General features: G+C 61.8%; 42 protein-coding genes and 1 pseudogene (1 of these 43 running past the window's edge). 22 read left to right on the top strand and 21 right to left on the bottom strand.

Annotated elements, in window-relative coordinates:
* The 6 genes from ACLEJR_RS09030 to ACLEJR_RS09005 all read left to right on the top strand — a co-directional run.
* Positions 1-1,898 carry the 3' portion of a GGDEF/EAL domain-containing response regulator gene (locus ACLEJR_RS09030; RefSeq protein WP_440813397.1) on the top strand. 394 nt of this gene lie to the left of the window's left edge, so 1,898 of the gene's 2,292 nt are visible here — the last part of the coding sequence; the start codon falls outside the window, past its left edge; its stop codon occupies positions 1,896-1,898.
* Positions 1,895-3,769, top strand: a complete 1,875-nt coding sequence (locus ACLEJR_RS09025) for an EAL domain-containing protein (protein WP_440813395.1) — start codon at positions 1,895-1,897, stop codon at positions 3,767-3,769. Before ACLEJR_RS09030 ends, ACLEJR_RS09025 begins: the two co-directional genes overlap by 4 nt.
* Before the next feature lie 42 nt (positions 3,770-3,811).
* Positions 3,812-4,771 carry a cytochrome-c peroxidase gene (locus ACLEJR_RS09020; RefSeq protein ID WP_440813392.1) on the top strand — a complete coding sequence of 320 codons (960 nt, stop codon included), beginning with the start codon at positions 3,812-3,814 and terminating at the stop codon, positions 4,769-4,771.
* A complete protein-coding gene (locus ACLEJR_RS09015) occupies positions 4,768-6,570 on the top strand; it encodes a DAHL domain-containing protein (protein WP_440797384.1) in 1,803 nt (600 codons plus the stop codon). The genes ACLEJR_RS09020 and ACLEJR_RS09015 overlap by 4 nt, the downstream gene beginning before the upstream one ends.
* Positions 6,567-7,973 carry an ATP-binding protein gene (locus ACLEJR_RS09010; RefSeq protein ID WP_440813391.1) on the top strand — a complete coding sequence of 469 codons (1,407 nt, stop codon included), beginning with the start codon at positions 6,567-6,569 and terminating at the stop codon, positions 7,971-7,973. The genes ACLEJR_RS09015 and ACLEJR_RS09010 overlap by 4 nt, the downstream gene beginning before the upstream one ends.
* A gap of 342 nt (positions 7,974-8,315) precedes the next feature.
* Positions 8,316-9,935 carry an FMN-binding glutamate synthase family protein gene (locus ACLEJR_RS09005; RefSeq protein ID WP_440797386.1) on the top strand — a complete coding sequence of 540 codons (1,620 nt, stop codon included), beginning with the start codon at positions 8,316-8,318 and terminating at the stop codon, positions 9,933-9,935.
* A gap of 898 nt (positions 9,936-10,833) precedes the next feature.
* Here ACLEJR_RS09005 and ACLEJR_RS09000 read toward each other — a convergent pair.
* Positions 10,834-11,499 (bottom strand): annotated as a pseudogene (locus ACLEJR_RS09000) (glycosyltransferase family 39 protein); the annotation flags it as partial.
* Positions 11,500-11,651: 152 nt separating this feature from the next.
* Positions 11,652-13,070, bottom strand: a complete 1,419-nt coding sequence (locus ACLEJR_RS08995) for an amino acid permease (RefSeq protein WP_440813390.1) — start codon at positions 13,068-13,070, stop codon at positions 11,652-11,654.
* 526 nt (positions 13,071-13,596) lie between these two features.
* Between ACLEJR_RS08995 and ACLEJR_RS08990 the strand changes: the two genes are divergently transcribed.
* The gene (locus ACLEJR_RS08990; RefSeq protein ID WP_440813389.1) at positions 13,597-16,704 is read left to right on the top strand and encodes a transglycosylase domain-containing protein; all 3,108 of its coding nucleotides are present in this window, start codon (positions 13,597-13,599) and stop codon (positions 16,702-16,704) included.
* A gap of 175 nt (positions 16,705-16,879) precedes the next feature.
* Here ACLEJR_RS08990 and ACLEJR_RS08985 read toward each other — a convergent pair whose 3' ends face one another.
* From ACLEJR_RS08985 to ACLEJR_RS08955, 7 genes are all read right to left on the bottom strand, one after another.
* Complete coding sequence (locus ACLEJR_RS08985; RefSeq protein WP_440813386.1) at positions 16,880-17,389, bottom strand: CS1 type fimbrial major subunit; 510 nt, start codon at positions 17,387-17,389, stop codon at positions 16,880-16,882.
* Between the two features lie 237 nt (positions 17,390-17,626).
* Positions 17,627-18,109, bottom strand: coding sequence for a CS1 type fimbrial major subunit (locus tag ACLEJR_RS08980; RefSeq protein ID WP_440813383.1), 483 nt, complete (start codon positions 18,107-18,109; stop codon positions 17,627-17,629).
* Between the two features lie 45 nt (positions 18,110-18,154).
* Positions 18,155-18,898 (bottom strand): molecular chaperone, encoded by a 744-nt coding sequence (locus ACLEJR_RS08975; protein ID WP_440813380.1) that lies wholly within the window; start codon positions 18,896-18,898, stop codon positions 18,155-18,157.
* A 60-nt stretch (positions 18,899-18,958) separates the two neighbouring features.
* Positions 18,959-20,206 (bottom strand): hypothetical protein, encoded by a 1,248-nt coding sequence (locus tag ACLEJR_RS08970; protein WP_440813378.1) that lies wholly within the window; start codon positions 20,204-20,206, stop codon positions 18,959-18,961.
* A 43-nt stretch (positions 20,207-20,249) separates the two neighbouring features.
* Positions 20,250-21,497 (bottom strand): hypothetical protein, encoded by a 1,248-nt coding sequence (locus ACLEJR_RS08965; RefSeq protein WP_440813377.1) that lies wholly within the window; start codon positions 21,495-21,497, stop codon positions 20,250-20,252.
* Positions 21,498-21,589: 92 nt separating this feature from the next.
* Complete coding sequence (locus ACLEJR_RS08960; RefSeq protein ID WP_440813374.1) at positions 21,590-24,124, bottom strand: CS1-pili formation C-terminal domain-containing protein; 2,535 nt, start codon at positions 24,122-24,124, stop codon at positions 21,590-21,592.
* A gap of 123 nt (positions 24,125-24,247) precedes the next feature.
* Positions 24,248-24,733, bottom strand: coding sequence for a CS1 type fimbrial major subunit (locus ACLEJR_RS08955; RefSeq protein ID WP_440797404.1), 486 nt, complete (start codon positions 24,731-24,733; stop codon positions 24,248-24,250).
* A gap of 422 nt (positions 24,734-25,155) precedes the next feature.
* Here ACLEJR_RS08955 and ACLEJR_RS08950 point away from each other — a divergent pair, with 422 nt between their 5' ends.
* The 4 genes from ACLEJR_RS08950 (at position 25,156) to purT (ending at position 28,496) form a co-directional block, all read left to right on the top strand.
* Positions 25,156-25,737, top strand: a complete 582-nt coding sequence (locus ACLEJR_RS08950; RefSeq protein ID WP_440813373.1) for a PadR family transcriptional regulator — start codon at positions 25,156-25,158, stop codon at positions 25,735-25,737.
* Positions 25,730-26,515: a siderophore-interacting protein gene (locus ACLEJR_RS08945; protein WP_440813372.1), complete on the top strand. Its 786-nt coding sequence runs from the start codon at positions 25,730-25,732 to the stop codon at positions 26,513-26,515. Before ACLEJR_RS08950 ends, ACLEJR_RS08945 begins: the two co-directional genes overlap by 8 nt.
* 229 nt (positions 26,516-26,744) lie before the next feature.
* Complete coding sequence (locus ACLEJR_RS08940) at positions 26,745-27,212, top strand: preQ0 transporter (protein WP_440813370.1); 468 nt, start codon at positions 26,745-26,747, stop codon at positions 27,210-27,212.
* 102 nt (positions 27,213-27,314) lie between these two features.
* The gene (gene purT, locus ACLEJR_RS08935) at positions 27,315-28,496 is read left to right on the top strand and encodes a formate-dependent phosphoribosylglycinamide formyltransferase (RefSeq protein WP_440813367.1); all 1,182 of its coding nucleotides are present in this window, start codon (positions 27,315-27,317) and stop codon (positions 28,494-28,496) included.
* A 236-nt stretch (positions 28,497-28,732) separates the two neighbouring features.
* Here the strand turns inward: purT and ACLEJR_RS08930 are convergent, their stop codons facing one another.
* Complete coding sequence (locus tag ACLEJR_RS08930) at positions 28,733-31,147, bottom strand: glucose/quinate/shikimate family membrane-bound PQQ-dependent dehydrogenase (RefSeq protein WP_440813366.1); 2,415 nt, start codon at positions 31,145-31,147, stop codon at positions 28,733-28,735.
* A 508-nt stretch (positions 31,148-31,655) separates the two neighbouring features.
* Here ACLEJR_RS08930 and ACLEJR_RS08925 point away from each other — a divergent pair.
* Together ACLEJR_RS08925 and ACLEJR_RS08920 are read left to right on the top strand one after the other, a co-directional pair.
* Entirely contained in the window at positions 31,656-31,886 is a 231-nt protein-coding gene (locus tag ACLEJR_RS08925) for a VF530 family DNA-binding protein (protein ID WP_003205228.1), read from the top strand.
* A 6-nt stretch (positions 31,887-31,892) separates the two neighbouring features.
* On the top strand, positions 31,893-32,555 hold the full coding sequence (locus tag ACLEJR_RS08920) for a Pr6Pr family membrane protein (protein ID WP_440813604.1): 663 nt from the start codon (positions 31,893-31,895) through the stop codon (positions 32,553-32,555).
* 174 nt (positions 32,556-32,729) lie between these two features.
* Here ACLEJR_RS08920 and ACLEJR_RS08915 read toward each other — a convergent pair whose 3' ends face one another.
* The 3 genes from ACLEJR_RS08915 to ACLEJR_RS08905 are packed head-to-tail and all read right to left on the bottom strand — an operon-like array spanning position 32,730 to position 34,075.
* Positions 32,730-32,939, bottom strand: a complete 210-nt coding sequence (locus tag ACLEJR_RS08915; protein ID WP_440813364.1) for a DUF1289 domain-containing protein — start codon at positions 32,937-32,939, stop codon at positions 32,730-32,732.
* Complete coding sequence (locus tag ACLEJR_RS08910; protein ID WP_440797418.1) at positions 32,936-33,460, bottom strand: gamma carbonic anhydrase family protein; 525 nt, start codon at positions 33,458-33,460, stop codon at positions 32,936-32,938. Before ACLEJR_RS08910 ends, ACLEJR_RS08915 begins: the two co-directional genes overlap by 4 nt.
* Positions 33,461-33,475: 15 nt before the next feature.
* The gene (locus tag ACLEJR_RS08905; protein WP_440797420.1) at positions 33,476-34,075 is read right to left on the bottom strand and encodes a CoA pyrophosphatase; all 600 of its coding nucleotides are present in this window, start codon (positions 34,073-34,075) and stop codon (positions 33,476-33,478) included.
* 145 nt (positions 34,076-34,220) lie between these two features.
* Between ACLEJR_RS08905 and ACLEJR_RS08900 the strand changes: the two genes are divergently transcribed.
* The 8 genes from ACLEJR_RS08900 (at position 34,221) to ACLEJR_RS08865 (ending at position 44,827) form a co-directional block, all read left to right on the top strand.
* Positions 34,221-34,772 (top strand): NUDIX hydrolase, encoded by a 552-nt coding sequence (locus ACLEJR_RS08900; RefSeq protein ID WP_440813363.1) that lies wholly within the window; start codon positions 34,221-34,223, stop codon positions 34,770-34,772.
* Between the two features lie 39 nt (positions 34,773-34,811).
* Entirely contained in the window at positions 34,812-35,318 is a 507-nt protein-coding gene (locus tag ACLEJR_RS08895) for a L,D-transpeptidase family protein (RefSeq protein WP_440797424.1), read from the top strand.
* 421 nt (positions 35,319-35,739) lie between these two features.
* Entirely contained in the window at positions 35,740-36,471 is a 732-nt protein-coding gene (locus ACLEJR_RS08890) for a GntR family transcriptional regulator (RefSeq protein ID WP_440797426.1), read from the top strand.
* Between the two features lie 33 nt (positions 36,472-36,504).
* Positions 36,505-37,611 carry an N-acetylglucosamine-6-phosphate deacetylase gene (gene nagA, locus ACLEJR_RS08885; RefSeq protein ID WP_440813360.1) on the top strand — a complete coding sequence of 369 codons (1,107 nt, stop codon included), beginning with the start codon at positions 36,505-36,507 and terminating at the stop codon, positions 37,609-37,611.
* Positions 37,592-38,614, top strand: coding sequence for an SIS domain-containing protein (locus tag ACLEJR_RS08880; RefSeq protein WP_440813358.1), 1,023 nt, complete (start codon positions 37,592-37,594; stop codon positions 38,612-38,614). Before nagA ends, ACLEJR_RS08880 begins: the two co-directional genes overlap by 20 nt.
* A gap of 64 nt (positions 38,615-38,678) precedes the next feature.
* A complete protein-coding gene (gene ptsP, locus ACLEJR_RS08875) occupies positions 38,679-41,189 on the top strand; it encodes a phosphoenolpyruvate--protein phosphotransferase (protein ID WP_440813355.1) in 2,511 nt (836 codons plus the stop codon).
* 31 nt (positions 41,190-41,220) lie between these two features.
* Positions 41,221-42,945: an N-acetylglucosamine-specific PTS transporter subunit IIBC gene (gene nagE / locus ACLEJR_RS08870; RefSeq protein ID WP_440813354.1), complete on the top strand. Its 1,725-nt coding sequence runs from the start codon at positions 41,221-41,223 to the stop codon at positions 42,943-42,945.
* Between the two features lie 799 nt (positions 42,946-43,744).
* Positions 43,745-44,827, top strand: a complete 1,083-nt coding sequence (locus tag ACLEJR_RS08865; protein ID WP_440813353.1) for a scabin-related ADP-ribosyltransferase — start codon at positions 43,745-43,747, stop codon at positions 44,825-44,827.
* Between the two features lie 238 nt (positions 44,828-45,065).
* Here ACLEJR_RS08865 and ACLEJR_RS08860 read toward each other — a convergent pair whose 3' ends face one another.
* Both ACLEJR_RS08860 and purL read right to left on the bottom strand, forming a co-directional pair.
* Entirely contained in the window at positions 45,066-45,377 is a 312-nt protein-coding gene (locus ACLEJR_RS08860; protein ID WP_440797437.1) for an NGG1p interacting factor NIF3, read from the bottom strand.
* Between the two features lie 4 nt (positions 45,378-45,381).
* A complete protein-coding gene (gene purL, locus ACLEJR_RS08855) occupies positions 45,382-49,278 on the bottom strand; it encodes a phosphoribosylformylglycinamidine synthase (RefSeq protein WP_440797439.1) in 3,897 nt (1,298 codons plus the stop codon).
* 288 nt (positions 49,279-49,566) lie between these two features.
* Between purL and mltF the strand changes: the two genes are divergently transcribed.
* Positions 49,567-51,027 (top strand): membrane-bound lytic murein transglycosylase MltF, encoded by a 1,461-nt coding sequence (gene mltF / locus ACLEJR_RS08850; protein ID WP_440813350.1) that lies wholly within the window; start codon positions 49,567-49,569, stop codon positions 51,025-51,027.
* 199 nt (positions 51,028-51,226) lie between these two features.
* Here mltF and pdxJ read toward each other — a convergent pair whose 3' ends face one another.
* The 6 genes from pdxJ to lepA all read right to left on the bottom strand — a co-directional run bounded on the left by pdxJ (position 51,227) and on the right by lepA (position 57,372).
* Complete coding sequence (gene pdxJ / locus ACLEJR_RS08845; RefSeq protein WP_440797443.1) at positions 51,227-51,970, bottom strand: pyridoxine 5'-phosphate synthase; 744 nt, start codon at positions 51,968-51,970, stop codon at positions 51,227-51,229.
* A 50-nt stretch (positions 51,971-52,020) separates the two neighbouring features.
* Positions 52,021-52,710 (bottom strand): DNA repair protein RecO, encoded by a 690-nt coding sequence (gene recO / locus ACLEJR_RS08840; protein ID WP_440797445.1) that lies wholly within the window; start codon positions 52,708-52,710, stop codon positions 52,021-52,023.
* Between the two features lie 203 nt (positions 52,711-52,913).
* On the bottom strand, positions 52,914-53,816 hold the full coding sequence (gene era, locus ACLEJR_RS08835) for a GTPase Era (protein WP_440813348.1): 903 nt from the start codon (positions 53,814-53,816) through the stop codon (positions 52,914-52,916).
* Positions 53,809-54,498: a ribonuclease III gene (gene rnc, locus ACLEJR_RS08830; RefSeq protein ID WP_440797449.1), complete on the bottom strand. Its 690-nt coding sequence runs from the start codon at positions 54,496-54,498 to the stop codon at positions 53,809-53,811. The genes era and rnc overlap by 8 nt, the downstream gene beginning before the upstream one ends.
* 213 nt (positions 54,499-54,711) lie before the next feature.
* A complete protein-coding gene (gene lepB / locus ACLEJR_RS08825) occupies positions 54,712-55,566 on the bottom strand; it encodes a signal peptidase I (protein WP_440797451.1) in 855 nt (284 codons plus the stop codon).
* Positions 55,567-55,575: 9 nt separating this feature from the next.
* Positions 55,576-57,372 (bottom strand): translation elongation factor 4, encoded by a 1,797-nt coding sequence (lepA, locus tag ACLEJR_RS08820; protein WP_440813346.1) that lies wholly within the window; start codon positions 57,370-57,372, stop codon positions 55,576-55,578.
* Positions 57,373-57,671 lie beyond the last annotated feature (299 nt).

Genomic DNA, 57,671 nt, shown 5'->3' with positions numbered 1-57,671 from the left:
TCGAACTGGGCGACCGACTGCTCATCCTGAAAAAACCCTTCGATGCCATCGAGATCCGTCAGATGGCCAGCACCCTGACGGTCAAATGGCAGATGACCGAAGACGCGGCGCTGAAAATGGACATGCTCGAGCGCGCCGTCGAGGAACGGACCCGGGAGCTGGCCGACGCCAACATCATCGTGCAGAACAGCCCGACCATCCTCTATCGCCTGCGGGGCGAACCGCCGTTCCCGTTGATGTACATCTCCCACAACATTACCAAGTTCGGCCATGTCGCGGCGCAACTGATCAACGCGCCGGACTGGGCGCAGATCCTGATCCACCCTGACGACCAGGGAAAGGTCGGCGAGGCCATGGTCCGCGTACTGGACCGCGACACCGCGGGCGCGTCCATCGAATTTCGCATGCGCACCGGCGACGGCGCGTTCCGCTGGGTGGAAAACCGCTACATTCCGGTGCGCAATGAGCAAGGCCTGTTGCTGGAGGTGGAAGGCATCATCCTGGACATCACCGAGCGCAAGCTGGCCGAGGAAAAGATCGCCCTGCTGGCCCGCACCGACGGCCTGACCGGCCTGGCCAACCGCGCCACGATGATCGAGCGCCTGCATCAGGCCTTCGCGGCTGCCCGCCGGGGCGCGGCGCCGTTTGCGATGTTTTACCTGGACCTGGACCACTTCAAACGAATCAATGACACCCTCGGCCACCCCATCGGTGACCTGCTGCTGCAGGAAGTCGCCGCGCGCATCAAGGGCTGCACCCGGGAAAACGACGTGGTGGCGCGCCTGGGCGGCGACGAGTTCGCCATCCTGCAACTGGACGTGCACGAGGCGACCCACTGCGCGGCGCTGGCGGCCAAGATCCGCGACACCCTCGTGGCGCCCTACTCCCTGGATGGCAACGACGTGCGGGTATCGGTGAGCATCGGCATTGCCCTGTACACCCCGCAAAGCGTGAGCGCCGACAGCCTGATGGCGCAGTCCGACATGGCCCTGTACCGCTCCAAGGACAAGGGTCGCAACCAGTACCACTTCCACAACGAGGAAATTAACCAGGAGGTGACGGACCGGGTCGCCCTGGCCAACGATCTGCGTCGAGCCATCGAGAACCAGGAGCTGCATTTGCATTACCTGCCGGAAGTCGACCTGGGCACCGGCAAGATCCTCGGCATGGGCGTGCAGGTGCGCTGGAAGCATCCCGAGCGCGGCTGGCTGGAGCCGGAATCGTTCATGCCGGCGGCGGAAAAAAGCGGGATCATCATCCCTCTCGGCCATTGGGTGCTGGACCAGGCCTGCCAGCAGATGCGCCAGTGGCGCGACCAGAATATGGCGCCACCGGTGATTGCGCTCGACCTGTCGCTGACCCAGCTCAAGACCGGCCCGGAACTGATCTACGACGTACTGCGCACCACAGCCCGCTGGGAACTGGCGCCCTGGGACCTGCGCTTCGACGTTACCGAAGCCACCCTGGCCCAGACCAAGTGGACCCACAACGACGTACTGCCACGCCTGTGTGAACTGGGTGTGCAGATCGCCATCGATGAGTTCGGCACCGAGTATTCCTCGTTCGATTATCTCAAGACCTACCGGGTCAACCACCTCAAGCTCGCCCAGCGGTTCCTCGACAGCGCCAACGCCGATCCGGAGAACGCCACGACCCTGCGGGCGATCATCAACTTCGCCCGGGATGTGGGCATCGGGATCATCGCCGAAGGCGTCGAGACCCAGGAGCAACGCTCCACGTTGATGTCCAGCGGCGGCTCGATGCAGGCCCAGGGGCATTACTTCAGCACTGTAGTAGACAGCGGCCAGGCAGCCGAACTGCTCAAGGCCGGCGCCATCGTCCCGGTCACCGACCATTGGACCCGACCGGCGAGCGAGCTATCGGAGAGCAGCCCATGAACCCGTTGTCGGTCCCTGCGAACAGACGAATCCTGGTGGTGGACGACACACCGGCGATCCACCAGGATTTTCGCAAGATTCTCAGCCCCAGCGCCGGTAACGATGCGTCGCTGGACGACACCGAGAGCTTGCTGTTCGGCACCCCGCAGGTCAGCCGGCTGCAGTTCCAGATCGACTCGGCCTACCAGGGCGAGGAGGCGCTGGAACTGGTCAAGCGCGCCCAGGCCGAAGGCCAACCCTACGCCTTGGTGTTCGCCGACATGCGCATGCCGCCGGGCTGGGATGGCCTGCAGACCATCGAGAAACTGTGGGAGGCCGACCCACGGCTGCAAATTGCGCTGTGCACGGCGTTCTCCGACTACACCTGGGAAACCATGTCGGAGCGGATCGAGTTCGACGATCAGTTGCTGATCCTCAAGAAACCGTTCGACACCCTGGAAATCCGCCAGATGGCCAGCGCCATGACCTGGAAATGGCAGCTGGCCCAGGACGCCGCGCGCAAGATGCGCAGCCTGGAGCGCACGATCGAGGAGCGCGTCCAGGAGTTGCTCAAGGTTTCTCACCTGCTGCAATACGATGTGCTCACCGAGCTGCCCAACAGCATGTTGCTGGGCGACCGCCTGACCCAGGCCATGGCCCAGTGCCGACGCCACGATCGGCAACTGGCGGTGATGTTCATCGGCCTGGATCGCTTCAAACGCATCAACAATGCGCTGGGGCATCCGGTGGGCGACGAAATGCTCAAGCGCGTGGCCCGAACCCTGTCAACCGTGGTGCGCGAATCCGACTCGGTGTTTCGCTACGGCTCCGATGAATTCGTCGTGGTGCTGGGGGACATCACTGACCCGCAGCAGACCAAGGGCGTAGCGGAAAAACTGCTGGCGGCCATCAGCTCTGCGCAACCGATCGACGGCCATGACCTGACCGTCACCGCGAGCCTGGGGGTCAGCGTGTACCCGGTCGACGGTTTCGACGCCGTGGCGCTGATCAAGAAGGCCGAAACCGCGATGCGCAACGTCAAGGAAACCGGCCCCAACGACTACCGGTTTTTCACCGAGGACATGAACCGCCGGGCACGCCAGCAGCAGACCATCGAATCCGGCTTGCGCCTGGCCCTGCAACGCAAGGAATTCGTGCTGCATTACCAGCCCAAGCTGGACCTGACCAGCGGCAAGGTGGTCGGTGTCGAGGCGCTGGTGCGCTGGAACCGCCCGGACTACGGCCTGGTGTATCCATCGGACTTCATCCCGGTGGCCGAGGACAGCGGGCTGATCGTGCCGCTGAGTCAATGGGTGCTTCAGGAAGCCTGCCATCAGTCTTGCCGCTGGCAAGCCCAGGGGATGCGCCCGCTATGCCTGTCGGTGAATATCTCGGCCATCGATTTTCGCCAGCGCGGTTTCGTCGAAGGCATCGCCCGTACCCTCAAGGAAACCGGGCTGGACCCGACACAGTTAGAACTGGAGATCACCGAAAGCGTGCTGATGCAGAACATCGACACCACCGTCGCGGTCCTCAAGGCGATCAAGCAACTGGGAATACGGCTGGCCATCGATGACTTCGGCACCGGCTATTCGAGCCTGAGCTATTTGCAGAAATTTCCAGTGGATGTGTTGAAGATCGACCAGTCGTTCGTCGGCGACCTGAGCATCGACAGCAATGATGCCAAGTTGGTGAGCACCATCATCAACCTGGGCCGCAGCCTGAACCTGCACATCATTGCCGAAGGCGTGGAAACCCTTGAGCAATTGGAGTTCCTCAAGCGCCACCAATGCGAGGAAGCGCAGGGGTACTTCTTCAGCAAGGCGGTGGAGCCGCAAGCCTTCGTCCAATGGATGACCGAGTGGGAGCAACGCCAGTACCCGTTTTCATGAACCGCCAACTACCTTCAACCAAAAGATTCAAGGAAGCACCCGATGGCGTCATCTGGACTGTTACTGGCTCTGGGGCTGTTCGTGGGCGTGAGCGTGGCGGCACACGCCGCGCCCTTGGACGAACCGCTCAAACCGCTCCCCCCTGTTCCGACCCTGGACCCCAAGCGCGTCCAACTGGGCCTGCGCCTGTTCAATGACCCACGGCTGTCGGTCAATAACACCTTGTCCTGCGCCAGTTGCCATCGCCTGGACAAGGGCGGAGCCGACGACAAGCCGTTTTCCACGGGCTTCGACGGCAAGCCGCTGGAGGTCAATACACCCACGGTGCTCAATGCCAGCCTGAACTTCCATCAGTTCTGGGACGGTCGGGTCGATACCCTGGAAGAACAGGCTCAGGATGTGGTGACCAGCTCCACGGAAATGGCCAGCACTTGGGAAACGGTGCTCAAGCGCATCGCCGACGACCCAGGCTATGCCAAGGATTTCAAAGAAGCCTACCCCGACGGCGTGACTGCCCCCAATATCCAGAATGCCCTGGCCGACTATGAACGCACCCTGCTGACTCCCAATTCGCGTTTCGACCAGTACCTGCTGGGCGATACCGACATCCTCACGCCCCGGGAAAAATTCGGTTACCAGCGCTTCAAGGAGTACGGCTGCATTGCCTGCCATCAGGGGGTGAACATCGGCGGCAACATGTTCCAGAAGTTCGGCGTCATGGGCGACTACATTGCCGACCGGGGCAATCCGACCCAGGCCGATGAAGGACGCTTCAATGTCACCGGCGACGAGGCGGACCGTCAGGTTTTCAAGGTGCCGAGCCTGCGTAACGTCGCGATGACCGCCCCCTATTTCCACAAGGGGTCGGCGCCGACCCTGGAGAAGGCGGTAGAAGTCATGTTCAAGTACCAGTTGGGCCGTGAGCCGCAGAAAAACGACACCGAACTGATCGTTGAATTCCTCAAGACCCTGACCGGCGAATGGGAGGGCAAGCCTCAATGACAGTTCTACGCCGCCTCGGCCTTGCCTTCATCGGCCTGCTGCTGGCTTCGGTCCTGCTGTTCATGTACGTCAATTCCGGTGCGCAACAGGCCGCCTCGTACATTGAATCCCGGGACCTGATCCGTCTGCTCAAGCAGCAGGACGCCATCTGGGACAACGAAGTGCTCAAGTCGCGTATCGCCCTGAGCCACAACTACGATCCACTGGTGTCGCCGCTGCACGAGATGGCGCGGCTGTGGCAGCGCCTCGACGCTATCGAGTCGGAACCGGGTCGCCATGCGCCGTCGCGCTGGGAAGGCCTGCGTGACGAATACCTCAAGGCGGTCAAGGACAAGACCCGCCTGGTGGAGCAGTTCAAGTCGCGCAACGCGATATTGCGCAACTCCCTGGCCTTCCTGCCCACCGCCGAGGACGACATCCAGGCTCAGTTCAACCAGTTGTCCGACGAGGAAAAACTGCAGCTGCAAAGTGTCGCCATCGACACTTACGACCTGCTGCTCAGCAGTATGGAGTTTGCCCAGCTCACCACCCGCGAGATCGCCGCCGAAGTGTTGGTGGGCCTGAATCGGCTCGACGTGAACAAAGAGCGCTTGCCTCAGGGGCTGAATGACTCCGTCAACATCCTGAGCCGGCACATTGCCCTGATCCTGCGCGAACAGCCGCGGGTCAATGAGTTGCTGGAGGGCATCGAGGCCATCCCGGTGTCCGATCACCTGGATGCCATCAGCAGTCTGCTGGAAAAAGACCAGGAAATCGCCGCCAGCCAATACCAGCGCAATCATGTCTACCTGCTGGTGTTCGCCACGTTGCTGGTGTTGATATTGATCTGGCTGGCGGTGCGTTTGATACGCAGTTTCGGCGAGATCAAGCGGGTCAACAACGCCCTGCAAAGCGCCAACGATGAACTGGAACAACGGGTCGAAGAGCGTACCCGCCAGCTCAAGGACACCCAGAGCGAACTGATGGACACCGCCCGCCAGGCCGGCATGGCGGAGATCGCGACCAACGTGCTGCACAACGTCGGCAACGTGCTCAACAGCGTGAACATTTCCGCCGACCTGGTCAGCCGCAAACTGCGCAGCAGCAAAGCGGTAGGCCTGGGCAAGGCGATGCAATTGATCAACGAACATCCCCACGACCTGGGGCATTTCCTCACCGAGGACGACAAAGGCAAACTGCTGCCCGGCTACCTCAATCAACTGGTGGAAGCCATTGCGCTGGAGCAGCAGGGCCTGATCGACGAACTGGCCCAGTTGAGCAAGAGCGTGGACCACATCAAGGACATCGTCTCCACGCAACAATCCTACGCCGGCGCCAACAGCCTGCTGGAACCGCTGGTGGTCAGCGAACTGCTCGAAGACGCCTTGCGCATGAACTCCGGCGCACTGACCCGCCATCATGTTACGGTCATCAAGGAATACGGCGATGTGCCGCGCATCATGGGCGACAAGCATCGCTTGCTGCTGATCCTGATCAACCTGATCAGCAACGCCAAGTACGCCATGGCCGGGGTCTCCAACCATGCGCGGAACATGACCCTCAGGGCCGAGGTGGTGGACGACGAGACCTTGCGGATCAGCGTCACGGACGAAGGCGAAGGCATCCCCGAGGAGAACATGACACGCATCTTCGCCCATGGTTTTACCACTCGTAAGGAAGGCCACGGGTTTGGCCTGCACAGCTGCGCATTGGCGGCCATCGAAATGAACGGCCACCTCACCGCACACAGTGAGGGGCCAGGCAAAGGGGCAACGTTCGCGCTGCAACTGCCCCTGAAACTCGCAGAAGGTGAGCAATGAATAGCCTGAGTAACCGACGCATCCTGTTGATCGACGATACGCCCGCCATTCATGACGATTTCCGCAAGATCCTGACTCCGCAGGACGATAGCAACCCCGACCTGCTGGACATGGAAAACGCACTGTTCGGCGACGCCCCGAAACCGGCCACCACCGTGTTTGAACTCGACTCGGCCTATGGCGGGCAGGAAGGCCTGAACAAGTTGCTGGACGCCGTGGCAAAGGAGCGCCCCTACGCCTTGGCGTTCGTCGACATGCGCATGCCCGAAGGCTGGGATGGTGCCAAGACCATCGAAGAGTTGTGGAAACGCGACCCGCTGCTGCAGGTGGTGGTCTGCACCGCGTATTCGGATTACTCCTGGGATGAGCTGCTCGACCGACTGAACGGCCATGACCGGTTGCTGATTTTGAAAAAACCCTTCGACAACATCGAAGTCCAGCAGATGGCCAACACCCTGACCACCAAATGGGAAATGACCTCTCGCGCCCAACTGAAAATGAACAAGCTCGAAGACTTGGTGGAACAACGTACCCAAGCGTTCAGACAGGCCAGCGAGCTGCTGCAAATGGAAATCGACGAACGCAAGATGCTGGAAACCCAGCTGGTGCAGTCGGAAAAACTCGCCTCGCTGGGCCAGTTGGCAGCCGGGGTGGCTCATGAAATCAACAACCCGATCGGCTTCATCTCCTCCAACCTCGGAGCGTTGGACGGCTACTTTGCCAAGCTGCAGGAGATGCTCAGTGCCTATGGCGGCGCCGAAGGAGCCATCGCCTCGCCCGAATTGCTGATGAGCCTGACGAAACTGCGCGAAAAGGTGGAACTGGATTTCCTGGTAGAAGACATTCCGCTGCTGATCAAGGAATCCAAGGACGGCATCGCCCGGGTCGGGCAGATCGTCAAGGATTTGAAGGACTTCTCGCGGGTCGACTCCAGCCAGGAATGGCAGATGGCAAACCTTCAGCAGGGCATGGATTCGACGTTGAACATCGTCGCCAACGAAATCAAATACAAGGCCGACGTGGTCAAGGAATACACGCCGCTACCGGAAGTGGAATGCCTGCCGTCGCAGATCAACCAGGTGATCATGAACCTGATCGTCAATGCAGCCCAGGCCATCGGCCCCGAGCGCGGCACCATCACCCTGCGCAACGGTGTCGGCGAAGACACCGTATGGATCGAAGTCGCCGACAACGGTTCGGGCATTCCACCGCAAACCCTGCAAAAAATCTTCGACCCCTTCTTCACCACCAAACCCATCGGCCAGGGCACAGGGCTGGGGCTGTCACTTTCCTACGGGATCGTGAAGAAGCACAACGGCGAGATCACCGTGCGCAGCGAAGTCGGGGTTGGCACCACCTTCCGCGTGGAACTGCCGTTGCGGCAGATGAAACAGGCGGGGTGAAACGCAACCCGGCGGCCCTGGCACCTCCCTTGCCACATGAAGCAGTGCCAGGCGCGCCCCTGTGGCGAGGGAGCTTGCTCCCGCTGGGCTGCGCAGCAGACCCAAAAGGTTGAAGGCAATCCCCCACACACCGAGGCGACTGGCTTGAGGGCTGCTTCGCACCCCAGCGGGAGCAAGCTCCCTCGCCACAGAGGACCGGCCATGTGATACGCGATCAGAAGTTGGGTATCTCTCTGGAGAAAATCCCCTCGCCACAGGCTTGCCCGCCGTTTCGCTGCCAGCGCAGAATGTCGGGATGCCTTGCCTGCGCGCCCCTCTGATGTCCAACCCCAAGGAAACCGTATGAGCCTGTCGCTGTTGAGCCGTTACGCCTTCTTTGCCGGCTGTGTGCTGTTCACCCTCGCCAGCCTGCCGTTCCTGCAACACGACTGGCTCTGGCCGATCACGCTGGTGACCGGGTTGTTGAGTCTGCTGGGGCTGTTCGATCTGTTCCAGAGCCGCCACGCGGTACGGCGCAACTATCCGATCCTGGGCAATATTCGGTACCTAGTCGAAGGCATCCGCCCGGAGATCCGCCAGTACCTGCTCGAATCCGACAGCGACGCCCTGCCCTTTTCCCGGGCACAACGTTCGCTGGTCTACTCCCGGGCCAAGAATGAAAGCGCCGACAAACCGTTCGGTACCCTGATCGACGTGTACCAGACCGGCTTCGAATTCATCGGCCACTCCATGCGCCCGGCGCCATTGAGCGACCCCAGCGGCTTTCGCGTGACGGTCGGCGGCCCGCAATGCACCCAACCGTATTCGGCTTCCGTGTTCAACATCTCGGCCATGAGCTTCGGCTCCCTGAGCGCCAACGCCATCCGCGCGCTGAATCAAGGCGCCAAGCTTGGCAACTTCGCCCACGACACCGGCGAGGGCAGCATCAGCCCCTATCACCGCGAACACGGCGGCGACCTGACCTGGGAACTGGGCAGCGGCTACTTCGGCTGCCGCACCAGCGACGGGCGCTTCGACCCGGAGCGCTTCGCCGTCCAGGCACAGAACCCACAGGTGCGGATGATTGAAATCAAGATGAGCCAGGGCGCCAAGCCCGGCCACGGCGGGATCCTGCCCAAGCACAAGGTCACCCGGGAAATCGCCGAGACCCGCGGCATTCTCATGGGCGAGGATTGCGTTTCACCGTCACGCCACAGCGCGTTCTCCACTCCCCTGGAGTTGATGCAATTCGTCCAGCAGCTACGGGAGCTGTCCGGCGGTAAACCGGTGGGCTTCAAGTTCTGCCTGGGGCACCCGTGGGAATTCATGGGCATCGCCAAGGCCATGCTGGAGACCGGCATCCTGCCCGATTTCATTGTCGTCGACGGCAAGGAAGGCGGCACGGGCGCGGCGCCGGTGGAATTCACCGACCACATCGGCGTGCCGTTGCGCGAGGGCCTGCTGTTCGTGCACAACACCCTGGTGGGCCTGAATCTGCGGGACAAGATCAAGCTCGGCGCCAGCGGCAAGATCGTCAGCGCCTTCGACATCGCCAGCGTCCTGGCCATCGGCGCCGACTGGGCCAACGCCGCCCGTGGCTTCATGTTCGCCATCGGCTGCATCCAATCGCAAAGCTGCCACACCAACAAATGCCCCACCGGCGTCGCCACCCAGGACACCTTGCGCCAACGCGCCCTGGTGGTCCCGGACAAGGCCCAGCGCGTCTACAACTTCCACCGCAACACCCTCAAGGCCCTGGCCGAAATGCTCGCCGCCGCCGGCCTCGACCATCCATCGCAGTTGCAACCCAAGCACCTGGTGCGGCGGATGTCGGCGACCGAGATCAAGCTGTTCTCGCAGTTGCATGTGTTTTTGAAACCGGGGGAATTGCTGACCGGGGAGGTGAATGGGGAGTTTTACTCGCGGATGTGGCAGATGGCGCGGGCGGACAGTTTTGAGCCGATGGACGTGGAGGCTGCTTAGCAATGGTCTGATTGCCAGTCTCGGCGGGAGCTGGTGTCGTCCTGGGGACAAATAGCGAAGCGACCACTGTTCCTTCAACTAACATGAAGGCCCGCTCCCAATCCTTGGCCAGTAGCCGCTGGGCATCCACATAAGCGCCATCGGCTACCCACCAAACCCTGCATCCAGAGCGTTTCAACACCTCGATATCGTTGAAATATACTGTCCCAGGGTTACCTGGCACCACTGCATAGCCACCCAGGTTTGAGATCTTCAGAAAAGCTTCAACAGACGAGCGAATGTAAAACTTGGGTTCAATACCTGTCTGGTTATAGTAGTTGAAAGGCAGGTTCCACACTAAGGACTCGAAAACGATCTCATCCCCCGGTAATGCGGCTCGCTTGATCTCGGCCGCCAATGTGTCAAACCTGAAATCGCGACGATAATCGGTACCATTCAAGCCATCCGCCTGTCGATAGACCAACTGTAATCCTTGTGCTTCTACTGCCGTCGCAACTATCAAGGCCACCAAGATGCTCTTACTCCAAGCCAATCTGTCCAGCGCGGCGGCAACCATCAGCGGCAATCCCACTGCAGCAAATACCAGATAGCGAGGAGCGAACAACGGTACGGCGATCGCCACCAGGGCAAGAACGACAACCGGGATAAAAAAATAACTGATCAATAGACTGGCATAGCGCCGCTGATCGTTACTTTTCCAAAGCAGTATCGCCGCACATACAACGACGCCGACCAACGGCAGTGTGCGCAACCATAACGAATGCTCGCCCCAACTATTCATCACGGCAAACTGCCAGACGAGGCTGACCAACGCGTCAACTGTGATGGGCGGTATCCAGATAATGAGGGACTGTGAACGCGATAGTTGGTCGAACAGATGAGGCAGCCAAGGAATGTATAACAGCACTATAGCCACATTGGCCATTAACCATGACCGCGCAGATGGTGAAGTTGAGAAAACACCTTGCCGCCCCCGCCATACATAAAACCAGTGAACCAGTACGCACAGCGCGGAGAAATAGTGGGTGTAGAAAGCTGCGGTCATCAACAGCACGTAAATAACGGGAAAACGTTTCGTCCCAGGCGCGTTCACCCAGCTCACCAGGGCCACCGTAGCGCCCATCAACCAAAATCCGAGCAAGGTGTACATGCGCGCCTCCTGGCTGTAACGGACCGAGATCGGAAGCAATGCCAAGAGCAGCGCCGCCATCCAGGTCGCCCTGCGCGTGGTAACGAGACTCATCAATTTAATGCTCAGCAATACAGCGCCCACGTCCGCTAATGCGCTGAGTGACCTGACGGCCAAGGCCCCATCGCCGAACAGCATCATCCAGACATGCAGCACAAGATAATAGAGAGGCGGATGAACGTCCCGTGCCGTAATGTCCCAGATCTGTGATGGCTGATGCCTGGCAAGCAGTATGCTGAAAGCTTCGTCATACCAGATTGAAGGCACTGTGATTGCGTGGAATCGCACCGCCAGTGCGAGGACTATCACCGCTACCAACGCTGAGCAGTCTCCAAATCGGATCAGTCGTTTTCCTGAGTCACGGGCAGTCGTCATAGGCACGCTCGCAAGAGAGCAAGGAACGGTCAATCTATGTGCGTGTCAAGGTGGGGTCTACTGTAAGAACTAACAGGCAGAAGGCATTTACTCCCATCAACAAAAAAGCCCCGATCATCCGACCGGGGCCCTCTTGCAACTTGGTTGATTCACTAAACCGAACGCACCACGCCTGCGGACGCATCCCGGGGCTGCAACTTGAAGCTGTAGAACAGCACCGTCAGCAATACCAGAAACGCCGGCCCCACATACAGCGCCACCCGCGTGTCCGGGAAGTAGGCCATCAGCCCCACCACCAACACCAGGAATGCCAGGGCCAGGTACGAGCTGACCGGGTACAGCCACATCCGGTACTTCAGGGCCGCACGCTCGGAAGCACTCAAGCCTTTGCGGAATTTAAGCTGCGCCAGCAGGATCATCACCCACGTCCAGATTGCGCCGAAGGTGGCGATGGAGGTCACCCAGACGAAGACTTTTTCCGGCACCAGGTAGTTGAGCAGCACGCCCAGCAGCAATGCGGCGATGGACAACAGCAATGCCCGGCGCGGCACGCCATTGGCCGAGGTCTTGGCGAAGCCGGCCGGGGCCTGGCCGTTCTGCGCCAGGCTGTAGAGCATCCGCCCGGTGCTGAAAATCCCGCCGTTGCAGGACGACAGCGCGGCGGTGATCACCACGAAGTTGATGATGCCGGCGGCGGTCTTGATGCCCAGGCGCTCGAACGTCATCACGAACGGGCTGCCCTGGGTGCCGATTTCGTTCCATGGGTAGATCGACAGGATCACGAACAACGCGCCGACGTAGAACAGCAGAATCCGCCAGAACACCGAGCCGATGGCGTTGGGGATGGTTTTCTGTGGGTTCTTCGCTTCACCGGCGGTCAGGCCGATCATCTCCACGCCCAGGTAGGCGAACATCACCATTTGCAAGGACATCAACACGCCCTGCACGCCGTTGGGCAAGAAGCCCCCGTGGGTCCAGAGGTTGGAAATGCCCAGGGCCACGCCGTCGTTGCCGAACCCGAAGGCAATGATGCCGACGCCACCGATGACCATGGCGATGATGGTGACGATCTTGATCAGGGCGAACCAGAACTCGAATTCACCGAAGGCCTTGACCGCGATCAGGTTGATCGACCCCATGCTGACCAGCGCGGCCAGGGCCCAGATCCAGCGGGGCACATCGGGAAACCAGATGCCCATGTACACCGCCACGGCGGTGATTTCCGCCACGCAGGTCACCAGCCACAGGAACCAGTAGTTCCAGCCGGTCAGGAAGCCGGCCAGCGGACCGAGATAATCCTGGGCGTAACGGCTGAACGAACCGGCCACCGGGTTATGCACGGCCATTTCGCCGAGGGCGCGCATGATCACCAGGATCGCCAGGCCACCGATGATGTAAGAAAGCATGATTGCCGGGCCGGCCATTTCAATGGCCTTGGCCGAACCGAGGAACAGCCCGACACCGATACAGGCGCCGAGCGCCATCAGGCGGATATGCCGCTCGCCGAGTTCACGTTTGAGCGGACCACCCTGAGCGGTCTCGCCATGGGGCAGATGATTGCCGACAGGCATAGGTACAACCTCGTCTTGTTATTGGATTGACCACCGAGTTTCCAAGGCGCAAGCGGGTAAGCCTGCCACCTTGCCGAAACCGGGCCTGTCTCGTGGACAGACCGTCCTGTAGGACAACAGAACAGGATCAGCGGGCCGTGCAGTATAGGAAGCCAAGGATAGAGAGATTCACTGTAAAACCGAATAAATTCAGGCAAAAACCAAAAAAAATACTGTTTTTTGAGAGCCATTGACTGATATTGCCCCCCCCTTGAACACATACCCCCGTGGCGAGGGAGCTTGCTCCCGCTCGGCTGCGCAGCAGACGCATCGACCGGTACCTGGGCAATTCAGGTGGCTTAAGAAAGAGCGAGGGCGGCTGCGCCACCCAGCGGGAGCAAGCTCCCTCGCCACAAGAGCCTGTCGACCGGAATACCTTGACCGGATCCCTGCAAAACAGTTGCCCGGCAATTTCCCTCCCCCCACGCCAACCACCGTCTAAGCTTCAAGCAAGTCCGATCAATCTGCTTGAATGGATCAGTCGACTATGGGCGCTTTGTGGCATACCGATTCGAATAAACCTGTGGTCCCGACTGAACGTATGGAAGAAGCGCCTACACCCCAGAAAAAACGCCGCGCACGGCATGGCTGGCGGGCGTTCTGGTTGTTGCTGTTGATTATCGTCGTGGTAGTCGGCCTGGCGGTGGCCAAGGAAATGCGCACGGCGCAGTTCCAGTCCCGGGAGCTCAGCAAATACGCTGCATCCCTGAGCTACTCGGTGCAACCGGGGCCCAGCGATTCGATTGTCTATCCCGGTGCAGGCCCATTCGACCGACGGCTGGGCTACAGCGCCCTGGGGGAGTTCCTGCCGCGCCTGCTCAAGCGCGACTACGTGATCCAGGCCCAGGCCCGTTTCTCGCCGGCTCTGATGAGTTACGTCGATAAAGGCCTGTTCGTACCCTACGCAGAAAAAATCCAGGCCGGGCTGACCATCACCGATTGCCGTGCTGCCCCGGTGTATCAGTTCAAGTACCCGCAGCAGTTGTATTCAAGTTTCGACGCCATCCCGCCGGTGGTGGTGCAAAGCCTGCTGTTCATCGAGAACCGCTTCCTGCTCGACCCCAAGCAGCCTTTGGCCAACCCGGCGGTGGATTGGCCGCGCTTCGCCATGGCGGCATGGTCGCAGGTGGCCAAGCTGCTGAGTCTGCCGGGCCAGTCCGCTGGGGGCAGTACGCTGGCGACGCAATTGGAAAAGTATCGCCACTCTCCCGAAGGCCTGACGGTATCCGGCGCGGAGAAAATCCGTCAGATGATTTCCGCCAGCGTGCGTGCCTACCAGGCCGGCCCGCAGACCCTCCAAGCGCGGCAGCGGGTAATCCGTGACTACCTCAACAGCGTGCCGCTCTCCGCCGTACCGGGGCATGGCGAAGTGCATGGCATGGCCGAAGGCTTGCGGGTGTGGTACGGGGCCGATTTCAACCGGGCCAATGAACGGCTGTTCAGCACCGCCACCGACCCACAGGCCATGGCGGAAAAAGGCCTCGCGCTGCGGGAAATGCTCTCGTTGATGATCGCCCAGCGCCGCCCTTCCCATTACCTGACCAAGGGCCACGATGAACTGGCAAGCCTGACCGATAGCCACATCCGCCTGCTGGCGCAAAACGGCGTGATCGACGGTGCAATGGCCCAGGCCGCGCTGGCGAGCAAGGTCAGTTACCGCGACTGGGTCCAACAACCGACCATCCAGCCCATCGAAACCAACAAAGGCATCAGCGCTGCCCGCAGTCGCCTTGCCACACTACTCAATCGGCCACTTTACGACCTCGATCGCCTGGACCTGTCGGCGACCAGCACCTTGCAAAGCGATTTGCAGGCCCAGGCCACCGACTACCTCAAGCGTCTGGCCGACCCGGCGTTCGCCGCCGAGATCGGCCTGATGGGAGAACGCCTGCTGACCCCCACCAGCACCACCCAGGTGCGCTACAGCTTCACACTGCTGGAACTGACCCCGGACGGCTCACGGGTGCGGGTACAGACCGACAGCACCGACCAGCCCTTCGACATCAACGAAGGCAGCAAGCTGGAGCTGGGCTCGACCGCCAAGTTGCGGGTCCTCACGACCTACCTGCAGATCATCGCCGAGCTGCATGATCGCTATGCCCGGCAGACCCCGGCCGAGCTGAAGAAAGCCGACATCGCCGAGCAGGACCGCCTGTCCCGCTGGGCCGTGGATTACCTGATTCAGAACAGCGACCGCGACCTGTCGAAAATGCTCGAGGCGGCGCTGGATCGCACCTATTCAGCCAGCCCTAGCGAGGCGTTTTTCACCGGGGGCGGGCTGCACACCTTCCACAACTTCCGCAACGAAGACAACGGTCGCAACCCCACCTTGCGCGACGCCCTGCGGGAGTCGATCAACCTGCCCTTCATCCGCCTGATGCGCGACCTGGTGCGCTATTCCACCTATGGCGGCCCGGATAACAGCGCCGAACTGCTCAAGGATGACAAGGACCCGCGGCGCCAGGAATACCTGGCCCAGTTCGCCGACCGCGAAGGCACTTCGTTCCTGCTCAGGTTCTGGAAGAAGTATCAGAAAAAGGACACGGCCCAGCGCCTGGAAACCTTTCTCGACAGCATGCACCCCACGGCAATCCGCCTGGCCGCCGTGCACCGGTACTTCTTTCCCAATGACAGCCAGGAGAGTTTCAACCTGTTCGTGCGCTCGCACCTCAAATCAGCCAAGAGCAGTGAAAAGCTCACCGACGAACGCCTGGAACGGCTCTACCAGAGCTACGGCCCCGGTGCCTATGACCTGCCGGACCAGGGTTTCATCGCCAAGGTGCACCCGCTGGACCTGTGGTTGATGGGCTACCTGTTGAACAAACCCGACGCCAAGTTCAGCCAGATCGTCAAGGCCAGCCAGTTCGAGCGCCAGGAGGTCTACAGCTGGTTGTTCAAGAGCCGGCACAAGAGCGCCCGTGACAGTCGCATCCGCACCATGCTGGAAATCGAAGCGTTCCTGGACATTCACCAGCGCTGGCAGCAAGTCGGCTATCCGTTCGACCATCTGGTGCCGTCACTGGCGACCGCCATCGGCAGCTCCGGTGACCGCCCTGCCGCGCTGGCGGAACTGGTGGGAACCATCCTCAACGACGGGATCCGGCAACCGGCGCTGCGCGTGGACAGCCTCGACTTTGCCGTCGGCACGCCCTACGAAACGCGGCTGGTCAGCAACCCGGACAACGGCAAGCGGGTGATGCCGGTGGAAGTGGCCCGGGCCCTGCGCGGCGCGCTGTCCCAGGTGGTGGATGCCGGCACCGCGAAACGGGTGGCCGGCAGTTTCAAACTGGCCGACGGCACGCCGCTGGCCATGGGGGGCAAGACCGGCACCGGCGACAACCGCATCGAAGCCATCGGCGCCGGCGGACGGATCCTCAGTTCCAAATCCATCAACCGCACCGCCACCTTTGTGTTCTACATCGGCGACAGCCATTTCGGCACCCTCACCGCCTACGTCCCGGGGGCCTCGGCACAGAACTTCAAATTCACCTCGGCCTTGCCGGTGCAGGTGCTCAAGGGCATGGCGCCGTTTCTCACCTCTTACTTGCAACCGGGGAGTCATACTCAGTGCAAGCCGTTGGTGGCGCGGCAATGAGTCACGGGAATGTGGTGCAAGGCCCCTGTGGCGAGGGGATTTATCCCCGTTGGGCTGCGCAGCTGCCCCCAAAAAGCGCGCCATCAACCTGATCCACCGTGGTGTCGGCTTTCAGGGCTGCTGCGCAGCCCAGCGGGGATAAATCCCCTCGCCACAAGTCAGGGGTAGCCTCAGGTCAGGGATTGACGCGAGGCACCGCATCGAAAATTACTGTGAAGTCCGCGTTATACACGCCGGGAGAAAGGGGGCGGGTAGGCGAGTTTGCAACAACGACACGCATGTCTGCCTGCGTCCCAGGCGTGGACGTGGCATCATCCACGACTTCCTGTGGCTGGTCATTCAAGGGTACACCGTTGAATAGAACCCTCAGGGACACAATATCGACGCCGTTAGTCAGGTGGATGGCACCTGTCTGGTTAGCATTCTCGATGTACGCGTGGACCGAACCGTCGGTGTTCTTCACATCAAAGGTGTGGCGCAAAGACGTGAGTTTATAGGTGATGGGGTCGTAGTACATGTACTCATCCTTGCCAAACTCCGGATCCCGCGGCTGCACGTGGAACTGCTGAGTCGGAATTTTCGCCTCGATATGAATGGCCGAATGTGCATCATCGGCCCCCAAGGCCAGCGCAGGACTCAAGGCCGCGGCGGCCAGAGCGGTAACGGACACAAACTTCTTGAACATGTTTTAACTTCCTTTTTTTCATCGTTATTGGAGAAACGGCGAAGCAGCATCGGTGCGCCGGCGACGCCGATTGCCCTTGTGGCGAGGGAGCTTGCTCCCGCTCGACTGCGCAGCAGTCGCAGCGACGGCAAGGCCGGAAAAAGCACGGGCAGCTTCGCCCGAAGCGTCGAACCGTCCCAATGGGTGCAAGCTCCCTCGTCACGAAGGTTTCGTACTGGCTCGACGAGTGCCGGTCGCCTAGGGCGCGGTGGCGTCGAACACCATGTGCACCGTGCCGTAGTAATCCCCTGGCTTGTAATCGTCATCGGGAGGGACGGCGGCGATCTCCAGCGGCACCTGGCGGCCTGGCCGGGCTTCAGTAGCCGAGACCACCTGAGTCGAATCCAGGGTCAGCTCGACGCCGTTGAACCGTACGCGCAAGTCGATGCGATCACGGCCATTGGACAGGTAGGCCTCCTCCCCGAGGCGCGCGCCAATGGAGCCGTTGCTGTTTTTCACTTCATACGTGGCTCGCAACGGGCTCAGCTGCGAAGTGACCGTGCTGAACGGCAGGCGCTGTTCGCGCTGGACCAGTTGCGGGTCGAGGGGCAACACATAGAAGTCGGCCGTCGGGATGGTCACGTAGAGCTCGAACGTCTCCCGCTCGACAGCCCCCCAGGTCGACGACCAGGGCATGACCAGGGCGGTCAGTGCGAGGAGGCGTAGCCGTGTCTTGATCATTTTGATTTACCTCTTGCGTCAACGACGGTGCGGCGGCGGCAGCCGTCAGCCCTTGATCTCGACGTTCTGGGTTTTGCTGCCTTCGATCAGCGTGAAGCGATACTCACGCCCCGCTTCCTTGTCGAAGGCGAACGTGCGGCCCTTCATCACGTGATGCTTGGTAGTCGGGCGGCATTCGTTGTCCTTCTTCGCCTCGCAGTCCTTGAACTCATCGATCACCACCACGCTGTTGCCGTTGTTGCGCAGTTGGTAGCGCTGGGCGTTGTCGTCGATCACGGTGTCGAAGCGGGTGTCCTTGGGCCGCACGAAGAACACCGTGCCGTAGCCCGCCAACACCTTGACCCCGGCCGCCACGCGCTCTTTCTTATAGGCTTCGCGTTCCTCGGCGCTGACGGCGAATTCGTCTTCCGCTTCCGGCACCACCGGCACGAAACGCACGCGGAAATAACGCTCCTTGTCGCGGTTGCCCATGAACAGCAACCGCGTGCCCTGCACCCCGTTGGCCGGCACGATCAGGCGCGCCGGGCTGGCCATCAGGCCATCCCGGGCCTGGGCACTGGCCTGGTTCTGCAGCGGCACCTCGCTGTAGGTGCCGTCTTCGTTGTAGATGATTTCCAGGATGTTCACCTTGACGAAAGCCGTAGACGACCCGCCGTTGAACACCCGTTTCATGTAGGTGGTCTTGTTGCCGTCCAGGTAGTCATAGACCACCCCGACACCGATCTGCGGACCGGCCTGGGCCGCGCCGCAAAACAGGGAAAACCCTACCCATGCCCATAATTGTTTCATCACTTGCTTAACCTCATGCATTGAACGCAACTCACAAAAAACAATTGGCCGACGGGCCGTTCAGACTTCCGAATCCCAGATCACCGTGACGCTGCCGGAATAAGCCTTGGCGCCGGTGTCCAGCATCTGCTCGACGCTGCCTTGGGCCACTTCGAAGTGCAGCATTCCAGACCGACGATCGACGTAGACACTTGGCTGGAACAGCTCGGTGCCGCTGCCGTCACGCAACAGCGGACGGCGGACCACCGGCTGCCCGCTGGCATCTGCCAGGCCGTCGGGCAAGGTCACGCTGACGTTCACCGGCACGGCGTGGCCGGTGCCGGTTTCAGAAATCGCGCAGGTATTGCCGCTGACGGCCTGGCATTCGATTGCCATCTTGAAACGTGAAGAGGCCGAGATATGGAAGCGCTGGTCACGGAACAGCCGCGTCGGTTTGCGTCCACTGTTCAGCCAGGCTTGCCAGCCTTCCTGAGGAACCAGTTCGACACGGTTGCCGCCAGGGGGTACCTCCACCTTGAGGGTGTGCTCGACGTCCAGTTTGAAATTGAGGGTGATCACCGAGTCAGTGGGCATCATCACGTCGCCCATATCGAAATCCTGCCCCGGGCCGACGCCATAGGACACTGACCCGACGTACTGGCCAGACGACATTTTCAAAGGATTGGGGGTGCGCAATTCGTAGGCAAAGTCCAGATGACGGTAGGACAGGCTGGGAATCAGGTAACTGGCTTTTTTTGCGCACACGCCTTCGACTGGCGTCTTCCAGAAGAAGTTATAAATCAGGTGATTCAAGGTACCAAAATTGGTGGATCGACAAGGCGCTGGGGCATATCTCCAACTGGAACCGCCCCACAACCGGTTGTGAGCGGTCACGATATCTACACCTCCTCCAACGAGTTCTACCACACTGGTCGGGAGCTGATAGCGCGAACCGATACCGGAAATGCGGACTTGAACCATTTCGGTTTCGCCAGTATCGGTATGAGTCACCTGGGCCAAACGCCAGGTTGCAGGTACATCGAACATTGCCCCATGCCGAGTGCTGCCATGGTTGGCCTGGATGGGTCCGGACGAATTGAACGCGATGGGTAGCTGTAGGCTGAACATGTTTTCTCGCTGGCATACGTCCGGATACAGCGCGCAATATCCTGAAATCGGCGTGGTGTTGCGAAACGTATTCTCATTGGGTTTCGAGGGATCAGGCCTGAACAGGGCGTTGATATCCTTGCTGACAGCACTGGCCGTCGACGCACCGGCCAACAGCATCACCGAAACCACGCTGCGCATTGCTATGGGTAAAAGCTTCATATGTCCCTCACCGTCCTTCGCTCAGGCAGGCCAATCCGTGCCCTTAAACTTCCGAATCCCAGATCACCGTGACGTTGCCGGTGTAGGCTTTGGCGCCGGTGTCGAGCATTTCTTCAACGCCGCTTCGAGCCACCTCGAAGTGCAGCATCCCCGATCTGCGGTCGACATACAGGCCCGGCTGGAACAACTCGGTACCACTGCCGTCGCGCAGCAATGGTCGACGGTTGACCGGTTGCCCGGCGCCGTCGGTCAAGCCGTCGGGCAAGGTCACGCTGACGTCCACCGGCACGGTGTGGCCGGTGTCGGTTTCGGAGATCGCGCAGGTGTTGCCGCTGAGGTATTGGCATTCGAGCGCCATCTTGAAGCGCGAAGAAGCGGAAATATGGAAACGTTGATCGCGAAACAGCCGCGTGGGCTTGCGCCCGCTGTTGAGCCAGGATTGCCAACCTTCCTGAGGTACCAGCTCGACGCGATTGCCGCCGGGGGGGACTTCGACCTTGAGGGTGTGCTCGACGTCGAGCTTCAAATTGAGTGTGATCGTCGAATCATTGGGAATCATGACATCGCCCAGATCGAGGTCCTGCCCCGGTCCAACGGTATAGGTCAGCGTCCCCGTGTATCGACCGGATGACATCTTCAACGGGTTCGGGGTGCGCAATTCATAGGCAAAATCCAGGTGGGCGTAGTTCATGGACGGAATCGTATAAAGCGCTTTCTTGGCACACACACCCTCCACCGGCGTCTTCCAGAAAAACTCGTAGTCACTGGGGGTCAGGTAGCCCACACCACTGTAGCGGCAGGGTGTCGGTGCGTTGACCCAGCTTGAACCATTCCATAACTTTCTATGAGCGTCGCGAGCGATCACGCCCCCACCGACCAAATCGATGACGCCCCCAGGAATTCGATATTTCGAGCCAAAACCGGAAAAGCGCACTTCAACGACTTCAGTTTCGCCCGTAGCGGCATGAGTGACCTGTGCTGAACGCCAGTTGGTGGGCACTTTGAACATTGCACCTCGGCGAACATCTCCATGATTGGCTTGAATAGGAGCGGTGGAGTTGGCGGTCAGGGGCAACCGAATGCTGAACATCCTGGCGGTCCCACAATCCTGTGGATGACTTGCACAGTAACCACTGACAGGCGTGGTGTTGAGAAAGGTATTTTCCTGAGGTTTCGAAGAGTCAGGCCTGAATATCGCAGTAATATCTCGGCTCACGGCATTGGCAACAGGCACGCAAGCAAACAACAACACTGAAACCAGGCTGCGCGCGGCTACCGATAAGGGTTTCATCTATACAACCTCATACATCAAAGCGAATCCCTGCAAGTTGTGGGAAGAATCCTCTGGCGGGGAGCGCCCTGCTCCCCGCGCCATATGAGAACTCAGGAGCGCTGCCGGCCCTCATGGGCCGCAGCCAGCGAGCTGTCGGCCAGGCTGTCCGGCGTGCAGCGCAGGTCGCCGATCATCAGCACATCGCCTTCGTGGGTAGCGGTTTCCGGGTCGAGGCGGAAGCGGCAGAACAGCTCGTCGCCATAACGCACTTCCAGGGTCGGCGAGGCAGCATTCATCTCCATGGAGAAGAACCCGTCCGCCTCGCTGACGCCGCGGCTGGCGTGGTTGATCACGTGATGCCCCTTGAGCGGTTCGCCCTGCGGGTCCAGCAGGCGCCCAAGCACGGTCACGGTTTTCATCACGCTGATCTTGCGGTAGTCCACGCCACCCTTGTTCAAGTGATAGCGGGTGCGTGCAGGCTCGATGTTCGCCGCCGGTGGGTGCACGCCCTCGAAATCGAAGGTCACCATGCTGTTGCGGTAGGCGGTGATCGGCACGAAGTTGCGGCCCGGATGCAAGGTAGTGGTGCCGCCGGTCAAGTCGTCGGCGCGCAGGACGATGTCATCCAGGTCGGTTTCCACGTCGACGATCATCCCCGCGCCGCGGCCATGCGGCAGGCCGGTGAAGGCGGCTTTCTGGCCGCCGACCGCCACGGTGCTGCTCAGGTTCAGGCCGCCGGTGAGGTTGTCGTTATAGGAGGAGCGCTGGAGGAAGCCGTCGCCGTAGAGCGATTCGGTGCTGAAGCTGGCCATGCTGGACAGGCCCACACCATAAGTGTCGACCAACGCCGTGGCAGACACGTTTTGCAGGACATGATCCTCAAGGTCCCGGCGGTAGGTCAGCGATGCATTGTTGTCCCGGTCGCCTTCGCGGGAAGTGCGGGTGCCGATGCTGCCCGACCAGTATTCACCCGGTCCGCCCAGGGCAACGCTGACGCTCAAGTCCACGCCGCGGTTGCGCTGGTCATTGGTGCTTGACGTGCCGGGGCGGTCGAACACCGACAGGCGCCAGTTGGCGTCGCTGCCGCGCAGCTTGCCGCGCTGGGTCCAGCCCAGGCCCAGGCCCAGGCCCTCGACGTTGCCCTCGCTGTAGGCCAGCCGGCCGTTGATCGACGACTTGTTGCTCAGGCGATGGTTGACCGACAGCGACGAGTTGCTGGTCTGGCCGACGAACACGTTGCGCTGGCGAATTCGAGTGCCATCCGGCAGGGTCTCGTAGGTGTTGCGGGTATCCAGCCAACTGCGGTTGTGGCTGGCGACGACGCTGCCCTGGCCGTAGCTGTACAGGGCCTGCACGTCCATGCCGTTGCCGTACTGTTCGGTGTGGTAGACGTTGGCGTACAGGTTGGTGTGGGAGGCCAGGGTCCAGTCGATCGACGTGCCGACCTGCAGCTTGTCCTGCACTTGGCGCGTGGAGCCGCCAAGGATCACCCGCGGATGCAGCAGGTAGTTGACGCCAACCCCCGCGGTCGTGAACCCCGAGGGCTGGTCTTCCCAGTTGCTCCAGAGCCGGGTTTCGCGGCCAGCGAACAGGTTGTAGCGCCAGCGCTCCTCGGTGCTGCTCCAGTTGTTCGGCTTGTAGACCAGTTCCTGGCTGGTGGCGGTGGTTTGCCCGTCTTCGATCAGACGCACTTCCACTTCATAGATGCCGCCGGGCAATGGGCGGGTGTCCAGGCTCTGCAAGCCGGCGCTGACGGCCTGGGTGTTGATCAACAGGCCGTTGCGATAAATTTCCACCGACGCCTGGCGGCTGGCGGTGACATAAATGGGGTAGACGCTGGGTTTCGGATTGTCGATCACCAGACTGTCGGAACTGCCGTACATCACGCCCAACGCAGTGTCAGGGTTGGCACCGAACGAGCGGATCTGTCGGTTCAAGCCATCGGAGCTAGGGGTGAAATACCCCAGGCGCAGGAAATTGCCTTCCAGTTCCCGTTGGGTAAAGAGTTCATGGACGGCGTGATAGAGCTTGTCGTCCGGTCCACCCAGGCGCGAGAGCTGAAGGTCCAGGGACTGGCTCCAGTTGCCCACGCTGGAAATAGCGTTGAGGCCATAGCGCCCACCTGTGTCCTGCTCCTGGCCACCGTTGAGATTGAGTTGGTTGTTGAAGATCAGGCCCAGGCTGCCGTCCTGGGGTTGATCGTGATAACGCAAGGGTTCGGTGCCGCGCTCCACATCTCGGGTGAGGATCGAAACCAGGGAGTTTTCCAGGCTGTAGTGCACGGCAAGCAGCCCGGCGGTGCAACTCCGTTCACAGGCGCCTAACGCCTGTCCCTGCTTGAGCGTCTGCTCCCACTGGTCCCGCTCGACGGCCTTGATCGTGCTGTCATGGGTGTCGGTGAATTCAAGCAGGGTAATGCGATCATCCCGCGTCAAGACCACCATGGCTTCACCGAGGTACTGCTGATTGAGCTCGATACGAACAGCCAGTGGTACATCGAAGAAGTGCGCTTCAAATTCCGCCGGCAGGCCCTTGGCCTGACCCAGCAGGCTACTCGGCGTGGTACCGGGGGCAGTCGGCGCGGCCAATGCACTCGCGCACAACAACAGCGCGAGCGCACCCGCGATGGGTGTCATCGGTAACATCAACGGACTCTCATGATCAGCGAGCTTTCGGGGTGTTTCGGGTTCAGGCCGACCGGTCGGGGAGAACCGGTCGACCTGCTGCTGCCCAGTGACGAGGTGAGCGTCACCGGGCGGCGAACGGCCTTACGGGCGCGGCACGGCGTCGAAGATGACGGTCATGTCGGCGGTGTACAGGCCGTTCTGGGTTGCCAGCGGCTTGGCCGGGGTGATGGTCATGTCAGCCTGGGTGCCCGGAGTGGAGGTGGCGTCGTCGACCACTTCCTGAGGCATGGCGGTCAGAGTGACGCCGTTGAAGGCCGTGGTCAGGGCGATCGCATCGCGGCCGTTGTACAGCGAAGCCGGGCCGCCTTCGATGTAGGCATTGACCGAACCTTCGGTGTTTTTCACGTTGTAGGTCTGACGCAGCGAAGTCAGGGTGCCGCTGACCGTGTTGTAGGTCATGGTTTCATCCTTACCCCAATCGGCGTTAGTTGGCTGCACATGGAACTGCTGGCTCGGGATGTTCGCAGTGATGTGGATGGACGAGTGCGCCTCGTCAGCGGCGAACGCCAGCGAAGAACTCAGGGCCGCAGCGGTCAGGGAAGCGGCGGTTACGATTTTCATGAGCATGGGTTAACACCTGTTCATAGCAATAAAGAGAGAAGGGTTGAAGTGGCAGGCCCAATACAACTTGGCGTGCCCCCTCAACGCCGCTGCATGATCGTCGCTCTTTAATTAAAAATAAGCAGGAAAGTTCACCTGTACTTGTAGTAAATCGCGCACGCGAAACTGCGAAAAATCCGCGATTTTCGATAAACCGTAACTTTTAATGTAAGAGACTTCCCACAATCCCGCTAGTTGCGGTTGAAATACCCTTACGCCCATCCGGTTTCGTCCCGCAAACATAAGGGACTGCGCTATGGTCATATTTCATTTGTTGTAGGAACAAACTAAGATATATCGCTTACACAAGATATATCTATATAGGCGAAGATATATCTGAAGTCAAAGATATATCTCAGTTCTATTTATGCAGAACAGAGAGCAGATAGATGACAGTCCTTTATTCCCCTACCACTCCAGAACCCGGTCACCGCGATGGCTTCGACCGGCGCCCTCCCGGTCGCGAGCGCGGCGGCCGCGGCCCCCGGGTCTTCGCTGCCGGCGACCTGAAATTGTTGCTGCTGGCGCTGATTGCCGAGAAGCCCCGCCACGGCTACGAGCTGATCCGCCAGATCGAGTCCATGTTCGACGGCGCCTATACCCCCAGCCCGGGTGTGATCTACCCGACCCTGACCCAGCTTGAAATGGGTAAGATGATCAGCGGCGACGCCGAGGGTGGAAAAAAATGCTACAGCGCGACCGATGCCGGACGTCTATTCCTGCAAGACCAAGCCGAAGCGCTGAATGCCGTGCGCATGCGCATCGAGACCAGCAAGCGCACCCTGCGCGACCAGGATCGGCCGGCGGACATCCATGAGGCGGAGGGCCACCTTCGCCAGGCCTTGCAGAAGCATCAAGGCCGCTGGAGCCCGGAAGAAATCCTGCGGGTACGCGCTCTGCTGAACGACACCGTCAAAGCCATCGTCGACGGCCCCGCCCGTCCTTCTGAATCGGAGTCAAGCCATGACTGAAATCGATCCAAACACCATTCACCGCGTCAATCACCCGATCAAGCGCCGACGCCTGCAAGTATTGCGAGTGATCGACCTGACCCCGCGCATGCGCCGTATCACCGTGGGCGGGCCGGAACTGGCGGGGTTCGTCAGCCTGGGCACGGATGATCATGTAAAGGTGTTCTTTCCTCAGAACGCCGAGGAACACGCTGCGCTGGAATCCTTCGACCCCAGTGCCGGCAAGGACCAGGGACCATTGCCGGCGATGCGCGACTACACTCCGCGCCGCTATGACCTGCAAACCTTGGAGCTGGACCTGGACTTCGTGCTCCACGGCGACGGACCGGCCGCCACCTGGGCAGCCCAGGCCCGCCCCGGACAATACCTGAACATCGGCGGGCCTCGCGGCTCGATGATCGTGCCGGACATCTTCGACAGCTACCTGCTGATCGGCGACGAAACCGCCCTGCCCGCCATCGCTCGCCGCCTCGAAGGCCTGGCGCCAAACCGGCGGGCGCTTGTGGTGGTGGAAGTGGCGAACGGCGCCGAGCAGCAGCTCCTCCAGAGCCCGGCGCGGGTGCACGTGATCTGGGTGCTGCGCGAAGGCCGCCAGGACAGCCTGCTCACCACCGTGCAACATCTGGACATGCCGGGCGGCAAGCTCTACGCCTGGGTCGCGACCGAAAGCAGAGTGTCGCGGCAGATTCGCAAGGTACTGCTGGAGGAGAAAGGGCTGGATCAGGCGTTTGTGAAGGCGGTGGGTTATTGGAAGGCAGATGATAGTGACGAGCCATGAACCCACTACAGACTGAACACTTACCCGTGGCGAGGGAGCTTGCTCCCGCTCGAGTGCGTAGCGCTCGCAGGCTCTTTGGGGCCGCTGCGCGACCCAGCGGGAGCAAGCTCCCTCGCCACAGGGGCAAGTCAGTCGATATGTGCGTTGGCCGATAAGCCGCTATCGCGAGCAAGCTTTGCTCCCACAGGGGTTATCATTTGCGTTCGAATATTGCCGAACCAGGTACTCAATGCTTTTCCTGACCGCCTACATCGCCAGCGTCGTGCTGATCAACTACGCATTCTCCGCCGCACCGCACCTGGACATCATCTGGTCGGCCTGGGGTGGGCTGGTGTTCATCCTGCGGGACATGGTCCAGACCCGCTTCGGCCATGGCGCCATTGTGGCGATGCTGGCGGCGCTGGTGCTGTCCTATGTCACCTCGGACCCGACCATCGCCCTGGCCAGCGCCACGGCATTCGCCGTGTCCGAATGCATCGACTGGCTGGTATTCACCATCACCAAGCGTCCGTTGCACGACCGGCTCTGGATCAGCTCGGCCCTGAGCATCCCCCTGGACACCTTCATCTTCTTCGGCCTGATCGACGCCCTCACGCCCGGCGTGGTGATCACCGCCCTGGCCTCGAAATTCGCCGGGGTCACGGTTGTCTGGCTGATCATGGCCTGGCGCTTACGTCGGCAGGTCATGGCCAATTGAAGCCAAACCCCGCAGTTCATGTAAAATGCCGCGTTTTCTTCCCATGGGAAGCTCGCCCGGCGTGCAACCCTCGATGATCCGCTCCTGTTTGAGGACCTTCAGATGACCCGTATCGGAACCCCATTGTCGCCCACCGCGACCCGCGTATTGCTGTGTGGCAGCGGCGAGCTGGGCAAGGAAGTGGTAATCGAACTGCAGCGCCTGGGTGTCGAAGTGATTGCCGTGGATCGCTACGCCAACGCGCCGGCCATGCAAGTGGCCCATCGCAGCCACGTGATCAACATGCTCGACGGCGCCGCCCTGCGTGCGGTGATCGAGGCCGAGAAGCCGCACTTCATCGTGCCGGAAATCGAAGCCATCGCCACCGCGACCCTGGTGGAACTGGAAGCCGAAGGTTTCACCGTGATTCCTACCGCCCGCGCCGCGCAGTTGACCATGAACCGCGAAGGCATCCGTCGCCTGGCCGCCGAAGAGCTGGGCCTGCCGACCTCGCCGTACTTCTTCGCCGACACCGTAGAGGATTACCGCAAGGCCGTCGAAACCCTGGGTTTCCCCTGCGTGGTCAAGCCGGTCATGAGTTCCTCGGGCAAGGGCCAGAGCCTGCTGCGCAGTGCCGATGACGTGCAGAAAGCCTGGGACTATGCCCAGGAAGGCGGCCGGGCCGGCAAGGGTCGGGTGATCATCGAGGGGTTCATCGACTTCGACTACGAAATCACCCTGCTCACCGTGCGTCATGCCGGCGGCACCACCTTCTGCGCACCGGTCGGCCATCGTCAGGAAAAAGGCGATTATCAGGAGTCCTGGCAGCCCCAGGCCATGAGCCCGGCGGCCCTGGCTGAGTCCGAGCGCGTCGCCAAGGCCGTGACCGAGGCCTTGGGCGGTCGCGGGATGTTCGGTGTCGAGCTGTTCATCAAGGGCGATCAGGTGTGGTTCAGCGAAGTCTCGCCACGCCCACATGACACCGGGCTGGTGACACTGATTTCCCAGGACCTGTCGCAGTTCGCCCTGCACGCCCGGGCAATCCTCGGCCTGCCGATCCCGCTGATTCGCCAGTTCGGCCCTTCGGCCTCGGCGGTGATCCTGGTGGAAGGCCAATCAACCAAGACCGCGTTCGCCAACCTGGGCGCTGCCCTGAGCGAACCGGACACCGCCCTGCGCCTGTTCGGCAAACCGGAAGTCAACGGCCAGCGCCGCCTGGGCGTGGCCCTGGCCCGCGACGAATCCATCGAAGCTGCCCGTGCCAAGGCGACCCGCGCATCCCAGGCGGTGAAGATAGAACTGTAAAACCGTACACAGTCCCGTGGCGAGGGAGCTTGGCTCCCGCTGGGGTGCGAAGCAGCCCCCTGTGTCTGGGCACTACATCGCAGGGGACGCTGGCGCGTCCAGCGGGAGCAAGCTCCCTCGCCACAGAAGCGTTTGTGCAACAACAAAACATCTGCTACACCAGCCGGGGTTTTAACCCAGCTACAAAAAAGGCGACACCCGCAAAGGTGTCGCCTTTTTCATGAGCGCCGGTTTGCTTAATCCGGCAGTTTGTAGGCAATCACATAGTCACCCTGCTTCGTCCCCAGGGAACCATGACCCCCTGCAACGACCAGCACGTACTGCTTGCCGTCCTTGCCGGTGTAGGTCATCGGCGTGGTCTGGGCACCGGCTGGCAGGCGGCCTTCCCAGAGTTGCTTGCCGTTTTTCACATCGTAGGCGCGCAGGTACTGGTCGAGCGTGCCGCTCAGGAACGCCACGCCACCGGCGGTGGTGAACGTACCGCCCAGGCTCGGCACACCCATGCTCAGCGGGATCGGAACCGGCGAGCTGTCACGCACGGTGCCGTTCTTGTGCTTCCACAGGGTCTTGTGGTTGGTCAGGTCCACAGCCGCCACATAACCCCAGGCCGGTGCCTGGCACGGCAGGCCCATTGGCGAAAGCAGCGCTTCGAGGATCACGCCATACGGCGCGCCCTTGTTCGGCTGCACGCCTTCGGTCTCGCTCTTGCGACCCGGGCCGCCGGCGACTTCCGCAGCCGGTACCAGTTTCGACTTGAACGCCATGTAGCTCGGGTTGACGAACGCGATCTGGCGCACCGGATCGACCGAGATGCCGCCCCAGTCGAACACGCCGAAGTTACCTGGGTAAACGATAGAGCCTTGCAGCGACGGCGGCGTGAACATGCCTTCATAACGCAGCGACTTGAAGTCGATCCGGCACAACATCTGGTCGAACGGGGTCACGCCCCACATGTCGCGTTCCTTGAGGACCGGCGGCACGAAGTTCAGGTCGGACATCGGTTGCGTCGGCGACGTATGGTCGCCTTCCACCGCGCCTTGCGGCACCGGGATTTCCTTGATCGGGATGATCGGCTGGCCGTTGCTGCGGTCCAGCACGTAGATGCTGCCCTGCTTGGTAGACGCCAGCACCGCAGGTTTGACGCCATCGGCGGTCTTCATGTCCATCAGGGTCGGTTGACCGCCGACGTCCATATCCCACAGGTCATGGTGGGTGAACTGGAAGTACCAGCGTACCTTGCCGGTGGCGATGTCCAGGGCGGTCAGGCCGGCGGAATATTTTTCCGACTCCGGCGTGCGATTGCCACCGAACTGATCGGGGGTCTGGTTGCCCATCGGCAGGTAGAGCATGCCGAGTTTTTCATCGACGCTGAACATGGACCACATGTTCGGCGAGTTGCGGGTGTAGGTCTGGCCTTCGGCAATCGGCGTGGTGTCATCCGGGTTGCCGCTGTCCCAGTTCCACACCAGCTTGCCGGTGTGCACGTCGTAGGCGCGGATCACGCCGCTGGGTTCATCGGTGGAGACGTTATCGGTGACGTGGCCGCCGATCACCACCAGGTTCTGGGTGACAGCCGGTGGCGAGGTGGAGTAGTAACCGCCCGCGTTGAAGCCGCCGATATTGGCGCTCAAGTCGACCTGGCCCTTGTCGCCGAAGTCTTCGCACATCTTGCCGGTGTCGGCGTTCAAGGCGATCAGACGGGTGTCGGCGGTCGGCAGGAAGATCCGCCGTGGGCAAACGGTGCTGGCCGGCGTGGTGCTGGCGGTACCGGTCGGGCTCTGCTCGGCCGAAGCGTACACGGCGTCATCGTGATAGCTCACACCTCGGCAGGTCATGTGGGCCCAGCCCTTGAAGTTTTCTGCCTTCTGGGTAGACAGCTTCGGATCGAAACGCCAGATTTCCTTGCCGGTTTCCGGTTCCAGCGCAATCACCTGGCTGTGAGGCGTGCACACATAGAGCATGCCGTTGACCTTCAGCGGGGTGTTTTCCGCCGTGGTCTCACCCGGATCGCCTGGCCCCGGCAGGTCGCCGGTGCGGTAGCTCCAGGCTTGCTCCAGCTTGCTGACGTTCTGGGGGGTAATCTGTGCCAGCGGCGAATAACGATCGCCATGGGCACTGCGGCCGTAGGAATTCCAGTCGCCATCCGGCATTGCCGGGGCGGTGTTGGTCATGCCCGGCACGCTGTCACGATCCAGTTGCCCTTTGATTTCACCGGGGTTGGTGAACTGGCTGGCCAGCGCGGCGATACCGGCGATGATCACGGCGGCGCTCAGGGCGCGGGTGCCCATCGGCGAGGCGTCGGCGGTCAGCAGCGGACGACGGAACCATGGCAGCAACAGGACGATGCCCAAGGCAAACAGCATCGCCAGGCGCGGCACCAGTTGCCACCAGTCCAGGCCCACTTCCCACAATGCCCACACGGTACTGGCGAACAGCACCAGTGCGTACAGGCCCAAGGCTGCGCGACGGGCCATGATCAGCAGTACGCCGGTCACGGCCAGACCGATACCGGCCAGCAAGTAATACAGCGAGCCGCCGAGCGTGCTCAGCTTGATCCCCCCGACCAGCAGGGCCAGGCCCATCAATAGAAGCAGAATGCCGAGCAGACTCGGTAGCAGACGGCTTCGACTCAAAGCACCCTCAGTGCTCATAGTGTGATTCTCCGTGAGGTTTTAAGGAGTCCCGCGCAAGGTGTCACTGTAGATGACGATCCTTTGGGGGCTTGGTTCAGTTGAAAGCGATTGAGTGACTGCAATTCCTGTGGGAGCGAGCCTGCTCGCGATGGCGTCAGCACATTCAGACACAAGGTTGGCTGTTACGCCGCCATCGCGAGCACGCTCGCTCCCACAGGTTTTCCCTACCCCAGACAGCGCTATCTTGCAAAGGCTGAACATGGAGCATTCAGGAGGCGTTCTTCGGTCTTTAATCAGGATTGGCTGAGCGCAACAGCTCTGGCATGCGGCAAGAACCGTTTCAGCAACGGCGCAAGGATAATGTCCTGTTACAGATAGAGAAAGGTCTTTTCTTGACATGGATCATTTCGGTTTCAGTAACAGTGTGCAGCTAGCGCGACCACTCAAAGACGCAACTATGCTTTCCCGTTGACGGCACCTCGGCTAAGGTGCGCGGTTTTACACTTTCCTCGCGCAAAGGCCCGCCATGACCGAACCGAACAACAACCCACTGCACGGCGTGACGCTGGAGCAGATCCTCAATGCCCTGGTGCAGCATTACGAATGGTCGGGGCTGGCCGAGCGCATCGATATCCGCTGTTTTAAAAGCGACCCGAGCATCAAGTCGAGCCTGACCTTCCTGCGCAAGACGCCTTGGGCACGGGAGAAAGTCGAGCGCCTGTACATCAAGTTGATGCGAACCAAGCGTCCGGTCTGAGCCGTGATGATCAATCCGGGTCGTCGCCTCACGCTGCGCCAGCGTTTCGTGTCGGTGACCGCGCTGCTGGGCTGGGTGGGGTTGAGCATCCAGTTGTACCTGATCCTGCTCGTTCGCTGGGAATTGGGCGCGAGCCTGCTGGGCGGGCTGGTGAACACCTTCAGCTTCTTCACGGTGCTGACCAACATCCTGGTGGCGGTGGTGCTGACCTGGGAGCTGACTGAGCGCCCTTGCGCCGTGCGCCGCTGGTTCCTGCTGCCGAGCGTACGCAGCGGCATCGCCGTCAGCATCGCCCTGGTCAGCCTGGCCTACAACCTGCTGCTACGCCACCTCTGGCAACCCGAGGGCTCGCAGTTCGTGGCCGACGAGCTGCTGCACGACGTGGTGCCAGTGTTGTACGTCGTCTATTGGTGCCGCTGGGTGCCCAAGGGCAGCCTGCGCTTGGGCCATGTCGGCCTGTGGATGATTTATCCGGTGGTGTATTTCGCCTATCTCCTGCTGCGGGGAAATTCGCTGGCAGCCTACCCCTACCCGTTCATCGACGTGACAAAGCTGGGTTATCCACAAGTGTTCATCAATGCCGGGGGGATACTGGCAGGGTTTGTGGTGATAGCGCTGGGGGTGGTGGGGTTGGATCGGTGGATGGGACGTCGTGCTGAACCCAAGTGAACTCGCTTTTGTGGCGAGGGAGCTTGCTCCCGCTGGGCCGGGATGGCGTTCCAGTGCGAAGCAGCCCTGAAATGGACCACCCCGGTGAGTCAGGCAGATTGAGCCGACTGTGTTGGGGCCGCTGCGCGGCCCAGCGGGAGCAAGCTCCCTCGCCACAGGGGGCTGTATTCACATTCAGGATCGTGCAGGCAACATCCACACTAAACCACTGGCCTTCGCCCGCTCATGACACAACGCCAGGACGCTGCGGCGCTCGTCGTTGTCCATCCGGCTCCAGCGAGTGATCTCCGCCACGGTCCGCTGGCAACCGGTGCAGATATCGTCATTGTCCAGCGCACAGATGCTCACGCAGGGCGACGGGACCGGACGTTCGGGTGGGTTCATGGCTCTTGCTCGACCAGGTCGCGGGCATAGCGCTGGGCGTTGTGGACGTAGTGGGCGGCGCTGGCTTCGAGCATCTTCTTCTGCGCCTCGGTCAGCTCACGCACCACCTTGCCCGGCGACCCCATCACCAGGGAACCGTCGGGAATTTCCTTGCCTTCGCCGATCAGCGAGTTGGCGCCGATGATGCAGTTCTTGCCGATCTTCGCGCCGTTGAGAATCACCGCATTGATGCCGATGAGGCTGTAGTCGCCTACCGTGCAGCCGTGAAGCATGGCGTTGTGGCCGATGGTCACGCCGGTGCCGATGGTCAGCGGATACCCCATGTCGGTGTGCATCACCGTGCCGTCCTGCACGTTGCTGTTCTTGCCGATCAGGATCAGCTCGTTGTCACCGCGCAACACCGCGTTGAACCAGACGTTAGCCCCTTCTTCGAGACGGACCTTGCCCACCAGCGTCGCGTTGGGCGCGACCCAACTGTGTGGGTGGGTTTCGACACGGGCATCGCCCAGGCGGTATTTCATGACGATCCTCGGGCTTCAGGTATGGATGAAGGTTCTGGGCGGTTTGTGCAGGTCGATACCGGCGTCGAACAGCAGGTTGACCAGTTCGACGATCATGATCGCCGTCAGGCCCCAGATCTTGTATTCGCCGAAACGATAACTGGGCACGTACCAGCTGCGACCCTGGTAATCGATGCGATGCGTGTGTTCGCGGGGATCCTTGCGGAAAAACTCCAGCGGCACGCTGAACACTGCGGCGATTTCGGCATCGTTGGCCTGGTATTCGACGTAGTCGGGAATCACCCCGACGTACGGCGTGACCTTGATGCCATGCAGGGAAATCAACGGACTGAGGGGGCCGATCACTTCCACCAGGCCCGGCGGCAGGCCGATTTCTTCCTCGGCTTCGCGCAGGGCGGTGAAAACCAGGTCCGGATCCTCCGGGTCACGGCGCCCACCGGGGAACGCCACTTCGCCGCCGTGGGTCGAGAGCCCACTGGCGCGCAGGGTCAATACCAGTTCCGGTTCTTCACTGCGGGTAATCGGCACCAGCACCGCGGCTTCGGGGAAACGTCGGTCGGCCTGCAAATCCTGCGGGGTATGGTTGCTTACTCGATGCAGTAGCTCGTCCAGCATGAGACTTCTCGATTTATTCGCTACCTTGCATCATGCACCAATCATTCAAGCGGCCCAACCCCCGTACCGCGTCGTGTCGCGAAACGACAACTTGCCGCACCGGCCCGCCCACGCCAAGATAGGCGCAGCATTCAGGAATCCAAGCATGAAATTCTGCAGCCAGTGCGGTAACCCGGTGACCCAACGCATACCCGAAGGCGACTCGCGCCTGCGCTTTGTCTGCGACACCTGCCACACCATTCATTACCAGAACCCGAACATCGTGGCCGGCTGCGTGCCGACCTGGGGCAGCAAAGTCCTGCTGTGCCGGCGCGCCATCGAGCCACGGCGCGGCTACTGGACCTTGCCGGCGGGCTTCATGGAGAACGGCGAGACCGTCGAACAGGCCGCCGTACGCGAAACCGCCGAGGAAGCCTGTGCACGGGTGCGCAACTTGAGCATCTATACGCTGATCGACGTACCGCACATCAGCCAGGTGCATGTATTCTTCCGTGCCGAGCTGGTGGATGAAGACTTTGCCGCCGGGACAGAAAGCCTTGAGGTCAAACTGTTCGAAGAAGCCGATATACCCTGGGATGAACTGGCCTTCCGCACGGTGGGCCGCACCCTGGAATACTTCTTCGCCGATCGGCGAGCCGAGGCGTACCCGGTGCGATCCGAGTCGATCCCACCGCTGGCACAGCCCGCCAACTCCTGAAAACCATTTAGCCGCGACATTACCAGGGATATCGTTTCAATGCGTTGGTTGCTTGTGCTGTTCTGCTTGTCGTTCACCGCTGTGTCCCAGGCCTCTGCGTTGGGCACCTATGACGGCAAGGTCATCGAAAAAGTGCTGGTGCTCAAGTCCGCCCATCAATTGCAATTGATCAACGACGGCAAACCGCTCAAGACCTACCGTATTTCCCTGGGCAAAGGCGCCAAGAAGGGCCCCAAGCTGATCCAGGGCGACAAGCGCACCCCCGAAGGCTTCTACTGGATCGACTGGCGCAAGACCAGCGACCGCTTCTACCTGTCGATGCACATCTCCTACCCCAACATCAGCGACGCCGCCCGCGCCCGGCGTGAAGGCGTGGAACCGGGGAGCATGATCATGATCCACGGCACCCCGGACACCGAGGAAAATCCCGAAGAGCTGTTCCACACGCTGGACTGGACCGACGGCTGCATCGCCATGCGCAATGTCGACATGCGTGAGGTGTGGAACCTGGTGCCGGACGGGACGATGATCGAGATCCGGCCATAGCGCTGCGCTTCATCGCCTGAAGCGGAACGTGGAGCAGTCCTGGCGGCAGTCGGGTGTGGGAGCGAGCCTGCTCGCGAAAACCACGCCACAGCCAGAATCGATTTTAGCTGCCCCACCGCTATCGCGAGCAGGCTCGCTCCCACCCTACGCGCGATCAGTCGCCGCAAAAAAATAAACAAAGCGCCAAAAGCAACCGGCATCCCTGCCGGCCAATACCACTTCGCCTTTCAATCCCCACGCTTTGCTGGATTCCGTGCCAGCGAAACGCATCGCACTAATACCACTTTATCTCCATCACTTTGAAGCAGTCCCTGAAGGTCACGGGAACGCGAAAAACCAGCATTGACGTGGTATTCAAGTGGTATTAATTTCCGATCCACTCACCGGGCGAAAACAATCCTACAACCGCATCGGACACCTTATGCATGACATCCTGGCCTTGCGCCCTGACGACACCCAGCCCACACCGCTGTACTTGCAACTGGCCCGTAACCTGGAAGCGGCAATTCATGCCGGCCAATGGAAAGCCGAGCAGGCGATGCCATCCGAGCGCAGCTTGAGCGAACGACTGGGGATTTCCCGGGTCACCGCTCGCAAGGCATTGGAGGTGCTGCTCGAACAAGGCCTGATCCGTCGTCACCAAGGCTCGGGCACGTTCATCACTCCGCGCCTGGAACAGCCGCTGTCTCGCCTCAGTAGCTTCAGCGAAATGCTGCGGCTCAAGGGGTTCGTGCCCGGCTCCCAGTGGCTGCAACGGGAAATCACCCCACCCACCCACGAGGAATTGATCCGCCTGGGCCTGTCGCCCACCGACAAGGTCGCGCGGCTCAAGCGCTTGCGCAAGGCCGACGACACGGTCATGGCCATCGAGATGAGCACCCTGCCCGCCAGCATCGTTCCCAAACCACAGGCGGTGGGGGCCTCGCTCTACGAGTTTCTCGACAGCATCGGCAAACCGGTGGTGCGCGCCTTGCAGCACATCCAGGCCATCAACGCCTCGGACGAATTCGCGGCCCTGGTGGACATCGCCCCAGGCACCGCGATGCTGCTGATGACACGGGTCGGCTACCTGGAAGACAACACGCCCATCGAAGTCACCGACACTTATTGCCGCAACGATTACTACGACTTTGTCGCCGAGCTCCGGCGCTAGCCGCGCTGCCTCCTCAGACACCAGAGATTGCCCATGTCCGAAGACAACATCCTCACCGCCCATGGCTGGGTTCGCGGCCGCCTGATCCATGCCCACGGCAAGGTCGTGTCCGTCGAAGGCCAGCCATGCGATCCGGCTGACAATAACCTGCCTTACCTGTTGCCCGGCTTCATCGACCTGCATGTTCATGGGGGCGGCGGCAAGGACATCATGGAAGGCGCCGCCGCATTCGACACCATCGCCCGTACCCATGCGCGCTTTGGCACAACGTCCCTGCTGGCGACCACCATGACCGCGCCCAGCGATGAACTCGGCCGCGTGCTCGAAGCCTTGGGCGAGTTCTGCGAACAACCGCGCAGCGGCAGCGCCCGAGTGCTTGGCGTGCATTTGGAAGGCCCGTACATCAATCCCGGCAAACTGGGGGCGCAGCCGAACTTCGCCCACACCGCGATGATCGCCGAAGTAGAGGACTATCTGGCCCTGGCCCCCATCCGGGTAATCACTGTCGCTCCCGAAATCGCCGGCCACGATGCCCTGATCCGCGCCCTCAGTGCCCGAGGCGTGCGCATGCAGATCGGCCACACCCTGGGCAGTTACGAGGAAGGCGTCGCCGCGCTGGCCGCCGGGGCCAGCAGTTTCACCCATCTGTATAACGCCATGAGCCCGCTGCATCACCGCGAGCCGGGGATCGTCGGCGCGGCGCTGGCTCATGCGCGCTATGCCGAGTTAATCCCGGACCTGCTGCATGTGCACCCCGGCGCCATGCGCGTGGCCCTGCGCGCGATCCCGTGCCTGTACTGCGTGACCGATTCCACCGCGGCCGCCGGCATGCCCGATGGCGAGTACAAGCTGGGCAGCCACACCGTGACCAAGTGCCTGGGTGGCGTGCGGCTGGCCGATGGCACCCTGGCCGGCAGCACGCTGACCATGGACCAGGCGCTGCGCAACCTGGTGAAGATCGGCCTGTCCATCGTCGAAGCCTCGCAGCGCCTGTCCCAGTTCCCCGCCGACTACCTCGGCCTGCCCGAGCGTGGACGCCTGCAACCGGGTGCCTGGGCCGACTGCGTGCGCCTTGATCGTGCCCTGACCCTGACCGACGTGATGGTCGAAGGAGAAGCCCTTGACTTCCAAAATGCTTGAAGAAGCCCTCGCCGCTGACAAAGCCGTCGAACGCCAGCTGCTGCAACTGGATCCGATCCTGCAGGAGCTCGCCGGACGCCTGCGCCGCCAGCCACCGCAAGTAGCGATGACCGTCGCCCGTGGCAGTTCCGATCATGCAGCCAGCTACTTCGCCTACCTGGCCATGCAACAACTCGGGCTGCCGGTGGCGTCGCTGCCGATGTCGGTGGTGACCATGCAGCAGGCGCCGCTCAAGGTCAGTGGCCAGGTGGCGTTCGGTTTTTCCCAATCGGGACAAAGCCCGGACCTGGTCAACAGTCTGCGCCTGTTGCGCAAGCGCGGCGCCTTGAGCGTGGCCATGGTCAACGCGCTCGACTCGCCTCTGGAAGCCGCTTGTGAATTCAGCGTGCCGCTGTGCGCTGGCGTCGAAAGCAGCGTCGCCGCCACCAAGAGTTTCATCGCCACCCTCAGCGCCAGCGCACGGCTGGTAGCCCAGTGGAAGGAGGACGCCCAGTTGCTGGAAGCCGGCACCGCCCTTCCCGAGGGGTTGCGCGATGCCAGCCGCCAGGATTGGAGCGCCGCCGTCGAGGCCCTGCGCGGCTGCCGGCAGTTGATGGTGATCGGCCGCGGCGCCGGCTTCGCCATTGCCCAGGAAGCGGCTCTCAAATTCAAGGAAACCTCGGCGATTCAGGCCGAAGCCTTCAGCAGCGCCGAGGTGCGCCACGGGCCTATGGCGCTGATCGATGAGCACTACCCGCTCCTGGTATTTGCCCCTCGCGGTGCCGAGCAGGCTGGCGTGCTCAGCCTGGCTGCCGACATGCGCCAGCGCGGCGCACGGGTCTTGCTGGCCGCGCCCGATGACATCGTCGAACGCGACCTGACCCTGACCTGCGCCGAACACCCGGCCCTGGATCCGATTCTGGCAATCCAGAGTTTCTATGGAATGGCTGCGCGCCTTTCCGTGGCGCGGGGCCTGGACCCGGACCAGCCGCGGCACCTGAGCAAGGTGACCCGCACGCATTGATCCGACAACCGACCGCAAGTCCAAGAAAAGGCCAGATGTGATCCGGGCCCAATGAGAGCAAGCCATGCCTGACAATAATAAAGAATTGACCCTCAGCGCCCCGCTCAGCGGCCCGGTGCTCAGCCTCGCCAACGTCCCGGACGCGGTGTTCGCCAGCGGCGCGCTGGGTGACGGGATCGCCATCGATCCGCTGAACGATACCCTCTATGCGCCTTGCGACGGCGACGTGATCCACGTCGCCCGTACGGGCCACGCCGTCACCTTGCGCGCCGACAACGGTGCCGAGGTGCTGTTGCACCTCGGGCTGGACACCGTCGAGCTACGCGGCGACGGGTTTACCATGCTGGTCAAGGAAGGCGCGCGGGTCAGTAACGGTCAGCCATTGCTGCGTTACGACGTGGACAAGGTGGCCAGACGCTGCAAGAGCCTGGTCAGCCTGTTGGTCATCACCAACGGCGAGCACTTCCAGGCGCGACCCGTCACGCTCGTGGGCGTGAAAGTCGGCGAGCCGCTGCTGCACATCGTCGCCAAGAATACCGGCGCGTCCCCGGCCAACGATCAGGACGTCGGGCTGGAAGTCTCCGGCCAGGTCCGCATCGCCCATCGCGGCGGCCTGCACGCGCGACCGGCGGCACGGGTGCGCCAGACCGCCCAGGGCTTCAAGAGCCGCTCGCAGCTGCATTTCGGCGGCCGGTCGGCATCCTGCGACAGTCTGATGGGAATGATGGGCCTGGCGATCACCGAACAGGCGCAGGTGCAGGTCAGTTGCCGAGGCAGCGATGCCGAAGCGGCGTTGCAAGCGTTACTGACGACCTTGTCCACCGCCTTGGCCGAAGACACCCATGCACAGGCGCCGGCATTCAAACCGCACCCCCGCCCCGCCGAAGACGGCGTGTTGCACGGCGTATGCGCCGCCCCCGGCGTGGCGGTCGGGCCACTGGTGCGGTTGGATGGCATTGTGTTGCCCGAGGACGCGGGCGGCCACGACGTCGAGGCGCAACGCCGACAACTCGACCAGGCTCTGGCGCAGGTCAGCGATGAAATCCGACTCACCCTTGACAGGGCAAGAACCCGGCGCAACAGCGACGAAGAAGCGATCTTCAACGCGCACCTGGCGTTGTTGGATGACCCGGCCCTGCTGGACGCCGCACGCCTGTGCATCGATCAGGGCAGCGCTGCGACTCACGCCTGGAGCCAATCCATCGATGCGCAATGCCGGGTGCTGCAACAACTGGGCAATACGCTGCTGGCCGAGCGCACCAATGACCTACGTGACCTGCGCCAGCGAGTCTTACGGGCGCTGCTGGGGCAAACCTGGCCATTCGACGTACCGGCGGGCGCGATCGTCGCGGCCCAGGAGCTGGCCCCATCGGACCTGCTGCACCTGTGCGCCCAAGGCGTGGCTGGGGTGTGCATGGTCGGCGGCGGCGCCACTTCCCACGTCGCCATCCTGGCCCGAGGCAAGGGCCTGCCGTGCCTCGTGGCGCTGGGCGAGGCCTTGCTGGAACAGCAAGGCCAGACGGTGGTCCTGGACGCTGACGAAGGCCGTCTCGAGTTGCACCCCACTGCCGAGCGCCTGGCCCAGGTGCGACAGTTACACGCCGAACACGCCGAACGCCGTGCTCGGCAGCATGCCCTCGCGCACACACCTGCCCAAACCATCGACGGGATCCATATCGAAGTGGCTGCCAACGTCGCTTCCAGCGCCGATGCTGCCCAGGCCCTGGCCGATGGGGCCGACGGTGTGGGACTGCTACGCACCGAATTTCTCTTCGTGGACCGCCACACCGCGCCGGACGAGCAAGAGCAGCGCCAACGCTACCAAGCGGTGCTCGATGCCATGGCCGACAAGCCAGTGATCATCCGCACCATCGATGTCGGCGGCGACAAACAACTGGACTACCTGCCCCTGCCGAACGAAGCCAACCCGGTCCTGGGCCTGCGGGGTATTCGCCTGGCCCAGGTGCAGCCGCAACTGCTGGACCAGCAATTGCGCGCCTTGCTGCAAACCCGTCCGCTGGACCGCTGCCGGATCCTGTTGCCCATGGTTACTGAAGTCGACGAGCTACTGCACATCCGCCGGCGCCTCGACGCGTTGGCCAATGAGCTGGGCCTGAGCGAGCGACCGCAACTGGGGGTAATGATCGAGGTACCCGCCGCGGCCCTGCTGGCCGAACAACTGGCCGAGCACGCGGACTTCCTCTCCATCGGTACCAATGACCTGTCGCAGTACACCCTGGCCATGGACCGCGACCACGCCGGCCTCGCCGCCCGTGTGGACGCCCTGCACCCGGCATTGCTGCGGCTGATCGCCCAGGCCTGCGCCGGCGCGGCCCGGCATGGGCGCTGGATCGGTGTGTGCGGTGCCCTGGCGGCCGACCCGCTGGCGACACCGGTGCTCGTGGGGCTGGGCGTGCGGGAGCTGTCGGTCAGCGCGGCGCAGATCGGCGAGATCAAAGCACGTGTGCGCCAGCTCGACGCCGTCAAGTGCGCGTGCCTGAGCGCCGAACTGCTGACCCTGTCCAGTGCCGCCGCCGTGCGCCAGGCCTGCCACCAACACTGGCCCATGGGCTGAGTGCCTCGAACAACGATAAGGGAGAACCGCCATGTACCAGCACCTCATCGAAGGACTGCAACGCCTCGGCCGGGCACTGATGCTGCCTATCGCGATCCTGCCCATCGCCGGCCTGTTGCTGCGACTGGGCGACACCGATCTTCTGAACATCGTCATCATCCATGATGCCGGGCAAGCGATCTTCGCCAACCTGGCGATGATCTTCGCCATCGGCATCGCCGTGGGTTTTGCCCGGGACAATAACGGCACGGCGGGGTTGGCCGGGGCCATCGGTTACCTGGTGATGATCGCCACGCTGAAGGTGCTCGACGCCAGTATCAACATGGGCATGCTCGCGGGGATCATCAGCGGCCTGCTTGCGGGGGCACTGTACAACCGCTTCAAGGACATCAAGCTGCCCGAGTACCTGGCGTTCTTCGGCGGCCGGCGCTTCGTGCCGATCGTCACCGGCTTCAGTGCGGTGGGCCTGGGGCTGGTATTCGGCCTGGTCTGGCCGCCGATCCAGCACGGCATCAACAGCTTCGGCGCCTTGCTGATGGAAAGCGGCAGTATCGGCGCCTTCGTGTTCGGCGTGTTCAACCGGCTGTTGATCGTCACCGGTCTGCACCACATTCTCAACAACATGGCCTGGTTCATCTTCGGCAGCTTCACCGACCCGCACACCGGCGCGGTGGTCACCGGCGACCTGAGCCGATATTTCGCCGGCGACCCCAAAGGCGGCCAGTTCATGACCGGCATGTTCCCGGTGATGCTCTTCGGCCTGCCGGCCGCTTGCCTGGCCATGTACCGCAACGCCTTGCCCCAGCGGCGCAAAGTCATGGGCGGGATCCTGCTGTCCATGGCACTGACGTCGTTCCTTACCGGCGTTACCGAGCCCGTGGAGTTCGCCTTCATGTTTCTCGCGCCGTTACTGTACCTGTTGCATGCCTTGCTGACCGGGCTGTCCATGGCGATCACCGACTGGCTGAACATCCGCCTGGGCTTCACCTTCTCGGGCGGGTTCATCGACATGGTCCTGGGTTGGGGCAAGTCGACGAACGGTTGGTTGGTGGTGCCCGTGGGCCTGGCCTACGCGGTGGTCTACTACACCGTGTTCGACTTCTGCATTCGTCGCTTCGACCTCAAGACTCCCGGTCGTGAAGACGTCCCGACCACCGACAAACCGGTGATCGCCGCCAACCAGCGGGCCGCAGCCTACATCGCGGCACTCGGCGGTGCCGCCAACCTGATCACCGTTGGCGCCTGCACCACCCGCCTGCGGCTGGACACGGTGGACCGCAACAAAGCATCCGATAGTCAACTCAAGGCCCTGGGAGCCATGGCCGTGGTACGCCCCGGCAACGGTGGGAGCCTGCAAGTGGTGGTGGGGCCCATGGCCGACAGCATTGCCGACGAGATCCGCCTGGCACTGCCCGGGACCGCTACGAGCGACAAACCGGTGATCGAGCCGACGCAGGCCCGGTCGAGCACCGTCAGCAACGAGCAGGCCGGGCAATGGCTGCAAGCCCTGGGCGGCCGAGACAACGTGCTGGCGCTGGAATGCGTCGCCCAGACCCGGCTGCGAGTGCAACTGAGTGACGGCCGTCGGCTCTGCGAAGCGGATCTCAGCGCGCTGGGTTGCCAGGGGGTCAGTCCGTTGGAAGGCGGTGTCTGGCATCTGTTGGTGGGGGATCGCGCCAGCGCCATCAGTGACGCGCTGGAGGCGATGGCGAACACTCGCAACACCTATGCGCCCCCCGGCTTAGCCACTCCGTGAACCAGCCTGTGATAGATCTCAGAACGGCGGCCGTCCGCCAGGGTGAGTGCTAATCGAGCCACCACTGTCCGCGGTCAAACAAAAAAACGGCAGCGAGGAACAACCTTGAAACCCCGTCGGAAACTGCGGCGCGTCTGACCGACCATCGCACCTGTGGCGAGGGGATTCATCCCCGTCGGGCTGCGCGGCAGCCCCTTGGTTGTTTATTCCCGTTTTTCGTCATGCCGCCTCGTCAGTTTCAGGGCCGCTGCGCGCCCCAGCGGGAGCAAGCTCCTCGCCACGGGTCCTGTGCCTTACAGGCCCGTTTGTATTTATCTTCCGATTGATCGCGAGCAGGCTCGCTCCCACAAGGGCTGGGTGTTGTCCCACAGATGTGGTGATCAACATCGCCCGGTGTGGGAGCGAGCCTGCTCGCGATAAGGCCGCTACTGATTGCATCCCCCCCTAAACCCACCGTTCGTCTACCGCGCATCCCTTGACAAAATCCTCGATTAAAAGTCATTGATCATGACCCAACAACTGTCAGAAATAACAGGTAACGGATAATTCCGACAGATTGAAACCAATAAACACAACCTGGTTATTCGCGACCGTACCCAACCGATCAGCTTGTTACAAAAAACAGATCTTCCAGCCCGCCGCAGTCATCTACTCTCACCTTCACGCAGTGAACCGAGACGCACCCCAGCGGTACCCTCGCACTGCGCAACAGGTAGTCAAACTGTCAATTCGAAGAATAGGTCGTAATGAAGTATGTGATTCGATTGGCACCCTCGTTTCGAGTTGAGGTGTCCTAATCATGAGTAGAAGCAAAGATTTTGTACGGGTGGCGGCTGTCGCCGTGGTATTGGCAGGCGCGTGGCAGGCGGGCCCAAATGCGTGGGCAGCGACCCAGGCCCCGACGCAGAAAGAGGAGCCCTGGTACCAGGCCTGGCTTCAGGTCACGGCGGATTCGAGCGTGGATATCCGTGCGACCACACCTTCCCTGCGCTGGCGCACCGATATGGACACGCTCTATCGAGGCGACACCACCAATCAGGGGCTGGAGGCTTTCCAGGACGGGTTATTGCCTAAGTCCGTCGCGTTCCCCGAAGACGAGTGGATGTATGACTGGTTCAGCCATGGCGCTGGCGTCCAACGGTCGGTGTATAGCAGCACCACCCGCAATCAACGTATCGCCCAGAGCTTCGCCAATGAGTGGGTGTTCGAGTTCAAGGCCCCCCATGGCATCGATCAGGAGCAATCGGGCGGGCCTATTGTCGGTGAGCAAGAGATCAGCTATCCGGGAGGGGTCAAGGGCATCTTTATCAAGCAAGCCTGCAAAAAAACCAATCTCGCCGATTGCATCGCCAACCCGAACTACCGTGAACCCACCGGCCACGAGACGATGCAGGAGGTTGCCGCGACCCGCATTGATTGGGACAAACTCGAACCGGCAGAAGGTCTGGCCTGGACAACGAACAAGCAATCCCTCTGGGCAGTCGGCTCGGCACGGATCAATCCCGTGCAAGGGGCGGATGCACTGGCCAATGGCCTACGGGCAAAGAATTCGCAGCCACCGGTCTTACGTTGGGCGAGCAGCCCGGAATCAGCTTCCATTCAATCGGTCGTCGTGGCATTTCGTGACTACAGCGACGCCAAGATCTGGGCGGTCACGGAATCGGCAAACGGCGGCTGGGTGTATGAGGTCAGGCCCAACAGCGTAGCGGTGGATCTGTCAGGAAAGTACACCGGCAACCGTCCAGGGGCTTACGCATTCATCGGCGGTATCAAGAGCGGACTGTTGATGAACGCACGCCGCTTCGAAAAAGGCGTCAGTGAACCGGTCGAGTGCATCGGCATCGAGAAAGAAGCCTGCCGCCTCGAGAACCGGCATCAATAGACGGGCTAGGTAGAACCTCTGTGGGAGCGAGCCTGCTCGCGATAGCGGTGGATCGGCTGACATAGAAGGTGGATGTACTGGCCTCTTCGCGGGCAGGCTCGCTCCCACAGTTTTCGGGCCCACCGGAGATCCCAGTGGGAATCGGCTTGCGCTGGCAGGCATGTTTTAAACTGTTAAACCCGCCCAATAAAAAACCCGCTGAATCAATCAGCGGGTTTTCATCTCAACGGCCAGAGAATCAGAAATCCTCCAACCGCCACACCTCATAGGCTGGCGTCTCGTAGGGATGGCTCTGCTTCAAAGCCTTCACCACCCCCTCGATCAGCTCGTCAGCAACCACAAGCTCCACTTTCCATTCCTCGACCTGCTCGACCTGCCCCACCTCGCCAATGAATGGCTGGCTGCCGTCCAGCGGGCGAAACTGGCCCAGACCCAGCACTTGCCAGGCGCAGCGGTCATAGTCGCCGATTCGCCCGCCACCGGCAGCGAATACGGCGCTTTTGACCACGTCCACGTGGCTGGGCGGGACGAAGAAGCAGAGCTTGTACACGTCTTTAGTTCACCCAGACGCGTGCGTTGCGGAACATGCGCATCCATGGCGCGTCTTCGTTCCAGTCGTCCGAACGCCACGAGTTCTGCACCGCACGGAAGACCCGCTCCGGGTGCGGCATCATGATCGTGACGCGGCCGTCGCGGCTGGTCAGGCCGGTGATCCCGCGTGGCGAGCCGTTCGGGTTGGCCGGGTAGGTTTCGGTGACCTTGCCGTGGTTGTCGACGAAACGCAGCGCCACGCAACCGGACAGATCGGCTTCGAGCAAGGCTTCCTCGCTTTCGAACTCCGCATGGCCTTCACCGTGGGCGATGGCGATCGGCATGCGCGAACCGGCCATGCCTTGCAGGAAGATCGAGTTCGACTCCTGCACCTGGACCATCGCCACGCGGGCTTCGAACTGCTCGGAACGGTTACGCACGAAGTGCGGCCAGAACTCGCTGCCCGGAATCAGTTCGTGCAGGTTGGACATCATCTGGCAACCGTTGCACACGCCGAGGGTGAAGCTATCGGTGCGCTCGAAGAAACCCTGGAACGCATCGCGGGCGCGGCTGTTGAACAGTGCGGACTTGGCCCAGCCTTCACCGGCACCCAGCACGTCACCGTAGGAGAAACCGCCACAGGCGACCATGCCCTTGAAGTCGTTCAGGTCGACACGACCGGCGAGGATGTCGCTCATGTGCACGTCGATCGCGTTGAAACCGGCGCGGTCGAACGCCGCGGCCATTTCCACCTGGCCGTTGACACCCTGCTCACGCAGGACCGCCACCTGTGGGCGAATACCTTTCTTGATGTAGGGCGCCGCCACGTCCTGGTTGACGTCGTAGCTGAGCTTGGCGCTCAGGCCTGGGTTGTCTTCTTCCAGCAGGGCGTCGAACTCCTGCTCGGCGCACTCGGCGTTATCTCGCAGGCGCTGGATCTGGTAGCTGGTTTCAGCCCACTGGCGCTGCAACAGGCGGCGCTGGCCTTCGAAGACGGTGTCGCCGTTGAAGGTAATGTTGATGTGGGCGTTGTTGATCGGCTGGCCGATCACCGAGACGCAGTCGGCCAGGCCCGCAGCGCTGAACTGGGCGAGGATATCCGGGGTGGCGTCCTGGCGAACCTGGATCACGGCGCCCAGCTCTTCGTTGAACAGGATCGCCGGAATTTCGGCTGCGGATTCGGCCACGCTGTCCAGCGTCAGGCTCAGGCCGCAGTGGCCGGCGAAGGCCATTTCCACCACGGTAGTCAGCAGGCCGCCGTCGGAACGGTCGTGGTAGGCCAGCAGGTGACCGTCGGCGTTGAGACCCTGGATCACGGCGAAGAACGCCTTCAGGTCTTCGGCATCATCGACGTCCGGCGCCTGCTTGCCGAGCTTGCCATGCACCTGGGCCAGGATCGAGGCGCCCATGCGGTTCTGGCCGCGGCCCAGGTCGATCAGGATCAGGTCGGTGGTGCCCTTGTCCATGCGCAGTTGCGGGGTCAGGGTCTGGCGGATGTCCGTTACCGGGGCGAAACCGGTCACGATCAGCGACAGCGGCGAGGTCACGCTCTTGTCTTCGCCTTGGTCTTTCCAGCGGGTGGCCATGGACATGGAGTCCTTGCCCACCGGAATGGTGATGCCCAGCTCCGGGCACAGCTCCATGCCGACCGCCTTGACGGTGTCGTAGAGGCGAGCGTCTTCACCCGGATGACCGGCAGCCGACATCCAGTTGGCCGACAGCTTGATGTCGGAAATCTTGCCGATGCGCGAGGCCGCGAGGTTGGTCAGGGTCTCGCCGATCGCCATGCGGCCCGACGCCGGAGCGTCCAGCAGCGCCAGCGGGGTACGCTCGCCCATGGCCATGGCTTCACCGGTGTAGACGTCGAAGCTGGTGGCGGTCACGGCCACGTCGGCCACCGGCACCTGCCATGGACCGACCATCTGGTCACGGGCCACGAGACCGGTGATGGTACGGTCGCCGATAGTGATCAGGAAGCTCTTGCTCGCCACGGCCGGGTGATGCAGCACGCGCTCGATGGAATCGGCGATGTCGAGGGTGGACGGATCGAAATCGTCGCCCAGCTCGGTTTCGCGAACGGCCGAACGGTGCATGCGCGGAGCCTTGCCCAGCAGCACTTCCAGCGGCATGTCCACCGGGCTGTTACCGAAGTGGCTGTCGGTGACGGTCAGTTGCGGCTCGGCAGTGGCTTCGCCGACCACGGCGAACGGGCAACGCTCGCGCTCGCAGATGGCCTGGAAGCGTTCGAAATCGGCCGGGCCGACCGCCAGGACGTAACGCTCCTGGGATTCGTTGCTCCAGATTTCATGCGGGGCCATGCCCGGCTCGTCGTTCGGAATGTTGCGCAGCTCGAAGCGGCCACCACGGCCACCGTCGTTGACCAGTTCCGGGAAGGCATTGGACAGGCCGCCCGCGCCGACGTCGTGGATGAAGCTGATGGGGTTCTGCTCGCCCAACTGCCAGCAACGGTCGATGACCTCCTGGCAGCGGCGTTCCATTTCCGGGTTTTCCCGCTGGACCGAGGCGAAGTCCAGGTCAGCCGAGCTGGTGCCGGTGGCCATGGAGGACGCCGCGCCACCACCGAGGCCGATCAGCATCGCCGGGCCACCGAGGACGATCAACTTGGAGCCGACCACGATTTCGCCTTTCTGCACGTGTTCGGCGCGGATGTTGCCCATACCGCCGGCGAGCATGATCGGCTTGTGATAACCCCGGACTTCCTCACCACGCGGGGTGGCGATGGATTGTTCGAAGGTCCGGAAATAGCCGGTCAGGGCCGGACGGCCGAATTCGTTGTTGAACGCGGCACCACCCAGGGGCCCTTCGATCATGATGTCGAGGGCATTGACGATGCGCTCAGGCTTGCCGTAAGGCTTTTCCCACGGCTGTTCGAAACCCGGGATTTGCAGGTTCGACACGGTGAAGCCGGTCAGGCCAGCCTTGGGCTTGGCGCCGCGACCAGTGGCGCCTTCGTCGCGGATCTCGCCACCGGAACCGGTGGACGCGCCGGGGAACGGGGCAATTGCGGTCGGGTGGTTGTGGGTCTCGACCTTCATCAGGATGTGTACCGGCTCCTGGACCGCACCGTACTGGCGGGTCTCAGGGTTCGGGAAGAACCGGCCGGCGACGTTGCCGACGATGACTGCGGCGTTGTCCTTGTAGGCCGACAGCACGCCCTCGTTGTGCATCTGATAGGTGTTCTTGATCATGCCGAACAGGCTTTTTTCCTGACTCTGGCCATCGATGTCCCAACTGGCGTTGAAGATCTTGTGGCGGCAGTGCTCGGAGTTGGCCTGAGCGAACATCATCAGTTCGATGTCGTGGGGATTGCGCTGGAGGCCCTGGAAGGCATTGACCAGGTAATCGATCTCGTCTTCGGCCAGGGCCAGGCCCAGTTCGGCGTTGGCTTTTTCCAGCGCGGCGCGACCGCCGCCCAGCACGTCGATGGCGGTCAGCGGCTTGGGCTCGGCGTGGCTGAACAGGCCGGCGGCCTGCTCCAGGTTACCCAGTACGACCTGGGTCATGCGGTCATGCAGGCCGTCGGCGATCAGTTGGGCCTCGGCCTCGCTGAACTCACCGGCGACATAAAAGGCAATGCCGCGCTCCAGGCGCTGGATTTTCCCCAGGCCGCAGTTGCGGGCGATGTCGCTGGCCTTGCTCGACCACGGCGAAATGGTGCCGAAACGCGGCAGCACCAGGAACAGACGACCGGTCGGCTCCTGGACGGGAACGCTGGGACCGTACTTCAGAAGGCGCGCGAGCACCTGCTGTTCGTCGCCGGTCAACCCGCCGGTGACTTCGGCGAAGTGAGCGAATTCAGCATACAAGCCACTGACAGCCGGAACCTTCTGGCTCAGTTGCTCAAGGAGTTTGCTGTGGCGAAAGGCAGAAAGGGCAGGAGCGCCGCGCAGGATCAACATCTTCGGGACAGCCTCGGGAAGGGGGTGTGCTTTGAGGCCGTGCATTCTAGCCTAAACCGCTGCCAACGGCACTCGAAACGGCACGTACGGTGGCGGCCGAATGTCGGCCTTTGCGCCAAAGGCCTGTTTGGACGCTCGTTCCGCGAGTCCCGATAAGATATTTTTCAGCGACCCGAACCCCGCCGCACGCCGGCCGGCTTGCGTTGCGGGCATGTTTGGCGACCGCTAGCAGACTGGCCTTTTACTGTCGAGATATGGCGGCGCAGGCCGTTTGCGTATACTGCGCAGATGTTTTCCCCAACGGCTTTGCGTCCGCGGTACGCCAGATGGCTGATCGCAACCGGACTCTTCCTGGTGCTCAGTGGTTGTGTTGAGAAACCCAACACACTGGAGCGCGTAAAGGAGGATGGCGTGCTGCGGGTAATTACCCGGAACAGTCCCGCCACCTACTTTGAGGATCGCAACGGTGAAACCGGCTTCGAATACGAGCTGGTGAAGCGCTTCGCCGACGATTTGGGGGTGGAGCTCAAGATCGAGACCGCCGACAACCTCGACGAACTGTTCAACCAGGTCGGCAAGCCCAACGGCCCGGTATTGGCCGCTGCCGGCCTGGTCAGCAGCGAGGCGCGCAAGAAGCAGGTACGGTTCTCCCACCCGTACCTGGAAGTCACCCCGCAGATCATCTACCGCAACGGTCAGTCACGCCCCACCGACGCGGCGGCCCTGGCGGGCAAGAAGATCATGGTGCTCAAGGGCAGCAGCCACGCCGAGCAGCTGGCGCAACTGAAGCAACAATACCCGGGCATCGAATACGAAGAATCCGACGCGGTAGAAGTGGTCGACCTGCTGCGCATGGTCGATGAGGGCCAGATCGACCTGACCCTGGTGGATTCCAACGAAGTGGCGATGAACCAGGTGTACTTCCCCAACGTGCGCGTGGCATTCGACCTGGGCGACGCCCGCAGCCAGAGCTGGGCGGTGGCCCCCGGCGAAGACAACAGCCTGCTCAATGAGATCAACGGTTACCTGGACAAGGTCCAGAAGAACGGCACCTTGCAACGCCTGAAAGACCGCTATTACGGGCACGTCGATGTTCTCGGCTACATGGGCGCCACCACCTTCGCCCAGCATCTGCAACAGCGCTTGCCCAAGTACGAACAGCACTTCAAGGCCTATGCCAAGCAGGAGAAAGTCGATTGGCGCCTGCTGGCCGCCATCGGCTATCAGGAATCGTTATGGCAACCGGCGGTCACGTCCAAGACCGGCGTGCGCGGCCTGATGATGCTGACCCAGAACACCGCTCAGGCCATGGGCGTGTCCAACCGCCTGGATCCGAAGCAAAGCATCATGGGCGGCGCGAAGTACCTGGCCTACATGAAGGATCAGTTGGACGAGAGCATCGAAGAGCCGGACCGTACCTGGTTCGCCCTCGCCGCCTACAACGTCGGCAGCGGGCATCTGGACGACGCCCGTAAACTGGCCGCCAAGGAAGGGTTGAACCCGAACAAGTGGCTGGACGTGAAGAAGATCCTGCCGCGCCTGTCGCAGAAACAGTGGTACAGCAAGACCCGCTACGGTTACGCCCGGGGCGGCGAACCGGTGCACTTCGTGGCGAACATCCGTCGCTACTACGACATTCTCACCTGGGTTACACAGCCGCAGCTCGAAGGCGATCAGGTGGCCGAGGGCAATCTGCATGTACCCGGCGTCGACAAGAGCAAGCCGAATCAGGAAAGCCCGCAGCTCTGAAGCTCGCCAATCAAGCTAAAGAATTGGGCGATGATCTCGTGGCGAGGGAGCTTGCTCCCGCTGGGACGGTCCGACGCCTCGGGCGCAGCAGCCCCAGTTTTGTGAGTGCTTCGCACTCAAGCGGGAGCAAGCTCCCTCGCCACAGGTTCAGTGGATGCCTCAAGGGAACAATCATTCCTACAAGAGGGGTTGATGGAGGTCAGGCCTTGGCAGCCGCCAGGATCAACGCCTTCATCTCCACCACCGCCGACTTGAACCCGACAAACAACGCATGGGCCACCAGCGCATGGCCGATGTTCAGCTCGTTGATGCCCTTGATGGCTGCCACCGCTTCGACGTTGTGGTAATGCAGGCCGTGTCCGGCGTTGACGATCAGGCCTTGGGCCAGGCCGAAGGTGACGCCATCGGCCACCCGCTGCAACTCATCAGCCACCGCCGTGGGCGTCTCGGCATCGGCGTAGCGACCGGTGTGCAGTTCGATGGCCGGGGCACCGACCCGCTTGGAAGCTTCGATCTGCCGCTCGTCGGCGTCGATGAACAGCGAAACCTCGGCGCCGGTTTTCGACAACCGCTCCACCGCCGCCCTGATCCGCGCTTCCTGACCCGCCACGTCCAGCCCGCCTTCGGTGGTCAGTTCCTGGCGCGTCTCCGGCACCAGGCAAATGTGCGCCGGGCGGATGCGCTCGGCGAACGCCATCATTTCCTCGGTCACGCCCATTTCGAAGTTCATGCGGGTTTGCAGCACATCCTTGAGCAACAGCACGTCGCGCTCCTGGATGTGCCGGCGGTCTTCACGCAGGTGCACGGTGATCCCGTCGGCGCCCGCTTCTTCGGCGTCCAGCGCAGCCTTGACCGGGTCCGGGTAGCGCGTACCGCGGGCCTGGCGCAGGGTGGCGACATGGTCGATGTTCACGCCGAGAAGAATGCGATGGCTGGTGCTCACGTAAAAGCGCTCCTGAATGGACAATATTCGGCCCACAGCATACGGGTTGCTCAGGGCTTGCGAAACAACTCGCGACTGACCAGTGGCTTGCCACCCAGGTGAACCGCCAAGGCCTGGCGCATCAGCCGCTTGGCGGCAGCCAATGCACCTGGGGCACTCCAGTCCGCCTCGGCCATGGCCAGAAGCTCGGTACCATTGAACAACCCGGGTTGCAGCAGGAACACCTGCTCCAGGCCCGCGTCGACTTGCAGGCGGTACAGGCCGTCGGCTGCGATAGGCGCACCGTGCAGATCGGTATCGAGGGCAAAACCGTAGCCCAGGTCGTCCAGCAGCCGCCACTCGAACGAACGCAGCAGCGGCTCCAGCGGACGGCCTTCGGCCAGGGCCTGCAGCGTGGCGGCGTAATGGTCGAAGACCGCCGGGTGCGGGTCTTCGGCAGGCAGCAGGCGGATCAGCAGCTCATTGAGGTACATGCCGCTGAACAGCGCTTCGCCGTTGAGCCAGGCGGCAACGCCGTTGCTTTCCATGCGTGCGACATTCTTCAGCTCGCCGCGCCCACGAAACTCGACCTCCAGCGGCACGAACGGTCGCGCCAGCGTCCCGGCCTTGCCCCGCGCGCCCCGCAACACCGCCCGCAGCCGGCCCTGGGGGGTGAGGAAATCCACCAAGGCGCTGCTTTCGCGGTAGGCGCGAGAGTGCAGGACGTAGGCAGGTTGGGCGATGGGTTGGGTGGGGGACATCAGGAGCCTGAGTATCAAAAGACTTCAATGGTTGAGGAGAACCATGTGGCGAGGGAGCTTGCTCCCGCTGGGCTGTGAAGCAGCCCTAAAACCAGCGACTTCGCTCAGCCAGATACACCGCAATGCCCGATATCACGACTGCTTCGCAGCCGAGCGGGAGCAAGCTCCCTCGCCACAACAGCCAGCCCGCACAGAACCTGGAATCAGAGGTCGCCGTAACCCAGCGAACGCAGCGCCCGTTCGTCATCGGACCAGCCGCCCTTCACCTTCACCCACAGGTTGAGCATGATCTTGGAGTCGAACAGCAGTTCCATGTCCTTGCGCGCCTCGGTGCCGATGCGCTTGATGCGCTCGCCCTTGTCGCCAATGATGATTTTTTTCTGGCCGTCACGTTCGACGAGGATCAGCGCATGGATGTGCAGGGTCTTGCCCTGTTGCTTGAACTCTTCGATTTCCACGGTGATCTGGTACGGCAGCTCGGCGCCCATCTGGCGCATGATTTTCTCGCGCACCAGTTCAGCGGCCAGGAAACGGCTGCTGCGGTCGGTGATCTGGTCTTCGGGGAAGAAATGATCGTTTTCCGGCAGATGCTCGGCAATCACTCGCTCCAGCGCATCGAGGTTGTGGCCGTGCTGGGCGGAAATCGGGATGATCTGGGCGTTTGGCAGTTGCTCCTGCAACCAGCTCAGGTGCGGCATCAGCTCAGCCTTGTCTTCGATGCGGTCGGTCTTGTTCAGCGCCACGATCAAAGGACCGGTCACGTACTGGACGCGCTCGAGGACCATTTGGTCTTCCTCGGTCCACTTGGTGCGGTCGACCACGAAGATCACCACGTCGACGTCTTTCAACGCCGCCGAAGCGGTCTTGTTCATGTAGCGGTTCAGGGCCTTCTCGCCGCCCTTGTGCATGCCCGGGGTATCGACATAGATCGCCTGCACGGCGCCTTCGGTCTTGATGCCCAGCATGTTGTGGCGGGTGGTCTGGGGCTTGCGCGAGGTGATCGCCAGTTTCTGGCCGAGGATATGATTGAGCAATGTAGACTTGCCCACGTTCGGCCGGCCGACGATGGCGACATAGCCGCAGCGGGTAACATTTGTATCAGTCATTGCCATTCTCCACGCCCAGGGCTATCAGTGCTGCGGCGGCCGCTACCTGTTCGGCAATACGACGACTCACGCCCTGCCCCCGGCTTTTTTCATTCAGTAAGACAACTTCGCATTCGACGAAGAAGGTGCGGCAATGCGGCTCGCCCTGGATATCCACGACCTCGTAGCGCGGCAGCTCGCAGCTGCGCGATTGCAGGAATTCCTGCAAGCGGGTCTTCGGGTCCTTGTTGGTGTCCACCAGCGTCAGGCTGTCGATCTCGGAGGTCAGCCAGGCCAGCACCCGTTCGCGGGCCACTTCCATCCCGGAGTCCAGGTAGATCGCGCCGATCAACGCTTCCAGGGCATCGGCCAGGATCGACTCGCGACGAAAACCGCCGCTTTTCAATTCGCCGGAGCCCAGGCGCAGGTATTCGCCCAGGTCGAAACCGCGGGCCAGCACGGCCAGAGTCTCACCTTTTACCAATCGTGCGCGCAAACGCGACAACTGGCCTTCGCGGGCCAGGGGGAAACGCTCGAACAGCGCCTCGCCGGCCACGAAGTTGAGGATGGCGTCACCGAGGAATTCCAGGCGCTCGTTGTTGCGACCGGCAAAACTGCGGTGCGTGAGGGCCAGGAGCATCAGCTCCTGATCTTTGAAGGTGTAGCCGAGCTGACGCTCGAGGCGGCTTAGAGAAACGCTCACGGTTTACCCACGCTGAGTTCGTGGCTGGATTCCACCGCCGGGACGGCAATGCACCGTTGGCTTGGGACAATTAACGCTGTGTTCAAAAATGACGTCCTGACTATCGTTGGCGCCTTAGGGTTTGTATGAAAAGTGCCTGCGCGGCGACTTTTCATATAAACCCTAGCAGCCTCCAGAAATGCATTCGGCGCTGTTCAACAGCGCCGTGTGTAATTACTTGATCAGACCCACCCGCGAGAAGTTCGGCAGATGACTGAGTTTGGGTTCCGGCCAGCTCATCCATACGGCGAAGGCCTTGCCGACAATGTTCCGGTCGGGGACCATGCCCAGCAGGTCCTTGGGAATGTTCGGATCATCCCAGTAGCGGCTGTCGTTGGAGTTGTCGCGATTGTCGCCCATCATGAAATAGTGCCCCGCCGGCACCGTCCAGGAATGGTCCGGGGTGGCGCGGTAACGGCTCATTTCCTTGCGGATCAGGTGCTCGGCCTGGCCGAGTTTTTCCTTGTAGAGTTCGGCGCTGCCGAGGGTGCCCGGCTCGGAACCGATCAACTGCTCGGCCACCGATTCGCCGTTGACGAACAACCGCTTGTCGGCGGTGTAGCGGACCGTGTCGCCCGGCAGGCCGACCACGCGCTTGATGTAGTTGACGTTCGGGTCGCTGGGGAAGCGGAACACCATGACATCGCCGCGCTGCGGGTCACCCACCTCGATGATTTTCTTGTCGATCACCGGCAGGCGGATCCCGTAGGAAAACTTGTTCACCAGGATGAAATCGCCCACGTCCAGGGTCGGCTTCATCGAGCCGGACGGGATCTGGAAAGGTTCCACCAGGAACGAACGCAGCACCAGCACGATGAAGAGCACCGGGAAGAACGACTTGCCGTATTCGACCAGCAGCGGTTCCTTGTTGAGTTTTTCGACCACCCCGCCATCAGGCTGGCTGACGCTGCCCTGATAAGAGGCAATGGCCGCCCGGCGCCGGGGCGCCAGGAACAACAGATCGAGCAACGCCAACAAGCCGCAGACGAACACGGCGATCACCAGCAACAGCGGGAAATTTAGCGACATAGGACCTAACTATTCCAACCTGAGCACTGCAAGGAAGGCTTCCTGTGGAATTTCCACGTTACCGACCTGCTTCATGCGTTTCTTACCGGCCTTCTGCTTTTCCAACAGCTTGCGCTTACGGCTGACGTCGCCGCCGTAGCACTTGGCCAATACGTTCTTTCTGAGCGCCTTGACGGTTGTCCGAGCGACGATCTGCCCGCCGATGGCGGCCTGGATCGCTACGTCGAACATCTGCCGCGGAATCAGATCCTTCATCTTCTCGGTCAACGCACGTCCCTTGTAGTGCGCGTTGTCGCGGTGCACGATCAATGCCAGGGCATCGACCTTGTCACCGTTGATCAGCACGTCCAGCTTCACCAGATTAGCCGATTGGTAGCGATCGAAATGATAGTCCAGCGAAGCATAGCCGCGACTGGTGGATTTCAAGCGATCGAAGAAGTCCAGCACCACTTCGTTCATCGGCAGGTCGTAGGTCACCTGGACCTGCGACCCCAGGAACAGCATGTCGCGCTGTACGCCACGCTTCTCGATGCACAGGGTAATGACGTTACCCAGGTGCTCCTGAGGCACAAGGATATTGGCGCGAACGATCGGTTCGCGCATGTCTTCGATGGCCGACAGGTCCGGAAGCTTGGACGGGTTGTCGACGTAGATGGTTTCACCGTTCTTGAGCAGCAGCTCGAAGATAACCGTCGGGGCGGTGGTGATCAGGTCCAGGTCGTACTCGCGCTCCAGGCGCTCCTGGATGATCTCCATGTGCAGCATGCCCAGGAACCCGCAACGGAAGCCGAAGCCCAGGGCGTCGGAGCTTTCCGGGGTGTATTGCAGGGACGAGTCGTTCAGGGTCAGCTTCTGCAGGGCTTCGCGGAAATCCTCGAAGTCGTCGGAGCTGACCGGGAACAGGCCGGCATAGACCTGCGGCTGGATACGCTTGAAGCCAGGCAGCACATCGACGTCGGGAGTGGAACTCAAGGTCAGGGTGTCGCCGACCGGCGCCCCGTGGATGTCCTTGATGCCGGCGATGATGAAGCCCACTTCACCGGCCTTCAGGTCAGGAGTGGCGGTGTGTTTCGGGTTGAAGACACCGACGCTGTCCACCAGGTGGATCTTGCCGGTGGACTTGACCAGGATCTTGTCGCCCTTTTTCACGCGACCCTGGCGCACGCGGACCAGGGAAACGACGCCCAGGTAGTTGTCGAACCAGGAGTCGATGATCAACGCCTGCAGCGGATCTTCGACATTGCCGGTCGGCGCCGGAATGGTGGTCACCAGGCGCTCGAGCACTTCGTCCACGCCCAGGCCGGTCTTGGCGCTGCAAGTGACCGCGTCAGTGGCGTCGATGCCGATGATTTTCTCGATTTCTTCCTTCACGCGCTCCGGATCGGCCTGAGGCAGGTCGATCTTGTTCAGCACGGGCATGACTTCCAGGCCTTGTTCGATAGCCGTGTAGCAGTTGGCAACCGACTGCGCCTCGACGCCCTGGCCGGCGTCGACCACCAGCAACGCACCTTCACAGGCCGCCAGCGAGCGGCTGACTTCGTAGGTGAAGTCGACGTGGCCGGGGGTGTCGATGAAGTTCAGCTGGTAGGTGATGCCGTCGCGAGCTTTGTAATAGAGGGTGACGCTGTGGGCCTTGATGGTGATGCCGCGCTCACGCTCGAGGTCCATGGAGTCCAGGACCTGGGCTTCCATTTCGCGTTCGGCCAGGCCGCCGCACATCTGGATGAAGCGATCAGCCAGCGTCGACTTGCCATGGTCAATGTGGGCGATGATGGAGAAATTGCGGATATGACTCAAATCACTCACGGATCAACACTCAAAAAGGCTGCAGGCATGGCCCGCCGAAAAATAGCCGGGAATTGTACCTGATACAGCGCACGAGCGTCACGCTCGCCTGTCGATGAGCGTTTGTGGGGGGGGGGGGAGGGGGACCGGTACCCAAAAGCGGTCCTATTCCCACCTCTCCGCCCCCCCCAAATCTCGCGATACTTGGGGGGTGGGGTGTTTTTTGGGTGGGGGGGGGGCTGTTTTGGGAGAGGGGGGGATCGGCGGACAGAGAGGTGGGCTTTCTTGTCCTCTCCTCGGCCCTCCCCCCTCCCACAGTT

The sequence above is a fragment of the Pseudomonas sp. SMN5 genome, from assembly GCF_052041925.1.
In the GTDB taxonomy this organism is placed as follows: domain Bacteria; phylum Pseudomonadota; class Gammaproteobacteria; order Pseudomonadales; family Pseudomonadaceae; genus Aquipseudomonas.
Note: the sequence above shows the minus strand (reverse complement) of the source record. Positions and strands in the feature narration are given on the sequence as shown.

Excerpts from the sequence above, each read along its gene's own strand:
- ACLEJR_RS09025 (WP_440813395.1), top strand. The coding sequence starts at position 1,895 with ATGAACCCGTTGTCGGTCCCTGCGAACAGACGAATCCTGGTGGTGGAC.
- ACLEJR_RS09020 (WP_440813392.1), top strand. The coding sequence starts at position 3,812 with ATGGCGTCATCTGGACTGTTACTGGCTCTGGGGCTGTTCGTGGGCGTG.
- ACLEJR_RS09015 (WP_440797384.1), top strand. The coding sequence starts at position 4,768 with ATGACAGTTCTACGCCGCCTCGGCCTTGCCTTCATCGGCCTGCTGCTG.
- ACLEJR_RS09010 (WP_440813391.1), top strand. The coding sequence starts at position 6,567 with ATGAATAGCCTGAGTAACCGACGCATCCTGTTGATCGACGATACGCCC.
- ACLEJR_RS09005 (WP_440797386.1), top strand. The coding sequence starts at position 8,316 with ATGAGCCTGTCGCTGTTGAGCCGTTACGCCTTCTTTGCCGGCTGTGTG.
- ACLEJR_RS08995 (WP_440813390.1), bottom strand. The coding sequence starts at position 13,070 with ATGCCTGTCGGCAATCATCTGCCCCATGGCGAGACCGCTCAGGGTGGT.
- ACLEJR_RS08990 (WP_440813389.1), top strand. The coding sequence starts at position 13,597 with ATGGGCGCTTTGTGGCATACCGATTCGAATAAACCTGTGGTCCCGACT.
- ACLEJR_RS08985 (WP_440813386.1), bottom strand. The coding sequence starts at position 17,389 with ATGTTCAAGAAGTTTGTGTCCGTTACCGCTCTGGCCGCCGCGGCCTTG.
- ACLEJR_RS08980 (WP_440813383.1), bottom strand. The coding sequence starts at position 18,109 with ATGATCAAGACACGGCTACGCCTCCTCGCACTGACCGCCCTGGTCATG.
- ACLEJR_RS08975 (WP_440813380.1), bottom strand. The coding sequence starts at position 18,898 with ATGAAACAATTATGGGCATGGGTAGGGTTTTCCCTGTTTTGCGGCGCG.
- ACLEJR_RS08970 (WP_440813378.1), bottom strand. The coding sequence starts at position 20,206 with ATGAAGCTTTTACCCATAGCAATGCGCAGCGTGGTTTCGGTGATGCTG.
- ACLEJR_RS08965 (WP_440813377.1), bottom strand. The coding sequence starts at position 21,497 with ATGAAACCCTTATCGGTAGCCGCGCGCAGCCTGGTTTCAGTGTTGTTG.
- ACLEJR_RS08960 (WP_440813374.1), bottom strand. The coding sequence starts at position 24,124 with ATGTTACCGATGACACCCATCGCGGGTGCGCTCGCGCTGTTGTTGTGC.
- ACLEJR_RS08955 (WP_440797404.1), bottom strand. The coding sequence starts at position 24,733 with ATGCTCATGAAAATCGTAACCGCCGCTTCCCTGACCGCTGCGGCCCTG.
- ACLEJR_RS08950 (WP_440813373.1), top strand. The coding sequence starts at position 25,156 with ATGACAGTCCTTTATTCCCCTACCACTCCAGAACCCGGTCACCGCGAT.
- ACLEJR_RS08945 (WP_440813372.1), top strand. The coding sequence starts at position 25,730 with ATGACTGAAATCGATCCAAACACCATTCACCGCGTCAATCACCCGATC.
- ACLEJR_RS08940 (WP_440813370.1), top strand. The coding sequence starts at position 26,745 with ATGCTTTTCCTGACCGCCTACATCGCCAGCGTCGTGCTGATCAACTAC.
- purT (WP_440813367.1), top strand. The coding sequence starts at position 27,315 with ATGACCCGTATCGGAACCCCATTGTCGCCCACCGCGACCCGCGTATTG.
- ACLEJR_RS08930 (WP_440813366.1), bottom strand. The coding sequence starts at position 31,147 with ATGAGCACTGAGGGTGCTTTGAGTCGAAGCCGTCTGCTACCGAGTCTG.
- ACLEJR_RS08925 (WP_003205228.1), top strand. The coding sequence starts at position 31,656 with ATGACCGAACCGAACAACAACCCACTGCACGGCGTGACGCTGGAGCAG.
- ACLEJR_RS08920 (WP_440813604.1), top strand. The coding sequence starts at position 31,893 with ATGATCAATCCGGGTCGTCGCCTCACGCTGCGCCAGCGTTTCGTGTCG.
- ACLEJR_RS08915 (WP_440813364.1), bottom strand. The coding sequence starts at position 32,939 with ATGAACCCACCCGAACGTCCGGTCCCGTCGCCCTGCGTGAGCATCTGT.
- ACLEJR_RS08910 (WP_440797418.1), bottom strand. The coding sequence starts at position 33,460 with ATGAAATACCGCCTGGGCGATGCCCGTGTCGAAACCCACCCACACAGT.
- ACLEJR_RS08905 (WP_440797420.1), bottom strand. The coding sequence starts at position 34,075 with ATGCTGGACGAGCTACTGCATCGAGTAAGCAACCATACCCCGCAGGAT.
- ACLEJR_RS08900 (WP_440813363.1), top strand. The coding sequence starts at position 34,221 with ATGAAATTCTGCAGCCAGTGCGGTAACCCGGTGACCCAACGCATACCC.
- ACLEJR_RS08895 (WP_440797424.1), top strand. The coding sequence starts at position 34,812 with ATGCGTTGGTTGCTTGTGCTGTTCTGCTTGTCGTTCACCGCTGTGTCC.
- ACLEJR_RS08890 (WP_440797426.1), top strand. The coding sequence starts at position 35,740 with ATGCATGACATCCTGGCCTTGCGCCCTGACGACACCCAGCCCACACCG.
- nagA (WP_440813360.1), top strand. The coding sequence starts at position 36,505 with ATGTCCGAAGACAACATCCTCACCGCCCATGGCTGGGTTCGCGGCCGC.
- ptsP (WP_440813355.1), top strand. The coding sequence starts at position 38,679 with ATGCCTGACAATAATAAAGAATTGACCCTCAGCGCCCCGCTCAGCGGC.
- nagE (WP_440813354.1), top strand. The coding sequence starts at position 41,221 with ATGTACCAGCACCTCATCGAAGGACTGCAACGCCTCGGCCGGGCACTG.
- ACLEJR_RS08865 (WP_440813353.1), top strand. The coding sequence starts at position 43,745 with ATGAGTAGAAGCAAAGATTTTGTACGGGTGGCGGCTGTCGCCGTGGTA.
- purL (WP_440797439.1), bottom strand. The coding sequence starts at position 49,278 with ATGTTGATCCTGCGCGGCGCTCCTGCCCTTTCTGCCTTTCGCCACAGC.
- mltF (WP_440813350.1), top strand. The coding sequence starts at position 49,567 with ATGTTTTCCCCAACGGCTTTGCGTCCGCGGTACGCCAGATGGCTGATC.
- recO (WP_440797445.1), bottom strand. The coding sequence starts at position 52,710 with ATGTCCCCCACCCAACCCATCGCCCAACCTGCCTACGTCCTGCACTCT.
- era (WP_440813348.1), bottom strand. The coding sequence starts at position 53,816 with ATGACTGATACAAATGTTACCCGCTGCGGCTATGTCGCCATCGTCGGC.
- lepB (WP_440797451.1), bottom strand. The coding sequence starts at position 55,566 with ATGTCGCTAAATTTCCCGCTGTTGCTGGTGATCGCCGTGTTCGTCTGC.